The following is a 57,671-nucleotide window of genomic DNA, read 5'->3' on the forward strand; positions in this document are numbered from 1 at the left end:
CAACAGGCCCGCCGCCCCCAGCGCCACCCGGCCAAATGCCGTGGGCAAGGCGCCCAGCGCCGGCGCAGCGATGCGCATGAACAAAAAGCTGCCGCCCCACAAGGCCGCCAACAACAGCAAACGACTCAAGCTCGCCATTCCCATGATGCCTCTCCCTTCGCCTTGTATTTAACTTTGCTAAACCAGATACTAAAATCATCAACCGTATGGATGCCGCAAACAAACGATTTTTCCTGCCTGACGATTTAGAAAATCTAAACCATATGCCCAAACCACCGCTGGAATCCCTGCGCTTCTTCGAAGCCGCCGCGCGCCGGCTCAGCGTCAAGCTGGCCGCCGAAGAACTGCACGTCACCCCCGGCGCCGTCTCCCAGCAACTACGCAAGCTGGAAGACTGCCTGGGCCAGCCGCTGTTCGAGCGCCGCGCGCGCGGCCTGACGCTCAACGCCGCCGGCCGCGACTACCTAGCCGCCTGCCGCCAAGCGCTGGACCTGATAGACCACGCCACCGCGCGGCTGACCGGCGCCCGCCGCGTAATCCTGCTCAGCTGCACCCCCTCGTTTGGCGCTCAATGGCTGCTGCCGCGGCTGCAGGGCTTCATGCGCGAGCACCCGCGGATCGACGTCCACGTCAGCACCGGCAACCGCGTGGTCGACCTCGCCGCGGAGAATATCCACTTCGCCGTGCGCCACGGTCTGGGCGACTACCCCGGCCTCAGCGCCTGCAAGCTGCTGGACGACGAACTGACGCCGGTATGCGCTCCCACGCTGCCGGCGCGGCTGGACGCCCTCCGCGGGGAACGGCTGCTGCACGACGAACACCGCGGCGACTGGCGGCTGTGGAGCCGCGCCGCCGGCCTGGAACTGGACTGCGAGCAAGGCGTGGTCTGCGTGGACTCCAACGCCGCCATCGAAGCCGCGCTGGCCGGCCGCGGCTACGCGCTGGCGCGACGCTCCTTGCTGCAAGCCGAACTGGCCTCCGGCCGGCTGCGCGAACTCCCCGCGCCGCCGCTGCGCAGCGCCCTCGCTTATTACCTGATACACCGTCCGGACCTCCTGCGCGACCCGGAAATGGGCGTCTTCAAACAATGGCTGCTGGAACAAGCCGCGGCCGCCCAAAACAAAAGCCCGCCGTGATGGCGGGCCTGCTTATTCAAAACCGTGTTGGACAGCGTCTTGGAACCTGTTCAAAGTCTCGCGAGCAAAGAGCGAGGCTTTAAAAATTCAAGGCCCAATCCGGCTGCAAATCCTTGATCAACTGCGGCGGCAGACGCTCGCCCTCCACCAGCAAGGAGCACTCCAGCGAGAAATGCTTAGGATCGGATTTGGAGGCCATCAGCAACAAACGCGGCACGTCCGCGTACTGCTGCGAAGGCTTGATGGTTTTCCACGCGCCCTTGTCCCATTGGCGGTACAGCGTACAGACACCGCCCTTTTCCTTGGAACAGGTGAATTTCAGATCCGGCCGCTGAGCCACGAACTGCTTGAGCGTCATATCCCGCTGCCCCAACAAGCGAAAGCCCCATTGATAGGTTTCCGACACGCCGTTGACGTCCATCGGGCTATTGGTGTTGTAGAAGTGCTCTTCCACGTAATTACGCAAGGCCCATTGCGGGGTCAGGGCTACCGGCTCCTCGATTGCGGAGTGACGCAGCAACGAGGTCAACCCTTCGGACGCGCCGCTGACGTCCTCCTCCATCTCCTGCGCCTGATCGCGAATAGGTTGCATCCGCAACGCGGCGCGGCCGTTCTCCACCGTCGCCGGCAGGCCGGTAATAGCCTTGCCGGGCTGGGCGATGTAGCGAAAGAAACTGCCGTCGCAATTGAACATCTGGCGCAGCGCCTCATCGTCGGCATGGGCGTGCAGGCTGAGCAACATCAAGAAGGGCAGGCATTTTTTCATTGGATTTGAACTGAGCTTTTTAGGAAGCCGACGATGCTAACATAGAAATTACATTTTCATTTTTTACTGTATTTTCAAGAATATACGCATTTATCATCGGCTGCCGCTCAATTGTCGAGCCCGCACCGCTGGGGCCCTCCCACCTTGCGCCGTCATGTCTCGCCGCTCCCAAACAACAGTATTCACGGCAAAATCAAAATGGGCTTGCAGTTTGACAACCAGTTGTCAATAATGGCAACCAGTTGTCAAATAGGAGCGCCGCATGCCATCAAAACCAATCCACCGCCCACAGCGCATCACCGACCTGATGCTGCTGATCTTCCGCCTGAACGGCACCCTGCTGGACAGAGGCGACCAACTAGTAGCCCACCTGGGCATCAATAGCGCGCGCTGGCAAGTGCTGGGCGCGGCGGGCCTGGCGGGCGAAGCGCAAACCGCGCCTCAAATCGCCGCCCGCATGGGCATCAGCCGCCAAGGCGCGCAAAAGCAACTGCACAAGCTGGTGGAGGAAGGCTATTTCGACGTGCTGCCCAACCCCCAACACGCCCGCTCCCCGCTGTACCGCCTGAGCGCCAAGGGGGAACGCACCGTGGCCGGCACCCAGCGCAGCCAGGCGCAATGGACGGAGCAACTGGCGCGGCATCTGCCCGACGCGGATTTCGACGCCGCCTGCCAAACCCTGCAACAACTGCTGAGCACGCTGGACACGCTCAGCCCCCCAATTGGAGAAGAGCCATGAACCGCATGCTCAAACTGATTCACTTCATCGCGCTGGCCCTGTTTCTGGGCAGCATCCTGGCCTGGGTCGTGCTGTCCGAAACCGGCCCGGCCGCCCCGGCCCTGCTGGCGCAAACGCGGCAGTACATCCATATCGGCACCTGGGCGCTGACCGTGCCCGGCCTGTGGCTGATGCTGATCAGCGGCCTGCTGCTGGGCTACCGGCGCTACGGCCCGCGCAACCGCTTCTTCCAGCTCAAGCTGGGCCTGACGCTGCTGATCCTGCTCAACGCCTCTTTCGTGGTGGTGCCGGCGGTGGACATGGCCAATCAACTGGCCCAAGCCGCGCTGCTTGAGGGTGCGGGCGGCGCGCTGGGCGCGGACTTCCACGCCGCGACTTTGCGCGAAGCCATAGGCGGCGGGCTCAACATCCTGCTGATCGTGATCACAGCCGCCGTCGGCGTCTGGCGGCCCGGCGTTCGCGGCCGCTTCAGGGCGGACAGCCATGGCGTCAACGCAGGCGCTGCTGCAGAAACTCGATGAAACGCTGAGTCTTGGCGGGCAGCAGGCGGGTTTCGGTCAGCGCGTACACCGGCACCGGCGTGCCCTGCCAGCCGGGCATGATGCGACGCAGGCCGCCGTTGCCCAGCTCGTCCGCCACGATTTCTGCCGGCATCAGCACAATGCCCATGTCCAAGGTCGCCAGCCGCTTGGCCAAGCCTATGCTGTTCAGGACAAAACGGCTGCTCGCCTCAACGCCCAGCTCCCGCCCGTCACGGTGAAAAGTCCACGCGCCGGGCTTCATCACGCTCAGACACTGATGCCCCGCCAGCTCCGCCGGGTTTACCGGCTCGCCCGCGCGGGCCAGATAGCCGGGCGACGCGTATAGATGCGGCGTCAGCGCGCCCAAGGTCCGCGCGATCAATTGCGAGCTCTCCGGCGCGCCCATGCGCACCGCCACGTCGAAAGGCTCGCTCACCAAGTCCACCCGCCGCGGCGTCAGGTCGAAGTCAAAACCGATGCCGGGATGGAGCCGCGCAAATTCAGCGATCATCGGCGCCAGATAGGTCACGGCGAAATCCACCGGCAGCGAAGCGCGCAACACGCCGCTGGGCTGGGCCAGCATATCGCCCAATTGCTCGTGCGCCAGCCGGGCCTCGTCGACGATGCGCCGGCAGCGCTCGTAATAAAGCCGCCCGGCCTCGGTCAGCTCAATCCGGCGGGTTGTCCGATGCAGCAGCCGCAAGCCTATCGACTTCTCCAGCGCGCCTATCCGCCGCGACAGCGTGGAGTTCGGCACCCTGGTCGCCTCCGCCGCGCGGCGAAAGCCCTTGGCCTTGACCACCTCGACGAACAAGGCCATATCGTTTAGCAATTCCACACCCATTGCTCCAAAAATGGATCAGTATTATCCAGAATACCCCATTTATCCCACAGGAAAAGCGCGAGATGATGGCGACACCCCCGACACCCCGGAGACAACGCCATGAACACCGTATTCCACCCCATCCGCCTCGCCGGCCTCAGCTTGCAAAACCGCCTGGCCATGGCCCCGATGACCCGCTCCCGCGCCCGGCCGGACGGCAGCCCGAGCCCGCTGACCGCCTGCTATTACGCCCAGCGCGCCGGCCTTGGCCTGATCATTTCCGAAGGCACCCAACCGTCCGACGAAGGCCAAGGCTACCTCGCCACGCCCGGCATCTACACCGACGCCCACGTCGCCGGCTGGAAACAGGTTACCGACGCCGTTCATGCCCAGGGCGGCCGCATCTTCATCCAACTGATGCACGCCGGCCGCATGAGCCACCCGGACAACACCCCGCGCCGTGAACCGGGCGTCGCGCCTTCCGCCATCGCCCCTGGCGCCGGCATGTTCACCGCCACGGGAATGCAGCCGATTCCCAGCCCGCGCGCGCTGAGCACCGAGCAAGTGCGCCAGACGGTGCAGGACTTCCGCCACGCCGCCCGCCGCGCCATTGAAGCCGGCGCCGACGGCGTGGAAATCCACGGCGCCAACGCCTACCTGGTCCAGCAATTCCTCGCGCCCAGCGCCAATACCCGCGATGACGAATACGGCGGCTCCATAGCAAACCGCGCTCGTTTCGCCATCGAAGTGGCCACCGCCATCGCCGAGGAGATAGGCCCGGACAAAACCGCCATCCGCCTGTCGCCCGGCCTGAGCCTCTGGGGCATAGACGAGGGCGAACAAGGCCCGGAACTGTACCGCTACCTTGTTGCCGAGCTGAACAAGCTGGGGCTGGCCTACCTTCACATCATGCACCTGGGCGACGAGGCCTTGCTGGCCGAGCTGCGCTCGCTCTGGCAAGGCGCGCTGATCCTCAACCGCCCGGGCCGCCCGCGGGAGCAAATCGGCGCCGATATCGCCGCCGGCCTGGCGGAGCTGGAATCCTACGGCGCCATGGTGCTGGCCAACCCGGACTTCGTCGAACGGCTCAAGCTGAATGCGCCGCTGAACGAGGCCGACAAGAACAGCTTCTACGGCGGCAACGAGCAGGGTTATACCGACTATCCCACCTTGCGCGACGCGCAGCCGGCTTAGAACGTGTTTACGATCTCGCGAGCTAAGGCGAGACCAGGCGTTGCGGCTGAGAAAGCGGAGTGCACTCACGGTACATGAGCATTTTGAGCCCGCTTTCTACGCCGTATCGCCGACGCGCAGCAGATTGCAAACAGGTTCTTAGGGGGCGGCTTCTTGGGCCAGGGCGGGCAGGCTCAGGCAGGCCAGTAGCAGCATGTACGCGGCGGGCTTCATTGGCGTCATTCTTTCTGGGCCAGCCGTTGTTGCAGAGTGTGCAGATTGAACACCAAGGCATGCGCGGCGACGCGGTGGATGCCGCGGGTGGCGGCATCGGGGCTGTCCGGGTCGGTGACCGGCGCGCGGGTGGTAGCAAAAGGCACGGTATCGGCCTGCTCCTGGCCGGCGTTCTCAGGGGTCACGCTGTTGGGCGCGGTGATCTGCGCCAGATAGGCCAGCAGCCGCGCGATGCCAGCTTGGGCGGCGCCGGCCTGCTTGGCGGCCAGCGCTGAGCGCAGGAGGCCGAATTCGCGCTTGAGCTGGCCGTACACTGCCGGTGCCAGCAGGCTCAGGCTGTAATCGTCATCGCGGTACCAGCTTTCGATTTCGGTCCACAACTGCGCGCTGAAGTCCTGGGCGTCAAAAGGCTCGGCCACCGCCAGCACCGGCGCCAGCAGCGGCAGCCAGCGGCCGTCTGCCCGTTCCATAGCGGTGATTTCGGCCTTGATGGCAGGGTCGTCGCTGTCGATGGCGTAGCTGCCAGGAAGCTGATCGATCCCGGAGAAACCCTGCACGGTGGCGATGCGGACCCCAGGCAGTTCCGGGCGCAGGATGGCGAAGTCGGCCGGCCCGCTATCCGGCGGCATGCCACGAGGTTTGTGGCCGGGTCGAGGCTGCCAGCCGTAACCGGCGCTGCCATCGCCTTGTTTGAAATTCGGTCGCCAGGCCTTAGGCGTGAGCAGATAGCGATGCCCTCCCCTAACAATGAGTTCGGCTCTGGCCTCTGAGCGTTGATTCCACCCGACCATCGCCGCTAGGTCCGTCTCCTTATCTCCGGTTTTCTTGGGAAACTCCTCGCTTTCCGGGATGATAAAGGCCTGGATCGGCACGCAGCAGATCCAGAAATAATCGATGTTCTGCGCCGCCTGCGGGCCATTGCTCAGGCGATACCCATAGCTCAGCGTTTGCTCGGCGCCGGTGGCTAGCGTGCTGCGCAGCCGCGGCTGGATCTTGTTCTGCAACACATAGCGGAAAGTTCTGACCTGGTCTTCATCCGGGTCGTATTCGCGGACCTGCCAGACATCCTGGCCGGGCAGCTGGGTAAGGCTGTTCTGCACGGGGGCGGGGGCAGCGCTGTCCTGGGCCAGCACGGGCAGGCCCAGGCAAGCCAGCAGCAGTGCATAGTATGCGCTCAGTTTCATCGGGCTCCCTCTTTCTTGACAGGTTTGGTCTTGGCTTTGGCGGGTTTTACCTGGCTCTCAGCCGGCTTGGTAGCGGCTTTGGGCTTCTTGGCTTCGGCTTCGGCTCTTGCCAGCCAGCCGCCGGCATCCTTGCACTCTCTTTGGGTGCCGTTGGGGGCGGTGCCCTCCAGGTAGACGTGTAGATGTTCTACGTCGCCCTGATCGGAGTGCCAAAGAATCTTGGTGGTGGGCAGCCGATTGCTCAGCGCATTGGGCTTGTCGGACTTGCTGCACTGGTCCTTATAGACAGCCGCCCTGATGTCCAAGGTGACCTGCTTAGTACGCAGATCCACCGCGGTGCCGGCACCATGATCGAAGTGCGACGGCCACCATTCGCCGGAGATGTCGAACAGGCCGCCCCAGGGCAACGCGGCGTCATTGACCCCAACCGGCTTCCAGCCAGCGTCATTCATCGCATCAATCATGACCCTTAGGTTCTCAATCGATGGTTTGGTCAAGTAATGCCGCTGCTCATGTTTTTCATTGCGGCCGCCAATCAACTGGGCCTTGCCTGTGGCGGGGGTATAGGGTTCCAGGTTGGGCACCTTCACGGTGACGACTCCTTCGGAACTGTTGCAGCCAGGCTGCACGCATTCCGCCTTCAGACGGTGAATGCCGGCAAATTCCGGGGCGGAGAAAAACAAGGGGATTTGGCCTTGGGCATCGCTGCGCAGCGTGGTGACGATTTCTCCCTGCTGGTTGGCTCTGAGTTCGGTTTTCCCCTGAAACAGCGCACCCAGCGGACGCGGGCCTGTGTGCTTGCTTTTGGGGTGGCTGCCGCTGTCTTCTTCCACGGTCTGAGTCAGTTTGACTGCTTGGCCGGCCAGCGGCTTGCCGTCGCCGCCCAACACTCGCACCCTGACCCGGCCTTGCCAGGGCTGCAACTTGGCCGGGTCGAGGCGGTGTATATTCTTGTTCTCCTCCTTGCTCTTATACGCGGCCTGACCCTTGAGCTTGCCCTTGCGCTTGAACGTAAAAGACGCGCCAACGCCTGCCGGCTTGAGTTTCGTCGAGACATCGATGTGAATGACTTTGGATGAGGAGCGCCGACACCATTGTTGCTGAGCGTCCAGCACATAGCCGGCCTCGCAGGCTTTGACGCATTGGCTCGGCCCAGCCCTGGGACGCGGCGGCGCGGGCGCGGGCGCCAGCGGCTGGCCATGGTCATCTAGCCGGGCGGGCGGCGGAAAACCATTGTCCGGCGGCCCGCTGTCCGCGGTGGCGGCCGCGCGGGCCGGGACGATGCCGGAGCCGGATACGAGCGTATCCTGCCCGGGCGTCAGGCAGCGGGCGGGCGTGGCCGCCTTCTTATCTTCGTCCTGGTCTTGCGCCTGTACTGGCGGGGCTGGGGTGATGACGGCCCAGATCAGCGCGCCCAACAGTGTCTTTCCATGAGGTCGCATGGCGTTTTTCCTGTATCAGCGGCTTGCCTCATCCTGCAGGCGGATCCGGTATTCCGAGATGGTCAGCCTCAGACCAGGCTTGGAGAGCAGCGTTTTCCGGTCCACCACCAGCCGCCAGTTGCCACGATCCAGTTGGCGAAAAAAGGCGACGACGCCCAGATATTGCGTCTCCTGGGACAGCGGCATGCTGGTATGCATGCCGGTGCTGGGGGCGACGGTAAAGCTATCCGCGGACAGCGCGTCATAGGCCAGCACAGCCTGGTCCTGATCAAGCAAGGTCTGATAGAGGGCGTTGTCAAAAGCATCTCGCTGTCTCAGTTGGTAGATACGCACCACGACCGACAACGCATTGCCCGCGCTGTCGGCATTGGCGGTGTTGTCCGTGACAATGCCGATATCGAACACGTCCTGTTTTTTGGGGAAGACGGTTCGATAGGCGTTGCTGGCGGCATCGGACAGCGTTTGCATGGCACTGCAGCCAGTCAGCAACAAGACGAGGTGAAGCGCGACAAGGTATCGGAACATAAGCCCTCCAGGAATATGATGAAGGAAGCGATACGGCCAAGCCGGCCTCAGTCGAGCATTTAAATTTCGTAGGGTCAAGGCAGCGCGGTCGCACTGCTCTCCGCACCCAAGCCAAGGAAAACGCGCCATTGGGCGCCTCGAAAAACCGTCATGAGCGGCTCGGCTCCCGCTCCGGTCTTCCCCCATACCCTGCCAGCACCGTATCCACGACGAAGCCGCAAGCTTGCCCACGCCTTCCACGCTTTCTTTAGCCGTTTTCGCCTTGTCTCGCTCTGGCTCGCGAGATTTTGAACAGGTTCTAAGAGCCGCTAACACAACCTCGCAGAGAAGCTGAGCCAAGGCGCGCCGACGCAGGCAGTACAAGTCGTACGACAAGGAGGCGCAACGCAGGATCAGGGGTTTTGTTAGCGGGTCTAAGCAGAAACCCGCCTCCCGGCGGGTTTCGTCACTAGGCCATCAAGCGGCTCAACGCTTACGCTTACGCTCCAGCCACGCCATCAGATCCCGGCTGCGCTGCAACTGGTGCATCGCCTCCACGTGGCGGTACAGGTTCAACTGCCGCCCGGCCACGCACAGCAAGGTCTCCAGATAGTTGAAAAAGCCGCGGCGCAAGCCGTTGCGGTGGCTGTTGTCGCTGTGATCCATATCCCTGGCAATGCGCAGCAGCAAGCCGCGGCCGGCGTCCAGCTCATTGCTTTTCAGCCACTGCGCCAAGTGCGCGGCGTACTGGCGGCCCAGCATGCAGGCCTCGGCGTAATCCTCGGGTTCGGCCGGCTGCCAGTAATGCGGATGATTTCGCCCCGGAATGAAGCGGACAAAAGGCAGGCGGGTTGCCTGGATTTCCACGGAAGCACAGCGGTACTGCGAGCGCCGCAGCGCCGGCTGTTGCGGGGGAACGCTGTCCTGCTGGACGGCGGGATCCTTGGAATGGGATGGAGTGGATTCGATGTTGGGCATCGGACGGACTGGCTTCGCCATTGCAACCTCCTTAAATGAAGGGCCTGGCCGACAAAGCGGCAAGGCGGGCACATGACAAGGCTAGTCTCACCGCTCCCTCCGGACCGGCGCGCCCATGGGCGCCCCCGCCATGGCCCGCCCAGATTTTAGGCAAAGCAATAGCAATCGGACACGAAAAAGCCGCGAAAACGCGGCGTGTCCGCCGGGGGAGATTGCAGGAGACTAATCCTGGCGCTGTTTGTGCGGCAGCGCGGGGCCATTGTTGGCTAGATGGCGAGGGGAGTCAAGCCAGAGCGGCTCCGGTTCATAGCAAACGAGATCGACTCGCCTGTTAGCTGCGAAGCTGGCCGCGTATCCGACGCGCCCCTGCTCCCTTCAAGCCTGCCGTCGGGTGGCAGGCCCGAGGTTTTAAGCGGCTGCTTGTTCGAGCAGCGCGACGTTAGCGCGCTGCGAGTTCAGCCGCGCCTCGGGACTGACGGGAACCGGCGGGAAGCCGTAGGCCTGGCTTGCAGGGCGGCCTTTGGGGTAAAGGGGAATTTGGCCGCGCAAATTCCCCTTTCCGTTCGCCGGGCGGAACCGGCCCTAAATCATCATCCGCGTAGCGGACGCCATCAATCGCATCATTTACTGGACTTTAATGCCTTTAGCACGTTTACCACCTGATCTAAACCATCTAAAACAGAAGGTATTTTTGCCTCATCAGCAACAACACCAGAGAAAATTAACGACTCAAATTTTTCCAGCCCAACATCACCCCTCTCCTTCTTAAAATCAATATATGTTTCAATAAATTGGAGGCATGATTTTTTATTTTTTAATTGAAGAATCTGTCCCGATGTACTCTTCCAATCCATCAAAGACATTCTAAAGAAGTAAAACAAAATCAGCTCAACAGTGGCCAGAGGGAGTGCATGCAGCAAATACCCACCCCACCCAGAATCACTCGACTGAAAAGTCAAAACAAATCCCAAAACTGGAATCACCAACATCAGAACTCCCAGCCAGAACATACGCTTCCGTTCTGTCGCATTCCTTTCTTCAACACTAGCTATCAAATCAGTGAACCCCGCGGAGAATCTAGCAAAATTAGCGCTCCCCAAAAAACCTTGCAACTTAACAACTAGCGAATCAAATTCTTTTTTTGCCAAATTATGCTCTTGTGAAAGCTTATCAAACCGTCCCTCATTCGCACTTACACTCACTCTCAAACTTTCAAACTTTGAACTCAGCTCTTCATCATCATTTTTACGCTTATTCGCCAACCATTCAGCAACCATCTCATTCAGAAAAAAAACCACACTTGATGATCCCGTGCATTTTTTAGCCCATGTAATATAGCGCATTACAGCATCATTAGATGTTGACAAAAGCCTTCCCGAGTCTTTTTCCAAGCCATCTAGGAAATAGGGCCATGCAAATTTAGCCACACATTCTGCATAAGAGTTTTCATCGTCAAAAACAAAGAAACCATTTTCAGCAACCACATGCAAACGAGCCACATTCTCATGCCCACTCTCCAAAAGATCAGCCAACTCTCTGATCAGATCGGCCAACCGATCATTCTCCGATGAACCTTTAAAACTTCGCAAAGAGGCTATTAGCTTACCAAAGTCACTCATATCACCCCACCCTAAAATATAAAAACAAAGATGCAATTATATTGCACACAACATAGAATTTCATCTACTTAATTGCCAAAAGCATTTTCCAAACAAATTAAAAAAACCCGCCTCTCGGCGGGTTTCTTCACTTCCAGATCAGGCTTAAGTTCAAGCCAACTTAGCCAACTGCACCTTGATCTTGTCCAGCTTGTCGTTCAAGTCGGCCAACTGCGCCTTGTCGCGCTCCACCAGGTGGGCCGGGGCTTTGTCGACATAGCCCGGCTTCTCCAGCTTGGCGCTGAGCTTGGCCAGTTCGGCTTCCGCCTTGCCCTGCTCTTTGCTCAGACGCGCGGTTTCCGCGGCCTTGTCTACTTCCACCTTCAGCATCAGGCGGGCGTCGCCGGAGATGGCCACTGGGGCGTCGTCTTCCGGCAGCGCGGCAACGATGGAGCCTTCGGTCAGCCGCGCCAGCAGCTTGAGGTAGGGCACGAAGTCCGCCACCGTGGCGTCGCCGGTTTCGATGAACAGCGGCGCTTTGACGGCCGGGCCGATGCCCATTTCGCCGCGCAGATTGCGCACCGCGTTGACCATGTCCTTGAACGCGTCCATGCGGGTGTTGGCGGCGGCGTTGATCTTGCCGGCGTCCGCCACCGGCCACGGGGCCAGCATGATGGACGGGGCGCTCTTGGCGTTGGCCAGCGGGGCCACGGTCTGCCACAGCTCTTCGGTGATGAAGGGCATCAGCGGGTGGGTCAGGCGCAGCGCCACTTCCAGCACGCGGACGATGGTGCGGCGGGTGGCGCGCTGCTGGGCTTCGTTGCCGGTTTGCAGCTGCACCTTGGCCAGTTCCACATACCAGTCGCAGTACTCGTTCCAGATGAATTCGTAGATGGTCTGGGCGGCGATGTCGAAGCGGTAGGTTTCCAGCGCGTTGGTGACGTCGATTTCGGCCTGTTGCAGGCGGCCGATGATCCACTGGTCAACGAAGCTGAATTCCAGCGGCAGGCTTTCGTCCTGGCCGCAGTCCTTGCCTTCCACGTTCATCATCACGAAGCGGGTGGCGTTCCACAGCTTGTTGCAGAAGTTGCGGTAGCCTTCGGCGCGTTTGAAGTCGAAGTTGACGCTGCGGCCCAGGGTGGCGTAGCTGGCCATGGTGAAGCGCAGCGCGTCCGCGCCGTAAGGCGGGATGCCTTCCGGGAACAGCTTTTCCGTGGCCTTGGCGATGGCCGGGGCTTTTTCCGGGCGGCGCAGGCCGGTGGTGCGCTTGGCCACCAGCGGTTCCAGCGCTATGCCGTCGATCAGGTCCACCGGGTCGATGACGTTGCCCTCGGACTTGGACATCTTCTTGCCTTCGTGGTCTCGCACCATGCCGTGGATGTAGACGTCGCGGAACGGGACCTTGCCGGTGAAGTGCTTGGTCATCATGATCATCCGGGCTACCCAGAAGAAGATGATTTCGTAGCCGGTCACCAGCACGTTGGAGGTGAGGAAGGCGCGCAGTTCGGGGGTGTCTTGCGGCCAGCCCAGAGTGGAGAACGGCACCAGGGCGGAGCTGAACCAGGTGTCCAGCACGTCTTGTTCGCGGCGCAGGGTCTTGCCCGGCGCTTGCGCCTGGGCGTCGGCCTCGCTGCGGGCCACGTAGATGTTGCCGTCTTCGTCGTACCAGGCCGGGATTTGGTGGCCCCACCACAGCTGGCGGCTGATGCACCAGTCCTGGATGTTTTTCATCCACTGGTTGTGGGTGTTGACCCAGTTTTCCGGGATGAAGCGCACTTCGCCGCTTTCCACGGCTTCAATGGCTTTGGCGGCGATGGATTGGCCGGTGGGGTCCGGATTGCCGTCTTTGTCCAGGGCCACTTTGTCCATGGCGACGAACCATTGGTCAGTCAGCAGCGGTTCGATCACGGTACCGGTGCGGTCGCCGCGCGGGACCATCAGTTTGTGCGGCTTGGTATCCAGCAGGTAGCCCTGGGCTTGCAGGTCCGCCAGCATGGCTTTGCGCGCGTCCTGGGTGCTGAGGCCGGCGTAGGCGGCCGGCAGTTCGATCGTGCCTTGGGCGCTGCCGTCGAAGCCGAAGATCTGGGCCTTGGCCAGGATTTTAGCTTCCAGGCTCATCACGTTGATGAGCTGGGTGCTGTGGCGCTTGCCCACTTGGTAGTCGTTGAAGTCGTGCGCCGGGGTGATTTTGACGAAGCCGGTGCCGAACTCTTTGTCCACGTATTCGTCCGCGATCACCGGGATCTGGCGGCCGGTGAGCGGCAGTTCCAGCTGCTTGCCCAGCAGGTGCTGATAGCGCTCGTCGTCCGGGGCGATGGCCACGGCCACGTCGCCCAGCAGGGTTTCCGGGCGGGTGGTGGCGACGGTAACGAATTCGTCGCTTCCCACCACTGGGTATTTGATGTGCCACATGTGGCCGTCTTCTTCCTCGGAAACCACTTCGAGGTCGGAGATGGCGGTGCCCAGCTTGGAGTCCCAGTTGGACAGGCGCTTGCCGCGGTAGATCAGGCCTTGTTCAAACAGGCGGACGAAGACTTCGGTCACCACTTCGGCGCGGGTGTCGTCCATGGTGAAGTATTCGCGGCCCCAATCCACGGAGCAGCCCACGCGGCGCATCTGGCTGGTGATGGTGCCGCCGGATTGTTCTTTCCATTCCCACACTTTGGAGGTGAAGGCGTCGCGGCCCAGGTCGTGACGGTTGACGCCCTGCTCGGCCAGTTGGCGCTCCACCACGATTTGGGTGGCGATGCCGGCGTGGTCGGTGCCGGGAATCCACACGGTGTTGTCGCCCTTCATCCGGTAATACCGGGTCAGACCGTCCATAATAGTCTGATTGAAGGCGTGCCCCATGTGCAGGGTGCCGGTGACGTTGGGCGGCGGCAGCTGGATGGCGAAAGACGGTTTGGCGGTGTCCATGCTGGGCTTGAAGTAGCCGGCCTGTTCCCACTGCGCGTACCAGCGACGTTCGATGTCGCCGGGTTCAAAGCTTTTGGCAAGTTCCATGGTGATGAATCGTAGTTCTTCTAGAATGGAAAAAATGGGTCGATTATACCCGGTTTTGGAGTGTTCTCCGAGAGCCGGCGCGGGCGAATCAGGCGGTAGCCAAGGGATAAGCGGACGATGAGCGAAGAAACGCGCGTTTTGGTGATTGAAGACAGCATGGTGTTGATCCGCCCCTTGTGCCGCATGGTGGAGGAAATCGGTCTTTCGCCGCTGCCGGTGTGCTCGCTGATCGAGGTGCGCGAGGCGCTGGCCACCGGCCAGCATTTCCTGGCGGCGGTGGCGGATTACAATTTGCCGGATTCACCCAGCGGCGAGCATTTGCCGCTGTTGTTCCAGCAGGCGATTCCCACCATTGTGCTGACTTCGCGCACCGACGGCGAGGTGCGCGACCGCATCTTGCAGCTGCCGGTGGTGGATTACGTCAGCAAGGAAAGCCCAGCGGCCTTTGATTACGTGATGCGGATGCTGACTCGCATCCGCAAGAATCCGGGCATCAAGGTGCTGGTGGTGGACGATTCCGCGTCCTATCGCCAGTTTTTGCGCGAGAACCTGGAACGCCACCGCTACCAGGTGCTGGAGGCGGAGGACGCCAAGCAGGCGCTGGAGATTTTGCACCGCGACAAGCTCATCAAGCTGGTGCTGAGCGACAACGATATGCCGGGCATGGACGGGGTGCGGATGACCAGCACGATACGGCGTTTTCTGGATCACGACCGCCTGGCCATCATCGGCATTTCCGGCAACCAGGACCCCACCATGACCACGCGCTTCATCAAGGCGGGGGCGGACGATTTCCTGCAAAAGCCGTTTAACTTTGAGGAGTTTTTCTGCCGCGTCACCCGCAATGTGGAGTTTGTGGAGAATCTGGAGTCCCTGAAGGAAACCGCGGACCGCGATCCGCTGACCGGCCTGTCCAATCGCCGGCATTTTTTTGAGCAGGTGATGCAGTTGAAGAACGGCTACGGGGTGGCGGTGCTGGACATCGATCATTTCAAGCGGGTGAACGATCAGTACGGCCACGATGTGGGCGATCAGGTGATCTGCAACACCGCGCGGCTGATGGAGCAGTTTTTCCCGGACGGCATTGTGGCGCGCTTTGGCGGCGAGGAGTTTGTGATTCTCAGCCCCAGCCCCATCGAGCTGGACATGGTGTGCCGGCTGGAAAGCCTGCGCTTGGCGCTGGAAAGCTGCATCCTGACCACGGTCAAGGGCGGGCTGCGCTATACGGTGAGCATAGGCGTGGCGGCGTCCGACATGCCGGAGATCAGCCGGCTGCTGAAGCTGGCGGACGAGCGGCTGTATCACGCCAAGCAACACGGCCGCAATCAGGTGTGCGGCGGCTGAGCTGAGAGGCTACGGGACACCTCCCCTTCCTGTGTTGCGCCTCCTTGTCACACAGCTGCACCGCCTGCGTCGGCACGCCTTGGCTCAGGTTATCTGCAAGGCTTTATTAGCGGTTTTTATCAAATTTTTAAATAATAGCCTCCTGCCCCCCGGCATTTACAGCCTTAGCCAACACTCCATCCTTTGACACCGCAGCCAGTATATAAAGACAAAGCTCGTGAAAAATCTCCTGTTCCGAACGGTTTACATCCAGCACCGGGTAACCTCTCTCACTCGCAAGTTCGAGCAAACAAGCTCTGACTTTGTCTTGATGTCGAATAAAAGAAGCGTCAGAGCAAGCGTAATCACAACCAGACTCATAAGGATGGTGTAGGTGCCCTCGAGCGACGATCACACGCGGATCAAGATCAAACAAGATGGTCAGTTCTGGCTCAGGAAAAAAGAGACACACATTTTTCAGCCATTGCCGCGACACCCCCAAAGCCGCTTCTGTCGCAAAATGCTTTTGCCAATAACCATCTAAAAAGACAATTTCTTCAGCTTGTGCTGGCTGCCCCTTTATTAACACCGCATTCATGTAAATCAGCCACAGCGCTCGGCACTCATCCCTCATTTTTGGTAAAAAATGATGAGCTAACTGTTCATAATTACACCCGAAAAAATCACATTCTGGGAAGTGCTCTTTATCAAAGATATCTCGCTTTGCCAAACTACGCGCCGAAATACCAAACTCGTTCCGAACCCAGGCTTCCAAAAGCCTGATTTGCGTGGTCTTTCCGCAACCATCCCCTCCCAAAATATTGATCAGCATGGGTTTCCCACCTTGTCAAAACTTACTCTAGCTTGCGGTTCCAATCCTGCGAGCAGGGGAATATCCAAGCCAAACATTTTCACTGCGTTATCATGAACAATTGCTTGAGCCTCCGCCAAAGGCACTCCCTCCAACAACTCATTTACAAAATCGAGAGAACGCGGGTTCGTAGACTGCTCATGTGGAAAGTCAGAGCCCCACATCAACTTACCCACACCGATCTCGTGACGCGCCGCAATGGCCAAATCATCATAAATCAATGAAATCCATACATTTCTGGAAAAATAATAACTTGGACGTTCCTTAATGCAAGCTCCTTGCATTCTTTGTCGAATTCTCCGCTCATACGTCCAATCCATTTGCCAGAGAAAGTAAGGCACCCACGCCGCTTCATGCTCAGAAGACTCAATTCGTAACGTGGGGTGTCTTTCAAAAACGCCTCCAAATATCATATCGGCCAGTGACATTCTTACCCAATATTCGGCATTGACTCTCAAACTATAATTAACCTCTGGAAATGGAACGCCATAAGGACCATTATGATTGGTCAGCACATGCAAGGAAAGTGGCATGCCCAACTCTTCTGCGGCAGACCACAACGGCTCGTACTCAGGTTTAGCGTAAGAATGCTCCTCACCTGGATATACACTAATGATACCGCCCACCATTCCACGTTTACGTGCCCGATACAGTTCGGCCACAGCATCTTTCGGGTCATAGTTATTCAACATCGCAACAGCTTTAAGCATGCGTGTATTTTCACTACAAAACTCTACAATCCAATCATTATAGGCCCGACAAATAGCACCAAACAGCCCCGCATCATTAATGCAGTAATTCGTTATGCCCTGAGTTGGACGAATAATGGCGGCACAAATTCCATCGGCCAAATTACTCTTCACATATTCAGAGGGCACATAAGCTGCTGGATCCACTTGGTCAAACGTTGAATGTGTCAGCACAGCACCACGAGAAGGAATAGTACTTGCTTCAAGTGCAATACTACCCGAGCGCTTCTTTCTGCCGCTAACCGACCCAATCCGCCTGCCATCAAATTGCCACCAATCCGAGCCATCGATACGCACAACCCGTGGAGCGACATCTCGATAACGGGCATCTATCCTTTTTGTCCAAAGATCAGGAGGTTCAATGATATGGGAGTCCGATGAGACTAATTGCTTGAGGCGATAAGCCGAGCCAAGATTATGCTTTTCCGTCATGACACTACCTCGTTTTCCAAAGATTGAATGAGGCCGCGGCTCTCAAGAACCAACTGGAAGTCGCGGATTGCATCAGCCAAATCGACCGGCGGAGCAGAGGTTAAGGTACTTAAAATATGGATGACCTGACTCTCAAAGGTCACCCCATCAAAATAAAGGAGCAACTCATACGCGAATTCATTCAACGCGATCGTTCCTCCCTCTCCAATAACACTCAGCACATATTTACCATCACCATAACGAATACGACAGCTCAACTCCAGTTTTCCCAACACAGTATGTGCCAGATTTCTCTCGTCCAGTTCAGATACATCCGGCATCATTAAGCGATTAGTCTTTATTTCCACAACAGGCAGCAAAGATTCATTGGCAAAAAACCGGCGCTGCCCCCATGGCACAATAATGTAAGCCAATTGCAGCAAGCGGCCTAACTGATCGTGAACAGAGCGCCGGTCACTTTCACAACGTAAATACAATCCATCAAGGGCTGCCACGGCATCAGCCATCTCCAAGCCACCAGGCAAACAAAACCCATTCGTAGATAATTGCAGATCCATCAACTTTCGAATACGCCATTTTTCGGCTGGATTGGTATTGCCGGTAGCCGCCAACAATGCTGCTGCAAGATAACTGAGAAAATGTTGCAACAAGAATCTGGCACTGCTGTAGTCCCTCACTTCAAGCAGACCAATGATATCCACATGTAGTGAATCCATCCAAGCCAGAGCATGGTCGAATAAAACTCTAGATAAACGACGCGCGTCTACCTTACTTACCACTTCCTGAAAATCAACCTCGTTCCCCAGGGGCAGCCCAATACGTAAGTTATGTAAGAACTTCAGCTCTGTCGGCGTAAAGGCTGTTGCGGAAATACGGTGATCTCTAGGTTCATCTGATGGCAGCGAGGCCAGACGAGCCAGCATTTCATCCACTTTGCACCGACTAACCACCTCTATATCAACCGTGGCTCCATCTAATGAAAAAACAGCTAAAGAATCGTTGATTAAACGATCACCCATCTCTCTATCTGTCAGAAGGTAAACATCCAAATCAGACTGTCTATTGCCCAGCCCTTCCAGTAAAGAGCCCGTAACATATATCACCTCGCCATCGACGGGGTTGAACTTCTCTCGGATAAAAGCAGCTAACCGCTCCGAGTCCAGCCGATGACTGCGCAGGTAACTATCAAGATCCATAGATACGCATCACTCAAACGTGAAAAGAGACAATGCCTGCTTGCGCTTCTATAATCCCCGCAATAGCCGGCAAACGGTTTGGATCATTAGCTAACAGACGCAATGTGGCTTTGAAAGGCTCGGAAGCGGTACCGTCAAGCGAACGCGAAGCGATATCGGCCGCTTCTTCCAGTAAGCCATCACTGGCCAAAATTTGTGCTAGATAAACGGCGGAATGAGTATCTGTGGATTGCAGTTTGAGAGCGGCCTCGTAAGCCTGCCGTGCTTGAACCATATCACCAGCTACTCTGTAGGCATCCCCTAATACTGTCTGCACCGAGACGGGATGGCCGGTAATGTCATTGAAAATAAAACTCGGATACTTCTCCGCCAGCTGAATAGCAAGAGGCAAACCCTTTCTGACATCAGCGTCCTTCAGGTAGGTGATAACAAAACGCACTCTGGCCTCAATATTTTTTCCATTCACCTGAATTGCACTACAATAGCATTCCCTCGCCAAACGATACGTTTGAGCTATTTCGCGAATCTTGCCAGATGCGAGCAAGGCTGCATCCTCCTTCTCCTTCTGAACCTCTCGAAGCAGGTCTTCGACGACGCTAAGTATCAGCTTGCCTTTTGCAACAGCCTCATCAAGCTTGGATTGATTACGCGACATATCATTTGCTCCCAAGTTGTTGCTTAAAAAATGCAAAAAAATGAGGCGTTGGATTGAGTACCACCACGCCTAACTAAGTAAAGCGCCAAGCAAACAGCGCCCACTAGTAAATTAATGTCGTAGTCATTTGATTTTTCAACAATTGAAAATACTTAGTGCAATCCACCACAACCGATCCTCATCTGGCTGAAATTTTTCTACATCAAGCAAAACAACCCCAGCAAAACCATGAGACGAAGAGGGGCTCCTCGGCTCTGGGCCCGCTTGCATCTCTCATGTTGGCCAGCTCTATAACCTTTTTCTTGCCCGCTTTTAACCAGCGCAGGACCCGCCCCGCCCGAATGGCCAGTTCGCCGTTTGTTTGCGCTGGGACGCAGCCTATAATGACATCGCTTTTTCCGTTCCTTCCGCGCGGCCCCGCGCTTCCCCCGGAGCCGGCGTTTCAACCGGACATCCGCCATGAGCCATCATCATCCGCACGGACCAGGCTGCGCCTGCTGCACTCTTCCTTTGTTGGCTCAGTTGCACGATGAGCTGTCTGAACGGCCGGATTGGCAGGACGAGGCCAAGCGGCTGATCCGTCAGCAGGAAAAGCATTTGCTGCCGCCCTCTCCGCCTCAGACGCTGATCATTTACGGCGGACCCATCCATACTTTGGCCAGCAGCGGGCGGCAGACGGTGGACGCCGTCGGCATCGCCAAGGGCCGCATCGTGGCCACTGGGTCACGCGAGGAGGTGCGGCAGGCCATGGCCGCCGCCGGGCATAAAAAACCGGAGGAGATGTCGCTGGAAGGCGCCACCTTGCTGCCCGGTTTCGTCGATCCCCATATGCACATCCTGCCCAGCGCGCTGTTCTCGTCCTGGCAGTACGTGGGCGCGTTCTCCGGCCAGACGCTGACGCCGGATTACGGCATCGCCGGCGTGGAGAGCACGGTGCGCGCGGCGCTGGCCGACCCCAAGAAGCAGCAAAAGTCCAAGGACGGCACGGCCTGGGTGCTGGGCTTCGGCCTGGATCCCTCGCTGATGCGGACCTGGACCGAACCGGATCTGGACTGGTTCGCCCAGTTTGGCGACAAACTCCCGATTTTCCTGATGAACGCTTCCGGCCACATCGGCTACGCCAACGCGCCGGCGCTGGCCAAGGCCGGCATCAGCCCGGAATGCAAGGGGGTGTTGGTGGAGGAGCAGGTGCTGCAGATGATGCCGGCGCTGCCCTCCCCGGCCCCGGCCACTTTGCTCGCCAGCATCAGCCAGGTGCTGCACGGCGCGGCCAAGATGGGCAATACCACGCTGTTCGACGCCGGCCTGGGCTCCGGCAAGGGGCTGTTCGAGGTCTTGCTACTGGACTTGGTGGCCCAGACCGCGCTGAACCCGGTGCGCATCGCCGCCGCGCTGTTTTCCAACGAAACCCGGCAGATGGACGAGTGGACGCGGCTGTTCCGCCCGGACCTGGACGGCATGGAGGACAAGCGCTTCAGCATCAAGGCGCTGAAACTGGTATCGGACGGCTCCAACCAGGGGCTGACCGGCTATCAGACCGAGGCCTACAAATGCTATCCGGAGCATCAGGTGCCCAATGTGCCGGCCACCGGCTTGTTCAATTTCCGCCCGCCCAGCGCCTTCGCCCCGCATTTGCGGCAGGCGGTGGAGCACGGCTGGCCGGCCATGGTGCACGCCAACGGCGACCGCGCCATCGACGAGGTGCTGCAGGCTTACGAGCACGCGCTCAACCACCCCTCCGCGCCGCTGCGGCCGGATTGCGCCGGCACGCGGCTGCGCCATCGCATCGAGCACGCTTCGCTGTTGACCGACGAGCACATCTCCCAAATGGCGCAGCTTCAGCTGTCGCCCAGTTTTTTGATAGGCCACGTCGGCTATTGGGGCCGCGCCTTCCAGCAAACCATTCTGGGCGAGGCCCGCGCCAAGCTGCTGGACCGCTGCCTGTCCGCCAAGCGCGCCGGCCTGCGCATCAGCCTGCATTCGGATCACTTCGTCACCCCGCTGGGCGGCTTGCGCATGATGGAGCAGGCTATTTTCCGGGTGATGGAGGCCGCGCCGGAACAGGCCGGCGGCAAGCCGGCGCTGAACCCGGCGGAGCGGCTGGACCGACTCAGCGCGCTGCGCGCGGTAACGCTGGACGCCGCCTGGCAATGCCATATGGACCATATCGTCGGTTCGCTGGAGCCGGGCAAATTGGCGGACTTGGTGGTGCTTGAACAGGATCCGCTGGACCCGGCGGTGAGCAATCTGCGCGATATCCCGGTGCTGCAGACCTGGCGTTCCGGCGCGCCGGTGTATCTGCACGCCAAGCTGGGTTGCGCGACGGAGTCGGCGCCGCCGGCCTGACGCGCGCGACATCCCTGTGCATCAAACCTGGCTGGCCGGCAAGCCGGTCTACCACAACCCCAAGACGCACTGAGCGGCGCCCGCCGCGCAAAACAAAACCGGCCGGAATCATCCGGCCGGTTTTTGCGTTCCGCCCTCTTCCGCCGCGCGGGCCGAGAGCGGGACCTAGACTCAATGCGCCACGGACTTGGACATCAGATTCATCACCAAGACCCCGGCCACGATCAGGCCCATGCCTATCATCGCCGGCGCGTCCAGCTTCTGACCGTACATGACCCAGCCGACGATGGAAACCAGCACGATGCCGACGCCGGACCACAGCGCGTAAGCCACCCCCACCGGGATCTGGCGCAGGGTCAGCGACAGCATGTAGAAGGCCAGCATATAGCCGGCGGCCGTCAGCAAGGATGGGCCGATCCGGGTAAAGCCGTCGGAGGCCTTCAGCGAGGAGGTGGCGATCACCTCGCTGACGATGGCGACGGCCAGGAACAACCAGGTTTTCATTCAAGACTCCAGTTCGGCGCAAGGCTTGCCGCCGCGCTCGCGCAGCTTGGCGCGCAGCGTGTCGTACAGCCAGTTGAATACATAAGTGTAAGGCAGGAAGAAGGCGAAGAAGCCCAAATCCAGCAGGAAAGCCTGCCAGTAACTGACGTTCAGCCACCAGGCCGCCAGGGGCACCAGCATGAACACCAGACCGCCCTCGAACATCAGCGCGTGCAAGGTGCGCACGCCCACCGTGCGGCTCCAGCCCATCGCCGCTTCCAGGCGGTCGAACAGCATATTGAACACCATGTTCCACAGCATGGCCGCGGTGGACATCATGAAGGCCAGCGCGCCCATATGCAGCAGACTTTGCTCCATCACCAAGGAGGCCAGAGGCACCAGCAGGGCCATCGCGCACAGCTCGTACATCACGGCGTGGAAGCCGCGCTCCAGCCAGGATTTTTGTTTGTTCATTTTATTTCCCAATCATGACCGTTTAAAGAATCCGTTCACGATCCGCTGCGCGTCGGCGGGATGATTAGACAGAGGCCTTGAAACCGGCTTCGAAATGCTCATGTACCCTGTGTACACTCCGCTTTCTCAGCCGCAACGCCTTGTCTTGCCTTAGTTCGCGAGATCGTGAGCTTTAAGATAGTCGCTATTCTGATTGGTTTTTCGGATGGTTAAAAAATAATAACCATCGGCAAAACCGATACATCAAGCCAGCCCTGCTCGGGCGCGGCGCAGCCGGGACAGCAAAGCGGCGCGCACGCCGTCGTACAGCCAGTTGAAGACAAAGGTGTAAGGCAGGAAGAACAGGAAGAAGCCGATGTCCAGCAGGAAGGCCTGCCAGTAGCTGAGCTCCAGCCACCACGCCACCAGCGGCACCAACAGCACTACCAGCCCGCCTTCGAACAACAGCGCGTGCACTACGCGCAGCGCCGGGGTGCGGGCCCAGCCGCGCAGCCGCTCCAAGCGCTCGAACAAGGCGTTGAACACGATGTTCCACGACATCGCCACCGTGGTCATCATCAGGGCCAGCACGCCGATCTGCGCGGTGTCCTGGCTCAGCAGCCAGCTGGCCATCAGCATCAGCAGCATGACGGCGCACAATTCATAAGCGATGGCGTAGAAGGCGCGCTCCAGCCAGGATTTCTTTACTTGCATCGAGTCTCCTTGATCCGCTGCGGCGCTCACACGGCCGTCGCGGCTTGGTTAGCAGGACAATGACGCGATTTTTATTGGTTTTTCGGATAGGATAAAGATAGGTTTAATCGGAGAAACCGATATGAGCATGTCGCTAGACGCGCTGGCGGCGTTTGCCAACGCCGCCGAACTGGGCTCGTTTTCCGCCGCGGCGCGGCGTCTGGGCAAGAGCCAATCCACCATCAGCGAGGCCATCGCCAATCTGGAGATAGACCTGGCGGTGCAGTTGTTCGACCGCGGCAGCCGTCAGCCGGCGCTGACCCAGGCCGGCCGCCACCTGCTGGGCTATGCGCGGCAGATGCTGGCCATTGGCGATGAATTGAACCAGCAGGCGCAGTTGCTGACCGCCGGGCTGGAGCCGCGGCTGACCCTGGTGCTGTCGGACACGTATCAGTCTTCGCGTTTTCAGGAAGTGACGCGGCAACTGGAACAGAACTTCGAGGCGCTGGAACTGGAATGCCTGGTGGGCGAGCAGGACGATGTGCTGGATTTGATCCAGACCGGACGCGCCCACCTGGGCTGCATGGCGGCGCAGAAACAGTACCCGGCCGATATCGGCCACGCCACGCTGGGAGAGGTCAGCGAGGTGGCCCTGTACGTGGCGCGCAGCCATCCGCTGGCGGCGCTGGAGCAGGTGGACCGGCAGGCGCTGAGCGGCCACCGCGAACTGCGGCTGAATACTTACACCGAAAGCAAGCCGGACACGCTGAGCCGACGCTGCTGGTTTGCGCCCAGCTATCTGATGCTGCTGGAAATGGCGATTCTGGGCGCCGGCTGGGCCGAGTTGCCGCGCTGGCTGGCGGATTCCTTCGGCGCCGGCCGGCTGAGCGAACTGCATGCGCCGGGCTGGCCCAAGGCGCGCCACATTGACCTGGTGTGGTCGCGGCGGCGGCCGCTGGGCCTGGCCGCCGTCTGGGTGCGCGAGCAGTTGCTGCGCTCCTGACCACGCCGCCGCGCCATGGCGCCAAGCGCGGCGGACCGCAAGGCCCTCAGCCGCCGGGCATCGTCATCGGCCGCAGAATCCACATCGGCGGCCGGCCGGGATGCAGCTTGCGCAGCCGCAAGGCCGGCGGAAAGATTTTTTCCATGCCGAAGCCGAAGGCCAGAGTGCGATCAGCCTGGCTGACGATGTTGCCGGGCTGGGAGAACACATCCCAGCGCTGATTGGGCAAGGCCGGCTCCGGCAGCAGATCCAGCTGCAAGGGCGAGCCGTCGGCCGCTTCATTGGCGGCGATCACCAATTGATTGCCGCTGGTGGCCAGCGCGAACAAGCCCCGGTCGAAGTCGATATTGAACAAGGCGGCGAAATTGTTCTGGAACGGCTGCAGGCTGAGCCGGGAGCCCTTGATCGAGTCGTCGGCCACGATGGCGTAATCCGGGAAATAGGCCGAGGTGATGAAATACGAAGTGCTGCTGAAACCCATCTCTTGCTCCTTCCGTAAACCCAAAAAGCGGCGGCGGGCCTTAGAACCTGTTCAAAGTCTGCTGCGCTTCAGCGATACGGCGTTGAAAACAAGCTCAAAATGCTCATGTACCACTCGTACATTCCACTTTTTCGCTCGTTTTCGCCTTGTTTCGCCCTTGCTCGCAAGCCCTTGAACAGGCTCTTTGCGCCCGCCGCCGCGATCTTTGCCCTTCGCTTACTTAAGCGGTTTCCAGCACCAGTTCCGAGCGCTGAGCCGAGGTCAGCGGCTTGAGCGCCCATTGCTGCGCCGGCGAAGCGTTGAACTCGTACAACCAGATCAGGCTGCCCACGCCGCCACGGCTCTGGTTGTCGATCACCAGATTCGGGTTTTGACGGCTGGCGATAAAGCCAGGGCGGGAGAACAGGTCCCATTGCTGGCTGAGCGAGGACGGGTTGTACGGACGCAGCACCAGCGGCTTGCCGCTGGCCAGATCGGAAATGTCGATCACCAGCTGGTTACCGCTGGTGGCCAGCGCCAACACGCCGCTGGCGAAGTCGATGTTGAACAGCGAGAGGAAGTTGCCTTGAATGGCGCGCAAGGACAGTTGGGAACCGCTCATCGAGTCATTGGCGGTAATGCCCAGCGTGGTGTTTTGGCTATAGGTAAGGAAGTAAGGAACGCTAGAGAAAGACATATGGCAACCCCCATGTTTATGCCAATCAATTATTGGCTTTCTCAAACTAGCAAGGTTTTCCCGTATTGCAAGCACAGGTCCGAAACCAGCCGCGCCCGGCGTAAAATCCACTCAAAAACCTCATCATAAACAAGAACTTAGACGTCGATAAGTGAAATTGCTTAAATTCGTCCACTGAAGAACGGTCTGCCTGCGCACACAACAATGAAAACAGCCGGGCATGCGCCCGGCTGTTTTGTTTCCGCTTGAGAGACGAATCAGACCGACAAATAGGACGACTGCTTCAGACCGCGGCAGAATTCCGCGAAGAACAGACTGCGCTCTTCGCTGCTGAGGTCCGCCGCACGCGATTTGGCTTCGTAGCGGTTGAGGATGTCCTCCGGCGACAGGTGCACGTAACGCAGCATGTCTTCGATGGTGTCGTGCTCTTCCACGCCGGAGAACTCCAACTCGCCGCCATTGCGCACATAGACGTTGACCGAGTCGGTGTCGCCGAACAGATTGTGCATGTCGCCCAGGATTTCCTGGTAAGCGCCCACCAGGAACACGGCGATCAGATACTCGTCGCCCTGCTTCACCTCATGCACGGACAGGCTGGATTCAATGCTCTGCTGGTCCACGTACTGCTTGAGCTTGCCGTCGGAATCGCAGGTCAGGTCCTGCAGCACCGCGCGGCGGGTGGGCTGCTCGTTCAAGCGGTGCAGCGGGGTGATCGGCAGAATCTGATCGATGGCCCAGGTGTCCGGCAGGCTCTGGAACACCGAGAAGTTGCAGAAGTACTTGTCGGCCAGGCGGTCGGTCAGCTCGTCGTACACCTGACGCTGCGAACGCTGGCTGGCTTGCAGCTGGCGGTGCAGACGGCGGCACAAGGCGGCGTGCACGTCTTCGGCCAACGCTTTTTCCTTCAGCGACAGTCGGCCGGAGGCGTACAGATCGGTCACTTCCGACGCATAGTGGCTGGCGCGGTAGTAGATTTCAGTGACCAGGTCGTCGTCGTTGAGCTGAACCAGTTCAAACAGCTTGCGCACCGGCTGCGACAAGGCGGCCAGGTCGTCCACTTGCGGCACTTCGTCCGGCAGGCGCTCGACGTCGGTCACGTTCATGATCAGCACCGCGTGGTGGGCGGTCATCGCGCGGCCGGATTCGGACAGTATGCGCGGATGCGGAATGCCGTTCTCGCCGCAGAACTCGGACAACATGGACACGATCACATGCGCGTACTCGTCCATATCGTAGTTGATCGAGCTGTCGTTGCGGGAATGGGTGCCGTCGTAATCCACGCCCAGGCCGCCGCCCACGTCCACGTGGTCGATGGGCAGGCCCAGCGCGCGCAGTTCCGCGAAGTAACGGATGGCTTCGCCAAAGCCGCTGCGGTAATCGCCGATGTGGGCGATCTGCGACCCCATGTGGAAGTGCATCAGGCGCACGCAATCGGCCAGGCCGGCGGCGGTCAGCTTGTCTGCGGCGGAAATCAGCTGGCCGGCGGACAGGCCGAACTTGCCCTTCTCGCCGCCGGTGTCCGCCCATTTGCTGGAAGCCAGCGAGGACAGGCGCACGCGCATGCCGATATTGGGACGGATGCCCAGCTTGCGGGATTCATCGATCACCAGTTCGACTTCCGACTCTTTCTCGATGACGATGAACACCTGGTGGCCCAGACGCTCGCCCATCAGAGCCAGGCGGATGTAGTCGCGGTCTTTGTAGCCGTTGCAGACGATGGTGCAGCCTTGCGGCGCCAGCGCCAGCACCGCCATCAGTTCCGGCTTGGAGCCGGCTTCCAGGCCGATGGACACGTCCGGCGTGGCGATGATGCTTTTCACCACCGCTTCTTGCTGGTTGACCTTGATCGGATAGATGGCGGTGTAACGGTTGCCGTAACCTTGTTCGGCTATGGCCTTGTCGAAGGCCGCGCACAAACGGGTGACGCGGTCTTGCAGAATATCGGGAAACCGCACCAGCAGCGGCAGGTCCAGGCCTTTGCCGGACAGCTCGCCCACCAGGCGATGCAGGTCGATTTCCTTGTTTTGGCGCACATTCGGACGCACAACGATATTGCCGTTGGCGCCCATGTCGAAGTACCCCGCTCCCCAATGCCGGATGCCATACAACGCCCGGCTATCAGCCACAGACCAAGCCATGAGTTTTCCCCTCAAGAACTGATGGAAAGCCCTGAACCCCGCACAGTGGGCGAACAGGGATTTCCAAAGGACGCGCCCAGGCCGCCGCCGAAAAAGCGATGAGCCAGCCGCAGGAGCATCCTTATGATGGATAACCCCGCTCCTTAGTGCGCGGCTTTCGGGCTGAACAGCTTTTATGTGGGCCTGGGATGTCGGAGCGAAACAATTGAATTGTAGGTTTGCAAAGCTGCAAACGAGCGCGGATTGTAACAACATCACGTGGCTTGACAAGTAAAAAAATGTATAAAAATCCGCATGTCCAATTTAATCGACAAGCGCGCGCCGGGCGGCCCGGCAAGCCTTGCCCCGCAAGGCTTGAGCAAAAACAGCCCCCTATATTTTTCTCATGCCGGCAAGCGGCCGTTTCTCCGGGCGAAGGCCTTGTTGTTCAGACAATGGGCTTGTCCAAAATATTCAACAACAGCGTGTTCCGCCCCCCTGCACCGCCCCCTAAAAAAACCACAGCGCGATCTGGCGCGCCAAGCCGCGCCAGACAAGGCTTTTAGTCCAAATACGGCATGTTTTTTCAAATCTGCGCCACACGCCGCCACCAGCCGCGCCGGCTCTGGTTACAATGCCCCGGTCATCACTAGCCGCAAGCACGAGCCAGCCCATGCGCGAGCATCACCACGATTTTCTGTCCTGGACCATGAACCCCGCCTCCTCGGCCTCCGCCGAATGGCAGCTCCACTCCGGCGTGCGGGCGCGCTGGCTGGACTACGGCGTCGTCAAGCTGGAACCCCTCGCCGCCGCCGACGATTCCCTGCTGCTGTCCAGCGGCGTGCACGGCAACGAAACCGCGCCTATCGAGGTGCTCAACGCCATCCTGGCCGACATCGCCGGCGGCAAGCTGGCGCTGCGCTGCCGGCTGCTGGTGATCTTCGGCAATCTGGACGCGATGCGGCTGGGCAAGCGTTATCTGGATTACGACATGAACCGGCTGTTCAACGGCGCTCACGCGCGCCAGCCGGACGCGCGCGAAGCGGCGCGCGCGGCGCGGCTGGAGCAGGCGGCGGCGGACTTCTTCGCCTCCGCCTGCGGCCGCCGCTGGCATTACGATCTGCACACCGCCATCCGCGGCTCGGTGTTTGAGAAGTTCGCCATCTATCCGTATATCCACGAGCGCCCGCACAGCCGCGAGCAACTGGCCTGGTTGAAAAGCTGTCAGGTGGAAACCGTGCTGCTGCACAGCCAGCCGGCCAATACCTTCAGTTACTTCACCAGCCGCCACTGCCAGGCGGACGCCTTCACGCTGGAGCTGGGCAAGGCGCGGCCGTTTGGCCAGAACGACCTGTCCCGCTTCGCCGGCATAGACCAGGCGCTGCGCCGGCTGCTGTCCGAGCCGGCACAAGAACTGCCCGGCTACCGCGACGGCGACCTGCCGCTGTTCCAGGCCAAGTACGACATTGTCAAACACAGCGAGGCTTTCCGCCTGCACCTGGCCGACGATGTGGAGAACTTCACCGCGCTGCCGGATGGTTTCCTGATCGCCGAGGACGGCGAGCACCGCTACGTGGCCGTCGGCGGCGAGGAGCGCATTCTGTTTCCCAATCCCACGGTCAAGCCCGGCCTGCGCGCCGGCATCGTGGTTGAGCCGGCGCGCTTGCCTTAGATCCGTGCGCAAAAACGCCGCAACCCAGGTTGCGGCGTTTTTCATTACTGCAGGATTGCCCGCCCTGCACGGCGTTTCACGCGAACTCGGCGGCCACTACCCTCGCCACCGCGGCGATCACCGCGTTGCGCTCGTCCATCATCGCCGGCGAACCCCAGTAATACACAGACAAGATCAACGGCGACTTGCCCGGCCGCCAGGCCACGGCCACATCGTTGGCGGCGCCGTGGCCGCCGCTGCCGGTCTTGTCCCCCACCCGCCACTCCGCCGGCAAGCCGGCCCGGATACGCAGGTTGCCGGTGGTGTTGCCCAGCAGCCAGTCGTTCAACAGCCCGCGCTGCCGCTCCGGCAATGATGGAGAAAACAGCAAGGCATGCAGATTGGCCGTCATCGCCGCCGGCGTGGTGCTGTCGCGCGGATCGTCCGGCTCGGCGCGGTTCAGCTCCGGCTCGATGCGGTCCAGACGGCTCAAGCCATCGCCCAGCGAACGGGCGAAGCGGGTCACCTCCTGCGGCCCGCCCAACTGCTCCAGCAGCAAATTGGCGGCGGTGTTGTCGCTGAAGCGCATCGCCGCGTCGCACAAATCTTTTACCGACATGCCCTGTTCCACATGCTGTTCGGCGATAGGCGAATAGTCGATCAACTGCTCGCGCCGGTAGCTGACATGGCGATACAACAAGTCCGGCTGCGCCGCGCTGCGTTGCAATATGGCGCCCGCCAGCAGCAGCGCGAAGGTGCTGCACATTGGAAAGCGCTCATCGGCGCGATAGGCCAGGCTCCGTCCGCTGTCCACCTCTTGCGCGAACACGCCGATGCGGCCGCCGGCATTGCGTTCCAGCTCCGCCAGCTGCCGCGCCGCCGGCGCTTCGCCCGGCGCCCGCAACGGCGGACGCGCACAACCCAAAATCAAAGGCGAGGCGGCCAAAGCCGCCAGCAAGGCGCGCCGCTGCGCGAAATAATCCATAGTTCCATCCCCAGATCGGTATGACGACGCGGCTTATGACACAGCCGGCCATCGCGGTTTAGTTCCCCCGATGCGCATTGCCGCTACCGGCGACAATGACAATGAACTAAAATGCGGTGCATATTCTTTTTGGCTTGAATTCATTGAATCTACGCATCAAAGCATCACAGACAGATTCAAGCATCTTTAATGACACATTAAACAAGCTAATGACATGAAAAATCCAGCTCAGTTCCGTATGCCTGTCTGGCGACGTCTCGCCGGCCTTCTGGGCCTCAGCCTGGCCCTGCTTGCCGCGCCGGTTCAGGCCAAAGCCCCTCACCCCCATCGCCATGCCAGCGCGCCGGCTCAGGAGCAGTTGCTGGAACACGGCAGCTACACCAACTCCGACGGCGTAGAGGTGCACAGCCCGGCCCATACCCGTTCCGGCAAAGCGCCGGCCGGCGCCAGCGCGCGTTGCCGCGACGGCAGCTACAGTTTCAGTCAGCACCGGCGCGGCACGTGCTCGCATCATGGCGGCGTGGCGGCCTGGCTCTGAGAACCTGTTCATAGTCTGCTGCGCTTCAGCGATACGGCATTGAACGGGCTCTCGCCTCACACCAGACAGCCGGCAAACACCAGATACACCGCGCCCGCGCCCAGCAGCCAGCGGCCGTCCACGCTGCCCCGGCGGAACAGCAGCCACAGCCCGGCGATCGCCGCCATTGTGGCCAGGCCGGACCACAGCAAGACGCTATCGAACATCCACGGGGTGAAGAACAGGCCGAAAGCGCTGGGAATCGTCGCCTGAATCATCATCGCGCCGGAAATATTGGCCAAAGCCAGACGTTCCTTGCCCTGACGCAGCCAGATCAACGCGTTCATGATCTCCGGCAGTTCGGTGGCCACCGGGCTCAGCAGCAAGGCCACCAAATGCGGCGCCACGCCCCAATGGCCGGCCAGCGCTTCCAGCTGCGCGACAAAGCCGTGCGCCGCCGCCGCGATCACCGTCAAGGCCAACAAGGCCTGCGTCGCCGCCCAGCCCAAGCCGCCTCCGGCGCGCAGCTTCAAGGCGTCCAGTTCCTCCTCTTCCGGCGCGGTGTCCGCGCTGCGGATCTCGCGCCAGACATAGGCGGCGTAAGCGGCAAGGAACAGCACGCCCAGCCAGGGCTTGATGGCGAAGGCCAGCAGGCCCAGCGCCACCTTGAACGCGAAAATCAGCAAAAACGCCAGTTGGTCGCCAGCCAGCCGGCGGTGATCGACGCGTAGCAGATAATCGGCGCGCCCCAACCGGCTGCGGTTGCGCCACAGGGCGAAACCCACTACCGCGTAAGCCAGCGTGGCCAGCACCAGCGGCCCGCCCAAGGCGGCGCCGACGCCGATGTCCTTATGTTGCGGCGTGTCGCCGAAGGCCATGGCGGTCAAAGTCACCGCGCTCTCCGGCAAGGCGGTGCCGAAAGCGGCGAGCACGGTGCCTACGGCGCTGGCGCCCAGGTTCAGATGGCGTCCGCACCATTCGATGGCGTTGACGAAGTATTGACAGGATAGATAGATCAGGACGGCGAGGCCGAGCAGAAACGACAGGGTCAACAGCATGGATGGTCTTGGGCCGGGCAAGCGAATGGACAATGGCGCAACGACGCGGCTTGCCCGGCGGCAAACGCATCGTGGCCAAAGGTCTCGCTTGGCGGCGCCGGCAATGCCGGCCGCTGACCGCGCCATGAGGAAAGCTCCTCAAGTTTGTTGACGCGGCCTCTTCGGCGGGGCCGAAGATGGCTACTCCCCAATGACAACGGCGCCATTGTGCCAGCCTGGGCTCAATGGCGCAAACCTAGTCTCCCGTCATGCGAAGCCGGAGGCGCTTGCCCGCCTCCGGCCCGTTTGCCGGCCGGCTAGCGGCGGAACCACTCGCGCTTGGACAGCGCCGCCTCCACCTGCTCGCGATTGAGCAAGGCGTCGCGCATGGCGTTTTGCGCCGCCAGCGGCAACTGGTCGCCGTAGTAAGGCGATTGCGGCTGGCTGCTGTTGCCGTAGGTGTTGATCACCTTGGCGCGCAGCGGCCGGCCGAACTCCACCAGCGCGGTGAAGGTGTCGCCGAAGATGGCGCGTTGGCGGCCGTCGCTGTCGCCGATATAGCTGAAGGTGCGGAAGGCGCCCAGGCCCTCGGCGCCGCCGCTGGCCGGCTGGTCCAGCCGCGCCGCGCCGCCGGCGGGGCCGCGCCGCAGCCGGTAGACTTCGCCAAAGGCGATGTCCAGCGGCACGCCGGCCTGTTGCAAGCCCTGGGCCGCCGCGCCCAGCTTGCTGAGCGCGAAGCCGGCGTCGCGCAGACCGGCGGGCGTGTCGTAGGGCTGCGCCGGATCCGCCTCCCGGCGGTAGCGCAAGGCGTCTTCGCCGCCGGAGGCCGCCACCCAGGCAGCGAACAGCACCGCGCCCTTGCTGGCGGCGTCGCTCCGCCGGTCCCATTGGGCCAGCACCTGCGCCGCGGCGATCAGGCCGGCGTCGCCGGAGGCGCGCGCATAGCCGATCAAATCGTCCAGCACCCGGTCCGCCAGCAGCAGCCGGGTGTCGTGCTTGGCGCTCAGCAGCGTATCCAACGTGAAGCTTGGGGTCTGTTCGATCAACTCGATGCCGCGCTGTTCGCGCAGCAAGGGCGAGATCCGCGGCGACAGATAAGCGGCGAAGGCGGCCGGGTCCAGCGCCGGTTTGCTCATATACCAGGGCACGCTATTGGAGTTCTGCACCCAGCCGCTGGACGGATTGGCCACCTGCGGCAATTCGTCCAGGCGCAGCGCCTGACGCCAGATCAGATCGCTGCGGCTGCCGTCCACCGGCTGCGCCCAAAAGGCGGCGTCGCCGCCGGCTCGGCGCGGGGTCAGGCCGCCGAAAGCCGCCCAGATATTGCGTTGGGCGTCGGCGTAGATGATGTTGTGGTAGGGGTTGCGCAGCCGCGCCACGACGCTGCGGAAGGCCTTGAAGTCGGGCGCTTGTGCCATGTCCCACCATTGCTCCAGCACGCCGGGGGTCTGCAGCTGGTCGACGCCGACGATGCGCAGCGCGTAGCTCTGGCCGTCCTTGTCGAACACCGGGCCCTGCTCGGCGCGGCGCAAGGTCAGCTGCTCGGCTTGCAGGCTGCCGTCCGGCTGACGGATATACAGGGTTTCGCGCTTGGTTTCGAAATCGCGCGCCACGCCGTCCAGCAGGTATTGCCGGCCGCTGAGCTTGAGTTGATAGAGATCGCAGCCGTCCTGGGTATTGACGGTGTGCACCCAGCCCAGCCGCTGATTGAAGCCGATGCGCATCACCGGCAGGCCCACCAGGGTGGCGCCGTAAATATCATATTCCGGGCTCTTGAATTGGGCTTCGAACCAGGTATGGCTGCCGCCCCACAGCAAATGCGGGTTGGCCAGCAGCATGGCGTTGCCGGAACGGCTCTTGGCCGGCCCCAGCGCCCAGCCGTTGGAGCCGCCGATCAGATTGATGGGGGTGGCCACCGCGTCCGGATAGATCAGCGAGCAATTGGCCGCGCCGGTGGCGGTGGAGCCGCTCAGATAACCGAAGAAGATGCGCAGGGTGTGGGCCAGCACGTCCTCGCTGCGCACCGGCAGCACCGCGCGCGCCGCCGGGCTCAGACCGCCGCTGGCGGCGGCCTGGTCGTTGACGCCGGCGACGAAGGCGTCCAGATAGGCGCGCATGCGCGGGCTTTGCTGTTGCAGCCATTGTTTGGAGCGTTCCGGGAAGCCCATCGCGCGCACCAGGCGGTCCACTTCCGCCATATTGCTGGGGAAGGGCTCGCCGGCCTCGAACACCGCGCCGTAGTATTCCGCGCCGCGGCCACGGCCCTGGGCGTACAGCCGCAGCAGCAGCTCCGGATGCGCCTGCATCTGGGCGCGGCCGAAGGCGTAGGCCAGGCTGTCGGCGCGCGCGGCGTAGATGTGCGGCACGCCGCTGCGGTCCCACAGCACCTGGCTGCCGCGCGGCTTGCCGTCTTCGTCCAGTTCGCAGGCCGTCAGCAAGGACAGCATGGCAATGCCCAATAGGGCGAGGATCAAGCGTTTCACTACCCTTCCTCCTTTTTGACAACTTAACAATGAGCTGTCGGCCAGCATGCTCAACAGCGATGCTCGGTTCTTCACACTCTTGAAACAACGGAACTGGCCAGCAAGAAAGGAAGCACGTATCCAACGCGCCCAAAGTCCCTTCAAGTCTGCCGCCGGGTGGCAGGCCCGAGGTTTTAGCTACGCAGAAACTTCGCTTCGCTCGTTTTAAGCGGCTGCCTGTTCGAGCTGCGCGACGTTAGCGCGCCATCACGGAGCGAATCCTTGATTCGCTCCGTGATGGGGGAATTTGGCCGAGGTGTTCCCCTTCCTGCCTTATTCCCTCGCGACGCTACGCTTGCCTCGCTCGGTCAGGGCCGCCCCGGCAATCAAAACCATCATCCGCGCAGCGGATGCCTCATGCCCCTAATACCAGCGAAACACCCGCGCGCCGCTGACGAAGCCGGCAATGCCGATCAGCGTGAGCACCACCGCCGAACGCGCGATTTCCAGCACTCCGGCCCCCTCGACGAAGATCATGCGCATGCCGTCCGCCAGGATGGTCAGCGGCAGCACCTCGATCACCGCCACCATCCACTCCGGGAAGTGCTTGTAGCTGAAAAAGATGCCGGAAAAGATCACCAGGAACAGGATGGTCATCTCCAGCAGGCCGTTGGCTGTCTGCGCCTTGGTGGCGCGCGAGGCGGCCAGGATGGCGATGCCGGCGAAGCAGACATTGCCGGCCAGCAGCAGCACGATGAAGGGCAGCGCCCCGCCCTGGGCGTGCACGTCGAAATAACTGCTGGCGAACAGATACAGCACCAGGGTTTCCAGCAGGCTGAACACCAGGCAGGCCAGCACATGGGCCAACAGGAAATCGGTCTTGCGCATCGGGGTGATGCGCATCTGCCGGGTGACGCGGGTGGCGCGTTTTTCGATCAGCGACCAGCCGACGGCGATCAGGCAGGTTTCCATCACCGCCATCGCCACCAGGCCGGGCACCAGGAAGTCGATGTAGCGCAGGCCGGGGCTGTCCAGCACCGACATATTCTTGTCCACCGCCTGGCTTAGCGCGTCCGGGTCGTCGCCGAGGAAGAAGTAGGTCAGCAGCGCCTCGTTGTTCTGCGGGTCCAGATAGTAGATGCGCTTGCCGCTGTCGGCGCTGGGCTCCATGAACACCTGCACGTCGCCGCGCTTGAGGCCGCGCAACACCGATTCGCGGTCCGGGTAGTACTGGAAGCGGTATTTCATCCGTATAAGGTGGTCGCGCTTGATCTCGTCGGCGTTGATGACGCTGGACAGCGGCTGGTTGCGGGCCTCCACCTTGCTGATCCAGGCCTTGACCGCGGCCTGCTCCTGCAAGCTGGGCGGCAGCACCACGCCTATGGTGCGCTCCTTGATTTCGCCGCCGGAGAAGGACACGCCCAGCAGCCACACCAGCAGCAGCGGGAAGCCGAAGGACCAGAACAGGATTTGCGGTTCGCGCAGGTATTGGCGGAATTGAGTGACGATCAGATTGAGCAAGGCATTATTCATGGAAACCTCGGCCGGCCAGTGACAGGAATAAATCGTCCAGCGTTTTTTTGCGCACGATGATTTCGTCGATGTCGATTTGTTGTTCGCGGATGAACTCGGACAGACGGAACAGGAAGGCCGAGCCGTTGCGCACCAGCAGCCTCGCCTTGGCGGACGCCTGGTCGTAGCTGTAGCTGATGATGTTGTCCTTGTGCTTGGGCTCGGCGCCGCCCACGCCGCTCTTCACCCGGTATTCCACCACTTCGCCCGGCTCGTGCGCCGCCAGCAGTTCGTCCAGCGTGCCCTGGGTGAGGATGCGACCCTGGTGCATGATGCAGATGCGGTCGCACAGGTATTCGGCTTCTTCCATGTAGTGGGTGGTCAGCAACATGGTGGAGCCCAGCTCCTTGTTGAGCTTGCGCAGAATGTCCCAGGTGCCGCGCCGCACTTGCGGGTCCAGACCGGTGGTGGGTTCGTCCAGAATCAGGATTTCCGGCTGGTTGAGAATGGAGATGGCCAGGGCCAGCCGCTGGCGCTGGCCGCCGGACAGCCCTTCCACCATCACCTTGCGCTTGGGGATCAGCTCCACCAGTTCCAATACCTCGTCGGCGCGGCTGCGTGGCCGGCCGTAGAAGCTGGCGAACAGGTTGACGGTTTCATCCACCCGCAGCTTGTTGATGAACAGCGATTCCTGCAGCACCCCGGCCAGCCGGTGGCGCAGATAGCTTTCGTCCTGCTGCCAGCTGCGGCCCAGGATGCGGATGGAGCCGGCCTCCGGTTGTTTCAGCCCCTCCAGCATTTCCACCAGCGTGGTCTTGCCGGCGCCGTTGGGTCCCAGCAGGGCGACGAATTCGCCGCGATGGATGTCCAGCGACACGTCGTTGACCGCGGTGTAGTCGTTGAAGCGCTTGGTCACCGACTGGAATTCGATGACTTTTTCTCTTGTTGTGGCTTGGTGCATTTCACTTTCCGTAGGAGCCGAAGGAGAACCGAAGCAGCGGAAAACCCCGCGCAGCCGCAGGGCTTATCCGCCTCTTTTCATTGCCGCCGCGCGGTCAAACGAGTTGATAACGGTCCGCATCCTTCAGGAAAGGGAACTGGGCGCGCGCATCGTCCAGCTGCGCGCGCGACAGCCTGGCCTGATACACGCTTTCCAGCTGGCGGCCGTGGTACAGGGTGTCGCCCAGCGGGTCTATCAGCATGGAGTCGCCGCTGTAGCGGATGTCGTTGCCGTCCATGCCCACGCGGTTGACGCCGATGACGAAGGCCTGGTTTTCTATCGCCCGCGCCGGCAGCAGGGTCTGCCAGTGCTTGGCGCGACGCTCCGGCCAGCTGGCGATGTAGAGCGCCAGGTCGTATTGGCTGTTGCTGTTGCGCGACCAGACCGGGAAGCGCAGGTCGTAGCAGACGAAGGCGGCCACCGACCAGCCGTCCACCTTGACGATCAGCGGCGCGTCGCCGGCGGTGTAGTGCTCGTGCTCGCCGGCGAAGCTGAACAGATGCTTCTTGTCGTAGCTGAACAGGCTGCCGTCGGCCTTGGCCCACAGCAGGCGGTTGTAGTAGCGGCCCTGGTCTTCGATGGCCACGCTGCCCACCAGGTCGGCGCGCTTGGCGCGCGCGGTGTCGCGCAGCCATTGCACCGCCTTGCCGTCCATGGTTTCGGCGATCTTCTCCGGCCGCATGCTGAAGCCGGTGGTGAACATTTCCGGCAGCACGATCAACCGGCTGTCGTTCACCGCGCTCAGGTGGCGCTCCATCCGCTGCAGGTTCTGATCCACCGATTCCCAGGCGATGTCGCTTTGCACCAGGGTGACGGCTAAGTCTTGATTTGGCATGGTTTGCTTTCCCAATGGGTCAATATCACTTCGTTGTGGTCGCCGCGTTCGCGGCTGCTCTGGCGCACCAGCACTTCGCCGCCGTCGTCGGACAGATACCAGCCGGTGCCGCTGATCTTGCGCCGCTTGGATTGATAGGCCACCACCCTCGTCCGCCGCGGCTGCCCCAGCAGGTCCAGGGTTTCGTCCGGCAGCCGCTGGTAGCGGACTTCGTCGATGTCGAAGTGCTCCAGATCCAGCACCCGCAGCGTGGCCTCGGCCTGGCCGCCGACGAGAAAGCGCTCGGCGGCGTCTTCGCTGCTGGCGTCGAAATCGCCCTGCTTGAAGCGGCGCACTTCCAGCTGGCCGTCGTGCAGGCGCAGGGTCAGCACGCCCTGACGCAGCCGGCCCTTGATCACGGTCTTGTCGCCGTCCTCGTCGGAGACGCCGGCGTAGCGGCACAGGCCGTCCGCGCCGAAGTCCATGCTCTCGTCCGATTGCAGCGTGTAGTCGAACCACAGGCCGCTGCAGCGCAGGTCCATGCGGTTGCTGACCTGCAGCACCGGCAGGTCGTCCAGCCAGCCGCGGCGGCGCTCGGTGCGCAAGCGGCCTATCGGCTCGCCGTTGCTCAGCACTTGGTAGTCCAGCAGCAGTTCCGCGACCGGTGGGGACCTCGAAAAACCTGCTGCGCCGTCCGATAGCTGCGTTGCTCCGTGCTCGCTCCCTCGCTGTACTCCTTGTACTATCTCGGTCGCTGCGCGCGGTGCGTCTTGCTCTCGAACCGCTCGCGACGGTTTTTCGAGCTCCCCCGGCGCTTCGATCAGCGCTTCCTCGTCGGCCAGCATCTCAGCGCACCGCCGCCGCGTCGCTCAGGTCGGCGTCGTACAAGCTCTCCATATAGCCGCCGGCCATGCTGGTGTGACGCTTGATTTCCGCCAGCGGGGTCTGCTCCGCCGGGGCGTTGAGGAAGCCCACCTTGCAGGCGTAGTCCAGATAGCGGCCGAACAGCGCCTGGTCCGAGTCCGGGCAGCGGATGTCGGTGTTGGCCAGCAGTTCCTGGATCTCGCTGGTGTCGTACTTGGCGTGCTCCTTGCAATCGCTGCCGTCGTAGAAGATGGCCATCAGATCAGTGAAGGTGGAGCGGTAACCGATGCCGCCGCGGTGCATGCGGCCTTCCTGCAACGCTTCGAAGTAGTCCTTGGACGGCACGTCGCGCAGGGTGTAGCCGTAGCCGCGCAGGCGGGCGACGATGCCGTCGTAGTTGATCGGGCGCGGATTGGTCAGGTTGTAGGTGCGGCGATTGCTGGATTGCAGATTCATCGCCGCGAACAAGGTGGCCTGAGCCACGTAGTCCACCGGCGAAATGTCGAAGGCTTCGTCCGAGGCGAAGGTGAGCCCGGTTTCCACCAGCGATTTGAGCATTTCGTAGTAGATGCCCTTGACCTTGGTCTGCTTCAGCGGGTAGCAGCCGGTGCGGCTGTCGCCCCAGATATTGCCGGGGCGCACGATGACCCAGTCCAGGCCCCGCTCGCCGGCCTCGTGCACCATGCGCTCGGCGGTGAACTTGGAGCGCTCGTAGTCCATGTTGACGAAGCCCTGGCCCACGTCCAGATCGGTTTCGCGCAACACGAAGTCCGGTTGGTACAGCTTGTCGCCCACCATGCTGAAGCTGGAAGTGAACACCAGCGGGGCCTTGCCGGCCAGGCACAGCTCGATCAGGTTGGCGGTGCCGCCTACGTTGACCGGGGCGATCTTGTTGTAGGAGGCCACCAGGCTGACGTTGGCGGCGCAATGCAGCACCAGGTCCGCCAGGTGGGCCAGGTCGCGGTAGGCGCTGGCGTCCAGGCCCAGCATGGGCTGGCTGATGTCGCCCAGCACCGGGATGATGCGCCAGGCTTCGGTGGACAGCTTGCGGCCTTCGTCGTAGCAATACAGCACGTCTTCGATGCGGGCGCGCGCGGCGTCCTTGTTCTCGGCCCGCACCACGCAATAGACGTTGGCGTCGGTGGTGGCCAGTATTTCCTGCAGCAAACGGCCGCCCAGCACGCCGGTGGGGCCGGTCAGCACGATGTTCTTGACGCTGGTCTTGGCTCGGTAATCCATGACTTCACCTCTGAATTTGGTTTGGTTCCAGTCGGGGGCCGGCGCGGCCGGCCCCCTGTCACGCTATGCAGCAGAACCTGATCCAAGTCTCGCGCGCTAGAGCGAAACCGGTTTCAACGCCGTATCGCTGAAGCGCAGCAGGCCTTGGACAGGTTCTTACAAGGTGCCTACCCTCATGCCTCCATCCAGCGGAATAACGGTGGCGTTCAGATAGTTGGTCTTGCAGGTGGCCAGGAAAGTGACCACTTCGGCGATGTCCTCCGGCAAGCCCCAGCGTCCCACCGGCACGATGGATTTGACGATGGCCTCGTCGGACTGCTCCACCATCTGACGGTCGACGAACTGGTTGAGCATCTTGGTCTTGCAGATGCCCGGCGCGATCGCGGTGACGCAGATGTTCAGCGGCCCCAGCTCCCGCGCCCAGGACTCCGACGCCTTGATCAGGCCAGCCTTGGACGCCGCGTACGCCGACCCGCCGGCTGCGCCCCAGATGCCGGCCACCGAGGCGATGTTGATGATGCGGCCGTATTTCAGCCGCGCCATGTGGCGGGAAAACACCGCGGTGGCGTTGAAGGCGCCGTTGAGGTTGACGTCGAACACCCGTCGCGCCAGCTCGCCGCTCTTCTCCGCCGTGCAGTAGCCGCGGCCGATGACGCCGGCGTTGTTGACCAGCACCGTGATGTTGGCCCCCATTCGTTCGACGATGGCGGCGCTGGCCGCGTCCACGCTGGCGGAATCCGTCACGTCCATGACGAAGCCGCGCAGGCTGTCCGGGCAGTCCAGCTCCCGGCCCAGCTGCTCCAGCGCGGCCGCGTCCACGTCCGTGGCGGCCACCGCGTAGCCCACTTCCAGCAGCGACTTGACGATGGCGCTGCCGAAGCCGCCGGCCGCGCCGGTGACGACAGCGACTTGCCGGGTCACGCCACCTCTCCTTCCTTGAAGGCGATGTCGATCACTTTGCGGGCGTTGGCCATGGCGTCGAAGATGCGTTCTTCGAAGAAGCGCACGTCGTCCTGATTCATCAGCAGGTTGGAGTAGATCCGCGACAGCGGCGAGAACTGGATGCCGTAGCGCTTGGAGATTTCGCGGATGATGATGTCGCAGAACTTGACCTTGTCGCTGTAGCCCTCGGAGCGGTCCACCATGGTGTCCTGCGAGTGGTAAACCAGCGCGGTGGGCATGCCTTGCACCACCAGCGGCAGATCGTTGGCGTGAGCGGCCTTGATGAAGGTGTCGGAGATCTGCTCGGTGAAGCGGCCCATGCGCTCGTAGCAGCCCGGGTCCTGTTCGATCAGCTCGAAGGTGCTCTTGATCGCGGCCAGGCCCAAGGGGTAGCCGTTGAAAGTGCCGGCGTGGATCACCTTGCCGCGGGTGTAGAGGTCCATGATGTCGCGACGGCCGGCGATGGCGGAGATCGGCATCGAGCCGCCGCCCAGCGCCTTGCCGAAGGTGGACAGGTGCGGGGTGACGCCGAGGATGCCCTGGGCGCCGGACAGGCCCAGACGCACGCCGGTGATGATCTCGTCGAAGATCAGCACGATGTTGTACTTCTCGCAGATTTCCTTGGCGCGCTCCAGATAGCCTTCGCGCGGGAAGATGCCGCCGCCGTTGACGCAGATCGGCTCCATCAGCACCGCGGCGATTTCATTGTGGTAACGCTCGATGGTGGCTTCCAGCACCTGGATGTCGTTCCACGGCAGCATGAAGGATTGATCCTCCAGCGCGCCGTCGGCGCGGCCCAGGGTGTCCAGCAGATCGCCCTTGAAGGTTTCCGGCACCGGGAAGCTCAGGTCCTGGCGCTTGCGGCCGCCCATGATGTTGTCGGCGTTGCCGTGGTAGTGGCCGTGGAAGCGGATGAAGCGCTGCTTGCCAGTGAAACCGCGCGCCAGGCGCAGCGCGTTCTGCACCGCCTCGGTGCCGCTCAGGCAGAAGCGGATCATCTCGGCGCAAGGAATGTGCTTGACCATCAGTTCGCAGACTTCGACTTCCAGGTCGCAAGTGTCCACCGAGGTCACTTTCTGCATGTAGCGGATCAGCGCTTCGTTATAAGCCTCGTTGTGGTGGCCGACGAAGAGCGCGCCGAATTTGCAGAATAGGTCCAGGTGTTCATTGCCGTCCAGGTCCCATACCCGGGAGTTGCGGCCGCGATTGAACGGCACCACCAGCGGCCGCTCCGGGTCGCCGAAGTTGTAATGGGTGCCGCCCGGCAGCAGCTCCCAGCATTGCTTGTAAAAATCCTTGGACTTGATCAGCGACAGCTTGGTATTGCCTTCCATATTCCTGCTCTCCTCTTGCTTGCCCTGTGATGCTACGGTTGGTGCTACGGTTGATGACGGGATGTCATTCAATTCGGGTTCGGGTCCGATGTCGTCTTCGTCCAGCGCCGTCATGCGGGCGCTGAGCGGGCGGTAACGCTCCAGCCGCTGCGGCGTCAGGACGCCCAGCTGGCGCAAGGCCGCCACGCGGCTCAGGTAGGCGGCGCCGGCCATCAGTTCCACCGCGATGTCGGCCACCTTGCGCTTGGCCACCGGCGCCAGCTCGCTGCCTTGCAGCCACTCGTTGGCCGCGCCCATCGCCGCGCCGCACCAGATCTGGTAATCGACCGCGCGCTCTGCCACGCCGGAGATCGCCCAGCGCGAGGACTGGCCCAGATACCACTGGAACAGCAGCGCCATCTTTTTCTTGGGGTTGGCGTTGGCGGCGTCTATCAGCGCCTGGTTGCCGCGGCCGGCGAAGAAGGCCTCGGTGTCGGCCCACACCTGGGCCAGCGGCTGGCGGAACACTTGTTGTTCCAAGCTGGCCACTTCGGCGGCCGGGATGTGCTCCAGGCCGGGGTACTGCTTGTACAGGCCGTGCAGCTTCTGCGCGCGCACCGCGTACATGCTGCCGCCCTTGAGCACCTGCACCTTGGCGCCCAGTTCGAACATATCGGCGGACGGCGCCATCGCCATGTCCGCGATCTTGGCCTTGCCCAGCAATTGCTTGACCGGGTCCGAGGTGCCGGCTTCGACGCAGGCCTGGTTGATGGAGCCGGTGACCACGTAGGCGGCGCCCAGCGAGAACGCCGCCAGCGTGGCGTGCGGGCTGCCGATGCCGCCGGCGGCGCCGACGCGCACCGTGAACGGATAGCCCTGGCTGGCGGCGATGTCGTCGCGCAGTTCCGCGATGGAGCGGAAGACGCAGCTGAGCAGGCCGTTGTCGGTGTGGCCGCCGGAATCCGCTTCTACGGTGATGTCGTCGGCCATCGGCACTTTCTTGGCCAGCTCCGCCTGGCGCTCGCTGATCAGGCCGTCGGCCAGCAGCTTGCGCACGACCTTCTCCGGCGCCGGGCTGAGGAAATGCTGCGCCACTTCGCGGCGCGACACCTTGGCGATCACGCGGTTGCGGCGGATCACCGCGCCCTTGTCGCCGGCTTCCAGGCCCTTGACCCGGTAGTAGACGATGGCGGCGGACAGATTGACGTAGGCCGAGGCCTCCACCACTTTGACGTCCTGTTCGATGAACAGCTTGACGCAGTTCATCTCCCAGTCCGGCTGGCTGGGGTTGTGCAGCAGGTTGATCGCGTACGGGCCGTTGGGCAGCGCCTGCTTGATGCGGCGGATGGCGCTGCCGATGCGCTCCAGCGTCAGGCCGCCGGCGCCGAAGGCGCTGAGGATGCGGCGCGAACCCAGCGCGATCACCATGTCCTCGGAGTTGATGCCCCCGGCCATGGCGCCCGCGTAATAGGCGAAGCGCACGCCGTAGTCACGCAGGAAGGACGGATCGCCGAAGTACTCCGGCAACATCGCCGGCACCATGCCCAGGCAATCCACCTGGCCGTTGCCGGCCAGGCCGCCGGCGGGTTCCAGCAACACCGCATCCTGCTGGCGCAGCACGTGCAGCGGCCGCGCCAGGTCCAGCAACTGGGCCTGGGCCTGTTCCGGCGTCTGTTGGAACTTGCCGGCATGGCCCTGCCATTTGTACACCGGGGCCGCAAAGCGCGGCGCCACGCAAAGCTTGTCTTGGTTCATTCATGCCTCTATCGCTGTCAGCGCCGGCGCCGAAGCGTCCGCCGCTGCCGGCGCGCGGCTGAAGCCGGCGCCTAGGTTGTCGCACATACCGATGACGTTGCCGCGGTAGATGATCTCCGCGAGGAAGACCAGCGCCATCCGCTCCAGCTGGCCGTCGGCCTGGTAGTCGCAGTGGATGGACTTGCAGGTGAGCCGGTAACGCAGGGTGTCGGCCTCGCACTTCACTTCGCCGCGGAACTTGGCGCTGTAGCTGTGCGGGCTGAGCGCGTGCGGCACCATGCCCGGCAGCGAGTACAGCCCCAGGTAGCACAGGTAGAACTTGACCAGCTGCTCGCAGCCTTCCACCAGGAAGGTGCCGGGCATCACCGGGTCGTTCTTGAAGTGGGCGCGGAACACCCAGTGGCTGGGGTCGATGTCGCGTTCGGCCACCGCCTCGCCCAGGCCAAAAGCGCCGCCGGAGGCGGAGATGGACACCACCCGGTCCAGCATCTTGGCGGCCGGCGCGTACAAGCGCGGCGCGCGCGACGCGGCGTAGGCGACGTCGCCGAAGCAGGCGACGAAATCGCCGCGCTGCAGGGCCTCGATATGGCTGTTGTCGAAGGACGCGCGCCCGCAGCGCAGCGGCGGCTGGAACGGCTCGACCGGCTGGCCGGCCTTCAGATAGGGCGCGGTGTTGACCCCCTTGGATTTTTCGATGTCCTTGGGCAGGAAGAAGCCGGAATTGGCCTCCAGCTTGAAGCTCAGCCTATCGCCGACGTAGCACAGATACTCGTAGGCGATCAGCACGTTCTTGCCCACCTTGAGGAAGGACTTGATGTTGACCCGTCCGCGCAGCACTTCGCCGGCCTTGGGCAAGGGACCGTAGACCGTGGTCTGGCTGTCCACCGCCCGGTAGCGCAGCTGGCCCTTGAACAGCTGGTCGCAGCCGATATAGGTGAAGGCGACGATCATCGCGTGCGAGGCTTCCAGCGACACGAAGGCCGGCACCAGGCCGTCGGACACGTACCAGGCGTCGGGGTGCAGATCGTATTCCCACTCGATGAAGCACGGCTCCAGCTTGCCCGGCTGCGCCGACAGCGCGGTGATGCGCGAGGCGAACATATACGGCGGCGACGGCATGCGGGTGCGGATCGGGTAGCTGTCGGCCTCGGCGTAATCCGGGCCCAAGACCTTGGCGATGGAGCCGTCGGTCAGCTCCACCAGCTGCGCCTCGTCGAACAGCGGACGCGGGCGCGGCGGCACCGGCGCCGCGGCCTTGGGCTTGGCCGCGCGGCGCTGACCGGCCGGCGCGCCGGCGCCCAGCAGTTGCGCGATGCGCTGGTAGAAGCGCTGCTCGGCCTGCAGATAGCTGAGCTGGGTCTGCGCCTGACGGCTGTGCTGCCTTTGCAAGACCGGCGCTTCGCTGTCGGCCGGCGCCGCGGCGGCCGGCTGCGGACGCCGCCAGGGCTTGACGTCGCCGAACAGCGCGCGGTTGGCGTCGTTGACGATCATCTCGGCGATGGTGTGTTCGCGGCCGGTGTGCACGGTGGCGACCAGGGCCGGACCGCCCGTCTGCGGCGGCGTCGGCGTTCTGGCTTCCAGGCGATTGGCTTCGCCCGGCTCTTGCAGAATCATATGGGCGTAGCCGCGGTCCAGGCCCAGGCTGTTGACCGCCGCCAGCCGCAGACCGCCGGCCGGCGCCGGCCAGGCCGCGCCGGTTTCTCCGGCGCGGAACACGGCGCGCAGCGCGGCCTCCGGATAGGCGGCCAGCGCCGCCGCGCCGGGCAGCTGCCGGCGATGCAGGCAGAGCGCGGCCTTGATCACGCTGACGATGCCCTGGGCCGAGGCCAGTTGGCCGTAATTGGCGGCCACCGAACCGGCTGCGACGCCGCTGTCGCGGTAAACCCGGGACAAGCCGTCGATTTCCACCTGGTTGTCGCTGGCCAGCGCGCCGCCGCTCAGCTCCAGATAACCCACTGACGCCGGATCCGCGCCGGCTTGGCGCAAGGCCGCCGCCGCCGAGCGCGCCACCGCGTCCGCCGCTGGTTGAAACTCGGTGCTGTCGCCGCAGGCGTGGCCGATGGCCAGGCCGCGCATCACCGCGTAGACGCGGTCCTTGGCTTCCAAGGCCGCCTGCTCGCGCTTGAGCACCACCACGCCGCCGCCCTCGCCCACCGGCGCGTCGACATGGCCGGCGCCGCGACGCGGCGCCCACAACACGTTTTCCAGACCGCCGGCGAAGCTGCCGCCGGCGACGATCACCGCCTCCACCAATTGCTCGGACAACATGAATTGCGCCAGCTCTATCGCCTTGAAGGCGGCGTTTTCATGCGCGCACAGCGAGAAGGCCGGGCCGTCCAGCTTCAGATGGGCGGCGATGCGGCTGGCCACCACATTGCCGATGCCGCCGGTAATGCCTTCCGGATACGGCTCCGGAAACAGGCTGTCCTTGACGATGGTTTCCAGCGCCGCGGTCTGCGTCTCGCTCAGCGAGATGCCGCTGTGCGCCAGGCTGTCGCGCACCTGCCAGGCCATCTCGTTGCGCGCCTGGTAGCGCGAGCAGCTGTAGTCCACGTCGCCAGCGACGATGACGGCGATATTGCGCTTGTGGCCGTCCAGCTGATAGCCGGCGTCGTAGAAGGCGCGCTCGGCGATGGGCATCAGGAACAAATGCGACAGCAGATGGCTGCCCACCACCTTGGGCGGCAGCTTGAAGCGCTTGCAGTCGAAGTCGAACTGCTCGATATAAGCACCGGCCGGGGCCTGGCGGTAGCCGCGCGCGCCCAGCACGTCGGCGCGCCGCTCCAGGCCCAGCCAGCGGGTGCGCGGCAGCGGGCGGAAGTGGCTGCGGCCCTCGGCCACCGTCCGCAGCAAGGCGTCCGGGGTTTCGGTGTCCGCCAGCGCCACGCCCACGCCGACGATGGCCAGGCTTTGCTGTTCGGCCGGCAGTTGCGGCCAGGCGGTCACCGGCGCGTCGGCGCGGTGTTCGCGCAGCACCATGTGGCCGTTGACGCCGCCGAAGCCGAAGGCGTTGATGCCGGCGCGCTTGGCCTGGCCGCGCTGCGGCCACGGCGTGGTGTCGCGCACCACGTGGCGGATGTCCAACTGGCCGCCCGGGGTGCTGACCATGTCTTCCACGTTCAGCGTCGGCGGAATCACGCCGCTGCGCATCGCCAGCAGCACCTTGAGGATGCTGGCCATGCCGGAGGCGGTCAGCATGTGGCCGATATTGCCCTTGTTGGCGCCGATCAGCGGCCGCTGCGCCTGGTCGGCGAAGAAGGTCTCCACCGAACCCAGCTCCACCTGGTCGCCCACCGGGGTGCCGGTGGCGTGGCATTCCAGATAATCGATGTTCTTGTCCACGCCGTCGTAAGCGCGTTTCAGCGACAGCAACTGGCCGTTGAGGTCGGGCACCAGGATGTGCTTGGCGCCGCCGTCGTTGGACAGGCCGATGGATTCGATCACGCCGTAGATGCGGTCCTTGTCGCGCACCGCGTCGGCGTAGCGCTTGAGCGCGATCACGCTGGCGCCCTCGCCCGCCTTCAGGCCCTGGGAGTTGCGGTCGAACGGCACCGACTGGCCGTCGGCCGGGAAGGCCTGCAGCACGTTGAAGCCGTGATCGATGTAGATGTGGTCGGCGTGGCAGACCGCGCCGGCCAGCATCAGGTCGGCCTTGCCGCTTTGCAGGTAGTAGCTGGCCACGCGGATGGCGTACAGCGCGGAGGCGCAAGCCGCGTCCAGCGCGAAGCTGGGGCCGGCCAGGCCCAGCGCCTGGGCCGCCAGCGTGGCGTTGTGGCTGCCGGTCATCAGATTGAGATCGGACAAGCCTTCCGCCTGCCAAGGCTGGCGGAAATGGAAATCGTCGCGTTGCAGCAGCTCCTGGACGTAGGGCTCCAGGATGCCTTGATAGAAGCCGTTGAGCAGTTTCTTGCCGGCGTGCGTGGGCATGCCGATATTGCCAATGATCAAGCCGCAGCGCTCCAGCGCTTCGGCGCTGTGGCCCACACCCTGACTGGAGCCCTGGCCGGCGTCGATCAGCGCCTGTTCCGCCGCGTAGAGCGTCCATTGGAACAAGGGATCCAGCGCCTCCAGTTGAGCGGCGGGCAGACGGTAGCGGCCGGCGTCCAGCTTGAAGCCGCGCACGTGGCCGTTCTTGTTGTAGGCGATCTTGTCCGCGGTGCCCGGCACCGGATGGCGATACAGCGCCGGGTCCACGCCCAGCTCTTCCCGGCTCAATTCCGAGGTGCAATCCCGCCGCTCCAGCAGGTTGCGCCAGTACTGTTCTGGCGTTTCGGCGCCTGGAAACAGGCAGCCTAATCCGATAATGGCGATTTCTTCCATAATGCTTCCGTGCCTAAAGTAGAGCCAACATTCCCAAACCTTGGGCGCAACCGTCCCCCTCCGCCGCCGGTCGCTGTTAAAGCGGCGGGCGGCGGCGCGGGATCTGGATTGAACCGGCGCGGGCCGATTTCGAGCGCGGCGGCGGCTAGGCGAATCTCCCGCCGCCGCGACTCGACTGTATGGCCGGCGCGCGTCGCCGCGCTCCGGACCGGCCGCGCCCTCGGCGCGGCCTTGCTCGCGTCACACCGCCACGCTGGCCTCCGGGTCGCACATCAACTGCCGCAGCTTCTTCGACACGGTGAACTGCAAGCCGGAAAGCTTGCTGTACACCTTGCCGTCGGCGCCGTGGACGGTGACGTCGGCCAGCAGAGTGGTCGCGGTTTGCGCCGTGACCGCCATGCTCAGATAGAAGGCCTGGTCGAAAGCCAGCGGCGCGTACTGCCGCCACTCGGCGATCTGCAGCGGCAGCCCGGCCTTGTCCGACTGCGACATCAGCCAGACCAGCGGCGTTTGCAACGCCACGTCCGCCAGGTAGGGGTTGAAGGAATTCACCGGGAACTGCCCCTGTCCGCCCGCGGCGGCCAGCCGACCGCCCGCTTGCAGGCCCTGGCCGTCGAGACGGAACAAGGTCTGCACGCCGCGGAAGGCCGGGCCGTGGAACAGCCAGGCGCCGTCGCGCATGTCGCCGTACAGCGGCGGATGCTCCAGCGGCGCGCCGGTCGGTGCCTTGGGCCCGTCCGCCGGCTGCTCCGCCGCCAGCCGGGTCATGGTCACCCGCGCCTGGTAGCGGATCAGCGTGGCGCCGTCCGCCTGGTTGAAGATGCTCACTTCCAGCGTGTGGCGGTCGCCGTTGCCGCCGGCTTCGGCCACCGGCCGCAGTTCGGCGATGAAGCGCCGCTGCTCGCTGGCGTCGAACACCACGCCCTTGAGCACGCGGAAGTCCGTCAGCGTCTCCAGCCGGTAGCCCGGCAGCAGGTCTTCGCACAGCTGCACCATCCAGCCGGCCGCGGCGGTGGCCGGCAGCACCTGCTGCCCGCCCACCACGTGATCGCCCAGGAAGCCGTTGACGGCTGGGTCCAGCTCGCGCTCCACCCGGGTCAGCGCCGGCAGGGTCTTCTGCTTGCGCCCCACCTTGTAGCTGCCGCCGCCCACGATCACCTGCGGCACCAGGCCGGCGGCGAACTCGTCGACGAAGAACTGCGCGCCCACGGAGGTGGGGATGATGGCCAGGCCGCGGTCGGCGTAGGCCTTCTTCAGCACATCGCTGACCATGCCGCTGTCCCACGGACCCCAGTTGATGCTGCGCACCTGCTGTTTCGGGTACAGGGTCTGGTACAGGTAGGCGAACTTGTTCAGCGCGTCGTTGGCCATCGCGTAATCGGTCTGGCCGGCGTTGCCGAAGAAGCCCGACACCGAGGAGAACAGCACCAGATGACGCAAGCCGTCCGGCTTGACCGCCGCCAGCAGGTTCTCCAGCCCTTTCACCTTGGTGTGGAACACCGAGCGGAAATCGGCCGGGGTCTTTTTCTCGATGCGCTTGTCCGCCAGGTTGCCGGCGCCGTGGATGATGCCGCGGATGGGGCCCAGCTGCCGCTGCGCTTCCGCCGCCGCCCGCGCCACATCCTTGGCGTCGCCGATGTCGCAAGCCAGATAGATGGCCTGGCCGCCGGCCTGCTCGATGGCGGCGATGGTGGCGCGCACCTCGGCCAGCTGCAGCACTTCCTTGAGCAAGGCGTCCACCTTGACCGGCGTCACCGTCTCGCCCTGCTGCTGCAGATGACGGATGGCGCGCGCCTTGAGCTCGGCCACTTCGCCCCCACCCTCAGCCCACTCCGGCAGCGGCGCGTCGATGCGGGTGCGGCCCAGCAACGCGAAGCGGGCCGGATAACGCTTGGCCAGCGCGATCACGCACTCGGCGGTGATGCCGCGCGCGCCGCCGGTGACCAGAAACACGGTCTTGGCGTCGATATTGGCCACGGCCTGAGGATCGGTCGGCGCCGCCTCGAAGCCCAGCGTCATCCGCTCGCCCTTGACGCCGCGGCCCACTTCGGCCACGTCGGACTGCACGTCGCGCAACTCTTCCAGCAACATCGCGGCGATAGCGCTCTTGCCGCATTTGGGATCGAAGTCCACCGTGCGGCAGAACACGTCTTCCCACTCGATGTTCAAGGCCTTGCTCAGGCCGCTGACGCCGGCCGCGGCCACCGGGAAGGCGGCGCGCCGGGCGGTGCCCAGCTCGCCGTCCAGCTGGCTGGCCACGAAGAAGCACGCGCGTCCCGGCCCGGGCTGCGCCAGCGCCGGCTGCAGCAGCTTGGCCAGCAGGAACAGCGCTTGCGCGGTGTCGTATTCGGCCGCGGCGAAAGCGTTGGCCAGCGATTTGACGTTGCCGGCCGGCGCCTGCAGATGGATGAAGCCGCCCACCTGTCCTTCGGCCACCGCGATCCGCGACAGCACGTCCTCCAGCGCCAGCTCGTCGGCGCGTTCCAGCACGTAGTCGTTCACGTGCTTGATCGCCTTGCGCTGGCCCTTGGCCTGCTGCCACTTGAACACCAGCCGCGCCACCTGTTGGCCGTGGGCCAGCAGCTGTTTGGCCACTTCTTCGCTTAAACCCTTGCCGTCGTCGGTCAGCAGCCAGAGCCGGCCGGCGGCCAGCTCCAGCAGGTCCGGCTTGGGCAAAGCCTGTTTCCGCGTCTGAAAACGATGGATGGACGCGGTTACCGTATGGGCATCACTTACAGGGGATTGCTGAGCGAGGGCAGATGCCGTCTCCCGGGGCTCAGCTAGGGATTTTTTTGCTGCGGAGTCCTCCACGGCAACGTCGGCCACCAGTTTCTTGGTGGACGACACCACGCCCAGCTGACGCAAGGGCTTGGCCTCCGCCGCCGGGGTTTCGTGCAAGGCGGGCTCGCTGGAGACCGGGGCCGGGGCCTCCACCGGCGCCGGAGCGGCTTCCGCGGCCGGCGCGGCGGCGCCGCCCTGCTTCAGCTCGGTCAGCAGTTCGGAGATGGTTTGCTTGAAGAAGCCGCCCATCTTGCGGATGTTGCTGAAGGCGTCGATGTCGAAGGTTTCCATGTCCTTCTGTTTTTCCATGTCCTGGAAGTGCGGCACTTCGGCGGACAGCTGGTCGAACATGGCGCCGAAGATTTCCAGGCGCTTAATCGAATCGATGCCCAGGTCGGCTTCCAGATCCATGTCTTCATTGATCATGTCGGCCGGGTAGCCGGTACGGTCGCTGACGATGGCGATCAGTTGCTTGATCAGGTCGGCCTCGGTCAAGGCTTCGAAGCGCTGGATCAGGGCCTGGTCCTCTGCGCTGATCGCGGCGGCGGCGAGCGCGGCGGCTACAGGAGCGGGCGCGGCGACAGGGGCCGGCGCGGCGGCCGGAGCGACGGCTTGCGGGATGTCCTGCAGCTTCGGCTTGGGCGCCTGAACCTCGGTCGCTGGGGCAACCGGCGCGGCGGGGGCAACGGCCGGCTGAACAAGGGGAGCGGCCGCCGGCAATTCCACTGCGGCGCGCGGCGTCGGCAAGCTCACTTCCAGCGGCGCGCGCTGTTGCAGGCGAGCCGTCACCTGGCCGCCGCGAGCGGCGACGTCGGCGCCCAGCAAGGCTTGCTGGTTGTCGAAATAATGTTCGTGGTTGACGTGGTAGAGCTCCTGGTTCTTGTCCAGCAGCTGCAGGCTCTGGCCTAGGCTGGCCACCACTTCCGTCAGCTGCTGGCTGCCCTGGAATTTCTCCAGCAAGGTGTATTGCTTGTTCATCAGCGAATCCAGCAGCTGAATGTAGTCCTTCTGATTCAGCTGGAACTGCTGATGCACCTGGCTGAGCATGTTCTGCGCCTGGATCTGCGCGTCCAATACGCTCAATACTTCGTTGTCCGAGCTACTGCGTTGCATGATTCCCTCTCCGCTTATGACATGGATGGGCTCCAGCCACATCATGTCGTCCCTGTTGTCGACCAAAGTTTCCACCACTACCGTACTATCCCGCTCCGTCTCCGGCGCCCGCGGCGGCGAGCTGGCGGCAAGCCGCTCGTCGATGAAGGCGTCGATGACCCGCGTATCCTTGCGCATAGCGTGCGCGCGGCGCTGCTTGGCTTTCTCCGAGTAGAAGAAACCGCCGCTCATCGTGTAAGTCAGCGACTTTTTCTTCGGCGCCGCGACCAAGGGCAAGGCCGCCTGCGGATCGGTGGAGCTCAGCTCCACGCCTTCCACCGCCAGCCGCGCCAGCGCGCGCTTGAATTGCAGGGCTTCCTCGCCGTTGGCGCTGGGGTTCAGCGACACCACCGCGTGCGGCTTGTCCTTGAGGATGTCCGCCACCAGCTTGCCCAAGATGCCCTTGGGGCCGATCTCGACGAACAAGTAGCCGCCCTGCTGATGAATGCGTTCTATGGTTTGCTGGAAGCGCACCGGGCTGACCAGTTGGCCGATCAAGGACTGCTTGATCTTGGCCGGGTCGTCGGCGTGGCGTTTGCCGCTGGCGGTGGAGTACACCGCGGCCTGCGGCGCCTGGAACGGAATCCCGGCCAGGCTGGCCTCGAACGGCGCGCATGCGTGGCGGACGAAGTCGGTGTGGAAGGCCGCGGACACCGCCAGCACTTGGCTGCGCACCTTGCGCTCGTTCAGAAACTCATGGGCCTGGCGGATGATGTCGCCGGCGCCGCCGAACACCAGTTGCTGCTGCGAGTTGTAATTGGCCACCACCAGCTCCGGGAAGCGCTCCAGCACCGCGCTGGCCTCGCTCTCCGGCAGCGAAGCCGCCAGCATCGCGCCCGGCTCGCCGCCCGGCACCGGGCTGGCCACCGCCGCGCCGCGCGCCAGCGACGTGCGGTAGAAGTCCTCGTCGCTCAAGACGCCGGCGGCCCACAAGGCGGTCACTTCGCCGTAGCTGTGACCGGCCAGGAAGTCCGCCCGCAAGCCCAGGCCGCGCAAGAGCTTGTAGTAGCCGGCGCTGATCGCGCCTATCGCCGGCTGCGCGGTGCGGGTCTGGGTCAGCTCCGCCATCTGGCGGTCCGCCGTTTCCGCGTCGAAGGCCGGCGGCGGAAAGATGGACGCGGACGGCAACGGCAGCCCGTCGGCGTGCGCCGCGGCGTCCAGGCCTTCCAGGGTTTCGCGCATCGTCGGGTAATCGTTGGCGATGTCGCGGCCCATGTTCACGTACTGCGCGCCCTGGCCGGGGAACAAGGCCACCACGCGGCCGGCCAACGGGGCCGCCTCGCGCTTGTAATAAATGCCCAGCGGATGCTCCCAGTCCTGATCCGGACGCGCCCGCAGCAGCTTGATCGCCTCGTCCAGCAAACCAGCGGCCTGTTCGGCCGAGCTAGCGACAAAGGCCAAGCGCGCGGAACCGGCCGGCGCGCGCGCCGCCGCGCCTTGATGCAGACGGAACTGGTAGCCGGCGTCTGCGGCGCGGAAGGACTCCAGCTTGTGCTCGGCCACCGCCAGCAACTGCTCCGGGCCGTCCGCGTGCAACAGCACCACTTCCGGGCGCAGGTTCAGACGGAAATCTCCCTGCGGCCGCGCCTGGTGCTCCTCCATGATGGCGTGGTAGTTGGTGCCGCCGAAGCCGTAGGCGCTCAAGGCGGCGCGGCGCGGCGCGCCGTCCACCGGGCTCAACCACGGCCGGCTGTCGATGTTGACGTAGAAGGGGCTGGCGCTGTCCGCCAGTTCGCGGCTGGGCTGGCTGACGTTGATGGTGGGCGGCAGCACCTTGTGATAGAGGCCGAGCGCGGCCTTCATCATCGCCGCCGCGCCGGCGGCGCAACGGGTATGGCCGATCTGCGATTTGACGCTGCCGATGGCCACCGAGCCGGGCTGAGCGCCGCCGGCCTCGAACACCGCGCGCAAGCTCTTGATCTCGGTCTCGTCGCCGGACTGGGTGCCGGTGCCGTGCGCCTCCACCAGCTGGATCTCGGCCGGAGAAATGCCGGCGCGCGCGTAAGCGCGTTGCATCGCCTTGACCTGGCCTTCGTGACGCGGCGCGAAAATGCTCTTGGCGCGGCCGTCGCTGGAGGCCTGCAAGGATTTGATCACCGCGTAAACGCGATCGCCGTCGCGCTCGGCGTCTTCCAGGCGCTTGAGCACCAGGAAGCCCACGCCGTCGCCCAGCATCATGCCGTCGGAGGATTCGTCGAAGGGGCGCGACAGGTTGCTCTTGGACAGGGCCGGCGTCTTGCTGAAGCACAGGAAGGAGAAGATGGAGTTTTCCAGATTGACGCCGCCGGTCAACACCACGTCGCAGCTGCCGTCCACCAGTTCGCCCACCGCCGCCTTGATCGCGGCCAAGCTGCTGGCGCAGGCGGCGTCCACCATATAAGAGGTGCCGCCCAGGTCGAAATAGCTGGCGATGCGGCCGCAGGCGACATTGCCGAGGAAGCCGGGGAAGCTGTCCTCGTTCCATTCCAGATAAAGGTGATTAACGCGATCAATGACCTCGTCGGCCACCGCGCCAGGCAAGCCGGCGTGGTTCAGCACCTTGCGCAGATACGGCTCCTGCTGACGGAAAGCCAGCGAGAACGAGGTGTTGCCGTTGCCGGCGCCGCCCAGGATCACCCCCACGCGGTCTTTGTCCACCGGCAGCGCGTCCTCGCCCACCAGTCTGGCGTCCAGCATCGCCTGCTTGGCCACGTGCAGCGCGAAGATCTGCGCGGTGCTGATGGACTCCAGCATCAGCGGCGGCAATTTGAATTCCACCGGATCGAAATCGATGGCCGGCACGAAGCCGGCGCGGTGGCCGTAAGTCTTGTCTGCGGCGCTCGGGTCCGCACTGTAATAGTCTTCCTTGCGCCAGTATTCATCGCCGTTCTTCTGGTCGATGTCGGTCAGGGAATCCTTCTTGTCGACGATATTGGTCCAGAAATCGTATAAGGTGGCCGCATCGGGAAAGTGGCTGGCCATGCCCACAATCGCGATATCCAACGTCCCCGGTCCAATCCTGCTCGATAAGGTCTTGCTCATTGCTCCTCCCGCGGTGAACCTGCTGTTTCGCATCATTCGCTTGCCGCCGCGCACCAACCGGGAATCGCAATCGCCGGCCGCACGGCCAGGGTCGACTGCCTTTCTTTAAATCCGGTCCCGCACGCAAAGCCTGGATCGAATTCGCGTCCGACCAACCGTCGCACGCGCCTGCTGCCCATTACTCAAACCACATTAAAAACCGCGATCAAAACTTGACGAAATCTTTACAACTCAAACTGTCAAATCCGGTTTTGGAAAATTATGACGTTGAAATCTTAGCGTTTCCTTAGTGCTTTCTTGCAGTTGACTGATTTACCTCCACAGATCTGGAGAAAAAAATAGACAGAACACAATAAGTAATTGATTTTAATCATGTATCTTTATTGACACACCAATGCCGAAGTCATTATTTTTTAGCAAATCCATTACTGAAAAATAAAATTCCCGGTCATAAAAAGGAAAACTGAAGGGAGTCTGAGCAAGCAATAAGAACAGGATCTTATAGGTCAGACATTTAAATTCAACGTCCGAACCAATACCAGTGGTATTAATCGGCCGGAATCCTATTCGCAGCCCTTCTCTTATTTACCGTTGGCAACGCTCAGAAAACCCTAAGCAGGAGCGGGCATACTGCCTCCATTTCATCCCGGAGACAGTCATGCCCCAGCCTACTCATCCGCCCAGCCTGCCCGGCTCCAGCCTGGAGACCTGACCATGGTCTCCCTCGCTCGCGCCTCGCTGATTTACGAGTGGCGCCGCTTTTTGCCGGCGGTGCTGGCGGTGGCTTTCGCCGGCCTGCTGGTCCAGGTGCAACTCAGTCTGCTCTTGGGCATGTTCAGCTCGGTAGGCGTTTACATAGACCGCTCCAGCGCCGACCTCTGGGTGGGCTACCCGGCCACCCAAAGCGTGGACCTGGCTCGGCCCATTCCCGGCAAAACCGAGAACAACCTGTGGGCGCACCCGGAAGTCACCGCGGTGGAACGCTTCACCTGGACCATGGCGGACTGGCAGCGTCCCGGCGGCGGCAAGCTCAGCGCGGTGCTGATCGGCATTGATCCGCGGCCGCAGGCAATGACCTTCGCCACCTTGCTGACCCCGGCGCTGCGCCAGGAGCTGACGGTGCCCAGCACCGTGCTGGTGGATGAGAGCGATCTGGAAAAACTGGGCATCAAGATAGGCGACTACGCCGAACTCAGCGGCAAGCGGGTGCGCATCGGCGGCACCGTCAACGGCATGCGCGCGATGGGCGGGGCCAACATCCTGACCTCGCTGAACACCGCCCGCCGCATCGACCCCAATCTGCGCAACGACGCCACCGACTACTTCCTGGCGCGGCTGCGCGACCCCAGCCGCGCCGAGCTGGTGCGCGACCAACTGCAGCCTGCGGGCACCTTCAAGCCCTTCCAGGTGTGGACCGCGGAGGAGTTCTCCATCCAGTCGCAGGTGTATTGGCTGTTCGAGTCCGGCGCCGGCTCCGGCTTCCTGTTTTCCTCCGCGCTGGGCCTGCTGGTCGGCATCGTCATCACCAGCCAAACGCTGATGGCGGCCATCGTCGCCGCACTGCGCGAATACGCCACTTTGCGAGCCTTGGGCGTGTCCTCCTCCTCCTTGCGCGCCGTGATTCTGGAACAGTCCTTCTGGGTCGGCCTCGCCGGCCTGGTGATCACCGCCGTGGTCGGCGCGCTGCTGGTGATGGCCGCGCGCCACGCCCACATCGCGCTGGAAGTGCCGGTGTGGGGCTGCCTGGCCACCGGCACCCTGGTGCTGGGCATCGCTCTGCTGTCCGGTCTGTCCGCGCTGCGCGCGCTGAACCAGGCCGAACCCTCCACCCTATTGCGATAAGGAGACTCTCATGTCCGCCTCTCCCGCCATCGTCGGCGAAAACCTGAACCGCTCGTTCAGCAACGGCAAGACCGAGCAAACCGTGCTCACCAATATCTCGCTGTCCATCCTGCCCGGCGAACTGACCCTGATCATCGGTCCGTCCGGCTCCGGCAAGAGCACCTTGCTGTCCGTGCTCTCCGGCCTGCTGCCGCCCAGTTCCGGCCGCGTCACCGCGCTGGGGCTGGAGCTGACCCGGCGCTCCATCGAGGAGTTGAGCCGCTTCCGCCTGGAGCATTGCGGTTTCGTGTTCCAGGGCTTCAACCTGTTCGCCTCGCTGACCGCGCTGGAAAACGTGCTGCTGCCGCTGAACTACGGCCCCAAGATAGCCAAAGCCGAAGCCGAAAAACGCGCGCAAGAAGTCTTGGATCTGGTGGGCCTGGGTCCGCGCGCCAAGCTGCGGCCGATGGAACTGTCCGGCGGCGAAAAACAACGGGTCGCCATCGCCCGAGCGCTGGTCAAGCGGCCCAAGCTGATGTTCGCCGACGAACCCACCAGCGCGCTGGACAGCCATAACGGCCAAGTGGTGATCGACCTCTTGCACCAGATCGCTCAGGAACAAGGCACCACGGTGCTGGGCGTGTCCCACGACAACCGCCTGATCAAGCACGCCGACCGCGTCATCACCCTGGAAGACGGCCAGGTGGTCAAGGATCTACGCGTCCATAACACGCCGATGGAGGTAGCATGAGCAGCCCTATTCCCAAGACCCCGCTGCGCCTGGGCCCGCTGCTGGCTTTGAGCCTGTTACTGGCCGGCTGCTCCGAACCGCCGCCTCCCGCGCCGGTCCAGCAATCGCCGTGGGCCGCCATCGCCAAGGGCCGCGTCAGCATAGAAGGCGGGGTG

The 57,671-nt window shown here is 62.8% G+C and carries 42 protein-coding genes and 1 riboswitch (1 of these 43 running past the window's edge); of the genes, 12 read left to right on the forward strand and 30 right to left on the reverse strand.

Annotated elements, in window-relative coordinates; translation table 11 throughout:
• The first annotated feature begins 263 nt into the window (after window positions 1-263).
• The gene (locus HA052_RS17285; protein WP_166452837.1) at window positions 264-1,136 is read left to right on the forward strand and encodes a LysR substrate-binding domain-containing protein; all 873 of its coding nucleotides are present in this window, start codon (window positions 264-266) and stop codon (window positions 1,134-1,136) included.
• Window positions 1,137-1,215: 79 nt separating this feature from the next.
• Here the strand turns inward: HA052_RS17285 and HA052_RS17290 are convergent, their stop codons facing one another.
• Complete coding sequence (locus tag HA052_RS17290) at window positions 1,216-1,902, reverse strand: hypothetical protein (RefSeq protein ID WP_166452838.1); 687 nt, start codon at window positions 1,900-1,902, stop codon at window positions 1,216-1,218.
• A gap of 262 nt (window positions 1,903-2,164) precedes the next feature.
• Between HA052_RS17290 and HA052_RS17295 the strand changes: the two genes are divergently transcribed.
• The gene (locus HA052_RS17295) at window positions 2,165-2,641 is read left to right on the forward strand and encodes a MarR family winged helix-turn-helix transcriptional regulator (protein WP_166452839.1); all 477 of its coding nucleotides are present in this window, start codon (window positions 2,165-2,167) and stop codon (window positions 2,639-2,641) included.
• Window positions 2,638-3,162: a hypothetical protein gene (locus tag HA052_RS17300; RefSeq protein ID WP_166452840.1), complete on the forward strand. Its 525-nt coding sequence runs from the start codon at window positions 2,638-2,640 to the stop codon at window positions 3,160-3,162. Before HA052_RS17295 ends, HA052_RS17300 begins: the two co-directional genes overlap by 4 nt.
• Here HA052_RS17300 and HA052_RS17305 read toward each other — a convergent pair.
• Entirely contained in the window at window positions 3,131-4,000 is an 870-nt protein-coding gene (locus tag HA052_RS17305) for a LysR family transcriptional regulator (protein ID WP_346774570.1), read from the reverse strand. The genes HA052_RS17300 and HA052_RS17305 overlap by 32 nt on opposite strands.
• Before the next feature lie 105 nt (window positions 4,001-4,105).
• Between HA052_RS17305 and HA052_RS17310 the strand changes: the two genes are divergently transcribed.
• Window positions 4,106-5,179, forward strand: a complete 1,074-nt coding sequence (locus tag HA052_RS17310) for an alkene reductase (protein WP_166452842.1) — start codon at window positions 4,106-4,108, stop codon at window positions 5,177-5,179.
• A 218-nt stretch (window positions 5,180-5,397) separates the two neighbouring features.
• On the opposite strand, the gene HA052_RS17315 is transcribed toward HA052_RS17310, so the two are convergent.
• From HA052_RS17315 to HA052_RS17340, 6 genes are all read right to left on the reverse strand, one after another.
• A complete protein-coding gene (locus HA052_RS17315; RefSeq protein WP_166452843.1) occupies window positions 5,398-6,576 on the reverse strand; it encodes a hypothetical protein in 1,179 nt (392 codons plus the stop codon).
• Window positions 6,573-8,018, reverse strand: a complete 1,446-nt coding sequence (locus tag HA052_RS17320; RefSeq protein ID WP_166452844.1) for a hypothetical protein — start codon at window positions 8,016-8,018, stop codon at window positions 6,573-6,575. The genes HA052_RS17315 and HA052_RS17320 overlap by 4 nt, the downstream gene beginning before the upstream one ends.
• A gap of 15 nt (window positions 8,019-8,033) precedes the next feature.
• Entirely contained in the window at window positions 8,034-8,729 is a 696-nt protein-coding gene (tssJ, locus tag HA052_RS17325) for a type VI secretion system lipoprotein TssJ (RefSeq protein ID WP_346774571.1), read from the reverse strand.
• A 279-nt stretch (window positions 8,730-9,008) separates the two neighbouring features.
• A complete protein-coding gene (locus HA052_RS17330) occupies window positions 9,009-9,521 on the reverse strand; it encodes a hypothetical protein (protein WP_166452846.1) in 513 nt (170 codons plus the stop codon).
• A gap of 599 nt (window positions 9,522-10,120) precedes the next feature.
• Complete coding sequence (locus tag HA052_RS17335) at window positions 10,121-11,119, reverse strand: hypothetical protein (RefSeq protein WP_166452847.1); 999 nt, start codon at window positions 11,117-11,119, stop codon at window positions 10,121-10,123.
• Window positions 11,120-11,269: 150 nt separating this feature from the next.
• On the reverse strand, window positions 11,270-14,101 hold the full coding sequence (locus HA052_RS17340) for a valine--tRNA ligase (RefSeq protein WP_166452848.1): 2,832 nt from the start codon (window positions 14,099-14,101) through the stop codon (window positions 11,270-11,272).
• Window positions 14,102-14,218: 117 nt separating this feature from the next.
• Here HA052_RS17340 and HA052_RS17345 point away from each other — a divergent pair, with 117 nt between their 5' ends.
• A complete protein-coding gene (locus HA052_RS17345; protein WP_166452849.1) occupies window positions 14,219-15,445 on the forward strand; it encodes a diguanylate cyclase in 1,227 nt (408 codons plus the stop codon).
• Window positions 15,446-15,572: 127 nt separating this feature from the next.
• On the opposite strand, the gene HA052_RS17350 is transcribed toward HA052_RS17345, so the two are convergent.
• Genes HA052_RS17350 through HA052_RS17365 form a run of 4 tightly spaced genes read right to left on the reverse strand, consistent with a single transcriptional unit; the run spans window position 15,573 to window position 19,327 of the window.
• A complete protein-coding gene (locus tag HA052_RS17350) occupies window positions 15,573-16,256 on the reverse strand; it encodes a dTMP kinase (protein WP_166452850.1) in 684 nt (227 codons plus the stop codon).
• Entirely contained in the window at window positions 16,250-17,476 is a 1,227-nt protein-coding gene (locus HA052_RS17355; RefSeq protein ID WP_166452851.1) for an amidohydrolase family protein, read from the reverse strand. Before HA052_RS17355 ends, HA052_RS17350 begins: the two co-directional genes overlap by 7 nt.
• Window positions 17,473-18,672 carry a nucleotidyltransferase family protein gene (locus HA052_RS17360; protein ID WP_166452852.1) on the reverse strand — a complete coding sequence of 400 codons (1,200 nt, stop codon included), beginning with the start codon at window positions 18,670-18,672 and terminating at the stop codon, window positions 17,473-17,475. The genes HA052_RS17355 and HA052_RS17360 overlap by 4 nt, the downstream gene beginning before the upstream one ends.
• A gap of 13 nt (window positions 18,673-18,685) precedes the next feature.
• Window positions 18,686-19,327 (reverse strand): hypothetical protein, encoded by a 642-nt coding sequence (locus HA052_RS17365; protein ID WP_166452853.1) that lies wholly within the window; start codon window positions 19,325-19,327, stop codon window positions 18,686-18,688.
• Between the two features lie 459 nt (window positions 19,328-19,786).
• Between HA052_RS17365 and HA052_RS17370 the strand changes: the two genes are divergently transcribed.
• The gene (locus HA052_RS17370) at window positions 19,787-21,673 is read left to right on the forward strand and encodes an amidohydrolase (protein ID WP_166452854.1); all 1,887 of its coding nucleotides are present in this window, start codon (window positions 19,787-19,789) and stop codon (window positions 21,671-21,673) included.
• Window positions 21,674-21,844: 171 nt separating this feature from the next.
• Here HA052_RS17370 and HA052_RS17375 read toward each other — a convergent pair whose 3' ends face one another.
• The 3 genes from HA052_RS17375 to HA052_RS17385 form a co-directional block, all read right to left on the reverse strand.
• Window positions 21,845-22,177, reverse strand: coding sequence for a DMT family transporter (locus tag HA052_RS17375; protein WP_081544619.1), 333 nt, complete (start codon window positions 22,175-22,177; stop codon window positions 21,845-21,847).
• Window positions 22,178-22,630, reverse strand: a complete 453-nt coding sequence (locus tag HA052_RS17380) for a multidrug/biocide efflux PACE transporter (RefSeq protein ID WP_081544618.1) — start codon at window positions 22,628-22,630, stop codon at window positions 22,178-22,180.
• Window positions 22,631-22,873: 243 nt separating this feature from the next.
• Window positions 22,874-23,323 (reverse strand): multidrug/biocide efflux PACE transporter, encoded by a 450-nt coding sequence (locus HA052_RS17385; RefSeq protein ID WP_081544617.1) that lies wholly within the window; start codon window positions 23,321-23,323, stop codon window positions 22,874-22,876.
• Between the two features lie 121 nt (window positions 23,324-23,444).
• On the opposite strand from HA052_RS17385, the gene HA052_RS17390 reads away from it, so the two are divergent.
• Window positions 23,445-24,305 carry a LysR family transcriptional regulator gene (locus HA052_RS17390; RefSeq protein ID WP_081544616.1) on the forward strand — a complete coding sequence of 287 codons (861 nt, stop codon included), beginning with the start codon at window positions 23,445-23,447 and terminating at the stop codon, window positions 24,303-24,305.
• 46 nt (window positions 24,306-24,351) lie between these two features.
• Here the strand turns inward: HA052_RS17390 and HA052_RS17395 are convergent, their stop codons facing one another.
• The 3 genes from HA052_RS17395 to speA form a co-directional block, all read right to left on the reverse strand.
• Window positions 24,352-24,786: a hypothetical protein gene (locus HA052_RS17395; RefSeq protein ID WP_166452855.1), complete on the reverse strand. Its 435-nt coding sequence runs from the start codon at window positions 24,784-24,786 to the stop codon at window positions 24,352-24,354.
• 220 nt (window positions 24,787-25,006) lie between these two features.
• The gene (locus tag HA052_RS17400; RefSeq protein ID WP_081544614.1) at window positions 25,007-25,462 is read right to left on the reverse strand and encodes a ricin-type beta-trefoil lectin domain protein; all 456 of its coding nucleotides are present in this window, start codon (window positions 25,460-25,462) and stop codon (window positions 25,007-25,009) included.
• Between the two features lie 257 nt (window positions 25,463-25,719).
• Window positions 25,720-27,600 (reverse strand): arginine decarboxylase, encoded by a 1,881-nt coding sequence (gene speA / locus HA052_RS17405; RefSeq protein WP_166452856.1) that lies wholly within the window; start codon window positions 27,598-27,600, stop codon window positions 25,720-25,722.
• A gap of 652 nt (window positions 27,601-28,252) precedes the next feature.
• On the opposite strand from speA, the gene astE reads away from it, so the two are divergent.
• The gene (gene astE / locus HA052_RS17410; protein ID WP_166452857.1) at window positions 28,253-29,251 is read left to right on the forward strand and encodes a succinylglutamate desuccinylase; all 999 of its coding nucleotides are present in this window, start codon (window positions 28,253-28,255) and stop codon (window positions 29,249-29,251) included.
• 76 nt (window positions 29,252-29,327) lie between these two features.
• Here the strand turns inward: astE and blaCHA are convergent, their stop codons facing one another.
• On the reverse strand, window positions 29,328-30,215 hold the full coding sequence (gene blaCHA, locus HA052_RS17415; protein ID WP_166452858.1) for a CHA family extended-spectrum class A beta-lactamase: 888 nt from the start codon (window positions 30,213-30,215) through the stop codon (window positions 29,328-29,330).
• 214 nt (window positions 30,216-30,429) lie between these two features.
• On the opposite strand from blaCHA, the gene HA052_RS17420 reads away from it, so the two are divergent.
• Window positions 30,430-30,753, forward strand: a complete 324-nt coding sequence (locus tag HA052_RS17420) for a DUF3761 domain-containing protein (protein ID WP_206118943.1) — start codon at window positions 30,430-30,432, stop codon at window positions 30,751-30,753.
• Window positions 30,754-30,809: 56 nt separating this feature from the next.
• On the opposite strand, the gene HA052_RS17425 is transcribed toward HA052_RS17420, so the two are convergent.
• The 11 genes from HA052_RS17425 to HA052_RS17475 all read right to left on the reverse strand — a co-directional run bounded on the left by HA052_RS17425 (window position 30,810) and on the right by HA052_RS17475 (window position 54,905).
• A complete protein-coding gene (locus tag HA052_RS17425; RefSeq protein WP_166452859.1) occupies window positions 30,810-31,790 on the reverse strand; it encodes a sodium:calcium antiporter in 981 nt (326 codons plus the stop codon).
• 56 nt (window positions 31,791-31,846) lie between these two features.
• A riboswitch (yybP-ykoY riboswitch) is annotated at window positions 31,847-31,991 on the reverse strand.
• Window positions 31,992-32,086: 95 nt separating this feature from the next.
• Window positions 32,087-34,252, reverse strand: a complete 2,166-nt coding sequence (locus HA052_RS17430; protein ID WP_166452860.1) for a penicillin acylase family protein — start codon at window positions 34,250-34,252, stop codon at window positions 32,087-32,089.
• 402 nt (window positions 34,253-34,654) lie between these two features.
• A complete protein-coding gene (locus HA052_RS17435) occupies window positions 34,655-35,764 on the reverse strand; it encodes an ABC transporter permease (RefSeq protein ID WP_107799353.1) in 1,110 nt (369 codons plus the stop codon).
• A complete protein-coding gene (locus HA052_RS17440; protein ID WP_166452861.1) occupies window positions 35,757-36,704 on the reverse strand; it encodes an ABC transporter ATP-binding protein in 948 nt (315 codons plus the stop codon). The genes HA052_RS17435 and HA052_RS17440 overlap by 8 nt, the downstream gene beginning before the upstream one ends.
• Before the next feature lie 94 nt (window positions 36,705-36,798).
• A complete protein-coding gene (locus HA052_RS17445; RefSeq protein ID WP_166452862.1) occupies window positions 36,799-37,578 on the reverse strand; it encodes an amidohydrolase in 780 nt (259 codons plus the stop codon).
• The gene (locus tag HA052_RS17450; protein ID WP_166452863.1) at window positions 37,560-38,402 is read right to left on the reverse strand and encodes a hypothetical protein; all 843 of its coding nucleotides are present in this window, start codon (window positions 38,400-38,402) and stop codon (window positions 37,560-37,562) included. The genes HA052_RS17445 and HA052_RS17450 overlap by 19 nt, the downstream gene beginning before the upstream one ends.
• Before the next feature lies 1 nt (window position 38,403).
• Window positions 38,404-39,660, reverse strand: a complete 1,257-nt coding sequence (locus HA052_RS17455; protein ID WP_166452864.1) for an SDR family oxidoreductase — start codon at window positions 39,658-39,660, stop codon at window positions 38,404-38,406.
• Window positions 39,661-39,816: 156 nt separating this feature from the next.
• On the reverse strand, window positions 39,817-40,581 hold the full coding sequence (locus HA052_RS17460; RefSeq protein ID WP_081544597.1) for an SDR family NAD(P)-dependent oxidoreductase: 765 nt from the start codon (window positions 40,579-40,581) through the stop codon (window positions 39,817-39,819).
• On the reverse strand, window positions 40,578-43,670 hold the full coding sequence (locus tag HA052_RS17465; RefSeq protein WP_166452865.1) for a PfaD family polyunsaturated fatty acid/polyketide biosynthesis protein: 3,093 nt from the start codon (window positions 43,668-43,670) through the stop codon (window positions 40,578-40,580). Before HA052_RS17465 ends, HA052_RS17460 begins: the two co-directional genes overlap by 4 nt.
• Window positions 43,671-47,990: a hotdog fold thioesterase gene (locus HA052_RS17470; protein WP_166452866.1), complete on the reverse strand. Its 4,320-nt coding sequence runs from the start codon at window positions 47,988-47,990 to the stop codon at window positions 43,671-43,673.
• A 240-nt stretch (window positions 47,991-48,230) separates the two neighbouring features.
• Window positions 48,231-54,905, reverse strand: coding sequence for a type I polyketide synthase (locus HA052_RS17475; protein ID WP_206118944.1), 6,675 nt, complete (start codon window positions 54,903-54,905; stop codon window positions 48,231-48,233).
• 753 nt (window positions 54,906-55,658) lie between these two features.
• On the opposite strand from HA052_RS17475, the gene HA052_RS17480 reads away from it, so the two are divergent.
• The 3 genes in view from HA052_RS17480 to HA052_RS17490 are tightly spaced (at most 10 nt apart) and all read left to right on the forward strand, a layout consistent with a single transcriptional unit that may run on beyond the window.
• On the forward strand, window positions 55,659-56,786 hold the full coding sequence (locus HA052_RS17480) for an ABC transporter permease (RefSeq protein WP_166452868.1): 1,128 nt from the start codon (window positions 55,659-55,661) through the stop codon (window positions 56,784-56,786).
• 10 nt (window positions 56,787-56,796) lie between these two features.
• Window positions 56,797-57,516: an ABC transporter ATP-binding protein gene (locus HA052_RS17485; RefSeq protein ID WP_081544592.1), complete on the forward strand. Its 720-nt coding sequence runs from the start codon at window positions 56,797-56,799 to the stop codon at window positions 57,514-57,516.
• Window positions 57,513-57,671, forward strand: the 5' portion of a protein-coding gene (locus tag HA052_RS17490; RefSeq protein WP_166452869.1) for an HlyD family secretion protein. Its footprint extends 762 nt past the window's final position; the window shows 159 of its 921 coding nt (coding positions 1-159); its start codon is at window positions 57,513-57,515; its stop codon lies beyond the right edge, outside the window. The genes HA052_RS17485 and HA052_RS17490 overlap by 4 nt, the downstream gene beginning before the upstream one ends.

Origin of the sequence: Chromobacterium fluminis, assembly GCF_011602385.1 — a bacterium.
In the GTDB taxonomy this organism is placed as follows: Bacteria; Pseudomonadota; Gammaproteobacteria; order Burkholderiales; family Chromobacteriaceae; genus Chromobacterium; species Chromobacterium fluminis.

Excerpts from the sequence above, each read along its gene's own strand:
- HA052_RS17285 (WP_166452837.1), top strand. The coding sequence starts at position 264 with ATGCCCAAACCACCGCTGGAATCCCTGCGCTTCTTCGAAGCCGCCGCG.
- HA052_RS17290 (WP_166452838.1), bottom strand. The coding sequence starts at position 1,902 with ATGAAAAAATGCCTGCCCTTCTTGATGTTGCTCAGCCTGCACGCCCAT.
- HA052_RS17295 (WP_166452839.1), top strand. The coding sequence starts at position 2,165 with ATGCCATCAAAACCAATCCACCGCCCACAGCGCATCACCGACCTGATG.
- HA052_RS17300 (WP_166452840.1), top strand. The coding sequence starts at position 2,638 with ATGAACCGCATGCTCAAACTGATTCACTTCATCGCGCTGGCCCTGTTT.
- HA052_RS17310 (WP_166452842.1), top strand. The coding sequence starts at position 4,106 with ATGAACACCGTATTCCACCCCATCCGCCTCGCCGGCCTCAGCTTGCAA.
- HA052_RS17315 (WP_166452843.1), bottom strand. The coding sequence starts at position 6,576 with ATGAAACTGAGCGCATACTATGCACTGCTGCTGGCTTGCCTGGGCCTG.
- HA052_RS17320 (WP_166452844.1), bottom strand. The coding sequence starts at position 8,018 with ATGCGACCTCATGGAAAGACACTGTTGGGCGCGCTGATCTGGGCCGTC.
- tssJ (WP_346774571.1), bottom strand. The coding sequence starts at position 8,729 with ATGGGGGAAGACCGGAGCGGGAGCCGAGCCGCTCATGACGGTTTTTCG.
- HA052_RS17330 (WP_166452846.1), bottom strand. The coding sequence starts at position 9,521 with ATGGCGAAGCCAGTCCGTCCGATGCCCAACATCGAATCCACTCCATCC.
- HA052_RS17335 (WP_166452847.1), bottom strand. The coding sequence starts at position 11,119 with ATGAGTGACTTTGGTAAGCTAATAGCCTCTTTGCGAAGTTTTAAAGGT.
- HA052_RS17340 (WP_166452848.1), bottom strand. The coding sequence starts at position 14,101 with ATGGAACTTGCCAAAAGCTTTGAACCCGGCGACATCGAACGTCGCTGG.
- HA052_RS17345 (WP_166452849.1), top strand. The coding sequence starts at position 14,219 with ATGAGCGAAGAAACGCGCGTTTTGGTGATTGAAGACAGCATGGTGTTG.
- HA052_RS17350 (WP_166452850.1), bottom strand. The coding sequence starts at position 16,256 with ATGCTGATCAATATTTTGGGAGGGGATGGTTGCGGAAAGACCACGCAA.
- HA052_RS17355 (WP_166452851.1), bottom strand. The coding sequence starts at position 17,476 with ATGACGGAAAAGCATAATCTTGGCTCGGCTTATCGCCTCAAGCAATTA.
- HA052_RS17360 (WP_166452852.1), bottom strand. The coding sequence starts at position 18,672 with ATGGATCTTGATAGTTACCTGCGCAGTCATCGGCTGGACTCGGAGCGG.
- HA052_RS17365 (WP_166452853.1), bottom strand. The coding sequence starts at position 19,327 with ATGTCGCGTAATCAATCCAAGCTTGATGAGGCTGTTGCAAAAGGCAAG.
- HA052_RS17370 (WP_166452854.1), top strand. The coding sequence starts at position 19,787 with ATGAGCCATCATCATCCGCACGGACCAGGCTGCGCCTGCTGCACTCTT.
- HA052_RS17375 (WP_081544619.1), bottom strand. The coding sequence starts at position 22,177 with ATGAAAACCTGGTTGTTCCTGGCCGTCGCCATCGTCAGCGAGGTGATC.
- HA052_RS17380 (WP_081544618.1), bottom strand. The coding sequence starts at position 22,630 with ATGAACAAACAAAAATCCTGGCTGGAGCGCGGCTTCCACGCCGTGATG.
- HA052_RS17385 (WP_081544617.1), bottom strand. The coding sequence starts at position 23,323 with ATGCAAGTAAAGAAATCCTGGCTGGAGCGCGCCTTCTACGCCATCGCT.
- HA052_RS17390 (WP_081544616.1), top strand. The coding sequence starts at position 23,445 with ATGAGCATGTCGCTAGACGCGCTGGCGGCGTTTGCCAACGCCGCCGAA.
- HA052_RS17395 (WP_166452855.1), bottom strand. The coding sequence starts at position 24,786 with ATGGGTTTCAGCAGCACTTCGTATTTCATCACCTCGGCCTATTTCCCG.
- HA052_RS17400 (WP_081544614.1), bottom strand. The coding sequence starts at position 25,462 with ATGTCTTTCTCTAGCGTTCCTTACTTCCTTACCTATAGCCAAAACACC.
- speA (WP_166452856.1), bottom strand. The coding sequence starts at position 27,600 with ATGGCTTGGTCTGTGGCTGATAGCCGGGCGTTGTATGGCATCCGGCAT.
- astE (WP_166452857.1), top strand. The coding sequence starts at position 28,253 with ATGCGCGAGCATCACCACGATTTTCTGTCCTGGACCATGAACCCCGCC.
- blaCHA (WP_166452858.1), bottom strand. The coding sequence starts at position 30,215 with ATGGATTATTTCGCGCAGCGGCGCGCCTTGCTGGCGGCTTTGGCCGCC.
- HA052_RS17420 (WP_206118943.1), top strand. The coding sequence starts at position 30,430 with ATGAAAAATCCAGCTCAGTTCCGTATGCCTGTCTGGCGACGTCTCGCC.
- HA052_RS17425 (WP_166452859.1), bottom strand. The coding sequence starts at position 31,790 with ATGCTGTTGACCCTGTCGTTTCTGCTCGGCCTCGCCGTCCTGATCTAT.
- HA052_RS17435 (WP_107799353.1), bottom strand. The coding sequence starts at position 35,764 with ATGAATAATGCCTTGCTCAATCTGATCGTCACTCAATTCCGCCAATAC.
- HA052_RS17440 (WP_166452861.1), bottom strand. The coding sequence starts at position 36,704 with ATGCACCAAGCCACAACAAGAGAAAAAGTCATCGAATTCCAGTCGGTG.
- HA052_RS17445 (WP_166452862.1), bottom strand. The coding sequence starts at position 37,578 with ATGCCAAATCAAGACTTAGCCGTCACCCTGGTGCAAAGCGACATCGCC.
- HA052_RS17450 (WP_166452863.1), bottom strand. The coding sequence starts at position 38,402 with ATGCTGGCCGACGAGGAAGCGCTGATCGAAGCGCCGGGGGAGCTCGAA.
- HA052_RS17455 (WP_166452864.1), bottom strand. The coding sequence starts at position 39,660 with ATGGATTACCGAGCCAAGACCAGCGTCAAGAACATCGTGCTGACCGGC.
- HA052_RS17465 (WP_166452865.1), bottom strand. The coding sequence starts at position 43,670 with ATGAACCAAGACAAGCTTTGCGTGGCGCCGCGCTTTGCGGCCCCGGTG.
- HA052_RS17470 (WP_166452866.1), bottom strand. The coding sequence starts at position 47,990 with ATGGAAGAAATCGCCATTATCGGATTAGGCTGCCTGTTTCCAGGCGCC.
- HA052_RS17480 (WP_166452868.1), top strand. The coding sequence starts at position 55,659 with ATGGTCTCCCTCGCTCGCGCCTCGCTGATTTACGAGTGGCGCCGCTTT.
- HA052_RS17485 (WP_081544592.1), top strand. The coding sequence starts at position 56,797 with ATGTCCGCCTCTCCCGCCATCGTCGGCGAAAACCTGAACCGCTCGTTC.